Source organism: Pseudomonas sp. Teo4, assembly GCF_034387475.1.
Lineage (GTDB): Bacteria > Pseudomonadota > Gammaproteobacteria > Pseudomonadales > Pseudomonadaceae > Aquipseudomonas.
Genome location: NZ_JAXCIL010000001.1, coordinates 2,744,484 through 2,799,752 on the forward strand (window position 1 = coordinate 2,744,484; position 55,269 = coordinate 2,799,752).

The 55,269-nt window shown below is 62.4% G+C and carries 57 protein-coding genes and 1 tRNA gene (2 of these 58 running past the window's edge); 30 read left to right on the forward strand and 28 right to left on the reverse strand.

Features of this window, described 5'->3' with window-relative positions; all coding sequences use genetic code 11:
* From PspTeo4_RS12310 to PspTeo4_RS12330, 5 genes are all read right to left on the reverse strand, one after another.
* Positions 1-173: the 5' portion of a glutathione S-transferase N-terminal domain-containing protein gene (locus PspTeo4_RS12310; RefSeq protein WP_322364040.1), read on the reverse strand. 523 nt of this gene lie to the left of the window's left edge; only the first 173 of its 696 coding nucleotides appear in the window; its start codon is at positions 171-173; its stop codon lies beyond the left edge, outside the window.
* Between the two features lie 97 nt (positions 174-270).
* Positions 271-1,044: an OmpA family protein gene (locus tag PspTeo4_RS12315; RefSeq protein ID WP_322364041.1), complete on the reverse strand. Its 774-nt coding sequence runs from the start codon at positions 1,042-1,044 to the stop codon at positions 271-273.
* Positions 1,045-1,055: 11 nt separating this feature from the next.
* Positions 1,056-1,451 carry a DUF4398 domain-containing protein gene (locus PspTeo4_RS12320; RefSeq protein WP_322364042.1) on the reverse strand — a complete coding sequence of 132 codons (396 nt, stop codon included), beginning with the start codon at positions 1,449-1,451 and terminating at the stop codon, positions 1,056-1,058.
* Positions 1,452-1,733: 282 nt separating this feature from the next.
* Positions 1,734-2,231, reverse strand: a complete 498-nt coding sequence (locus PspTeo4_RS12325; protein WP_322364043.1) for a PaaI family thioesterase — start codon at positions 2,229-2,231, stop codon at positions 1,734-1,736.
* Positions 2,232-2,346: 115 nt separating this feature from the next.
* Positions 2,347-3,729, reverse strand: a complete 1,383-nt coding sequence (locus PspTeo4_RS12330) for an amino acid permease (protein WP_322364044.1) — start codon at positions 3,727-3,729, stop codon at positions 2,347-2,349.
* Positions 3,730-3,984: 255 nt separating this feature from the next.
* On the opposite strand from PspTeo4_RS12330, the gene gcvA reads away from it, so the two are divergent.
* Entirely contained in the window at positions 3,985-4,881 is an 897-nt protein-coding gene (gene gcvA, locus PspTeo4_RS12335) for a transcriptional regulator GcvA (protein WP_322364045.1), read from the forward strand.
* A gap of 210 nt (positions 4,882-5,091) precedes the next feature.
* Positions 5,092-6,342, forward strand: coding sequence for an aspartate aminotransferase family protein (locus PspTeo4_RS12340; RefSeq protein ID WP_322364046.1), 1,251 nt, complete (start codon positions 5,092-5,094; stop codon positions 6,340-6,342).
* A 3-nt stretch (positions 6,343-6,345) separates the two neighbouring features.
* Here PspTeo4_RS12340 and PspTeo4_RS12345 read toward each other — a convergent pair whose 3' ends face one another.
* On the reverse strand, positions 6,346-6,648 hold the full coding sequence (locus PspTeo4_RS12345; RefSeq protein WP_322364047.1) for a hypothetical protein: 303 nt from the start codon (positions 6,646-6,648) through the stop codon (positions 6,346-6,348).
* Between the two features lie 244 nt (positions 6,649-6,892).
* Between PspTeo4_RS12345 and PspTeo4_RS12350 the strand changes: the two genes are divergently transcribed.
* Positions 6,893-7,318, forward strand: coding sequence for a hypothetical protein (locus tag PspTeo4_RS12350; protein WP_322364048.1), 426 nt, complete (start codon positions 6,893-6,895; stop codon positions 7,316-7,318).
* 73 nt (positions 7,319-7,391) lie between these two features.
* Positions 7,392-9,503, forward strand: a complete 2,112-nt coding sequence (fusA, locus tag PspTeo4_RS12355) for an elongation factor G (RefSeq protein ID WP_322364049.1) — start codon at positions 7,392-7,394, stop codon at positions 9,501-9,503.
* A 136-nt stretch (positions 9,504-9,639) separates the two neighbouring features.
* On the opposite strand, the gene PspTeo4_RS12360 is transcribed toward fusA, so the two are convergent.
* Together PspTeo4_RS12360 and PspTeo4_RS12365 are read right to left on the reverse strand one after the other, a co-directional pair.
* Positions 9,640-11,082 (reverse strand): SulP family inorganic anion transporter, encoded by a 1,443-nt coding sequence (locus tag PspTeo4_RS12360; protein ID WP_322364050.1) that lies wholly within the window; start codon positions 11,080-11,082, stop codon positions 9,640-9,642.
* A complete protein-coding gene (locus PspTeo4_RS12365; RefSeq protein WP_322364051.1) occupies positions 11,079-11,249 on the reverse strand; it encodes a hypothetical protein in 171 nt (56 codons plus the stop codon). Before PspTeo4_RS12365 ends, PspTeo4_RS12360 begins: the two co-directional genes overlap by 4 nt.
* On the opposite strand from PspTeo4_RS12365, the gene PspTeo4_RS12370 reads away from it, so the two are divergent.
* The 16 genes from PspTeo4_RS12370 (at position 11,248) to nuoN (ending at position 30,249) form a co-directional block, all read left to right on the forward strand.
* Entirely contained in the window at positions 11,248-11,982 is a 735-nt protein-coding gene (locus PspTeo4_RS12370) for a secretin N-terminal domain-containing protein (RefSeq protein ID WP_322364052.1), read from the forward strand. The two genes, PspTeo4_RS12365 and PspTeo4_RS12370, sit on opposite strands and share 2 nt — an antisense overlap.
* A 494-nt stretch (positions 11,983-12,476) precedes the next feature.
* Entirely contained in the window at positions 12,477-13,802 is a 1,326-nt protein-coding gene (gene aceA / locus PspTeo4_RS12375) for an isocitrate lyase (protein ID WP_008096174.1), read from the forward strand.
* A gap of 444 nt (positions 13,803-14,246) precedes the next feature.
* A complete protein-coding gene (locus PspTeo4_RS12380; RefSeq protein WP_322364053.1) occupies positions 14,247-14,909 on the forward strand; it encodes a lysoplasmalogenase in 663 nt (220 codons plus the stop codon).
* 384 nt (positions 14,910-15,293) lie between these two features.
* On the forward strand, positions 15,294-15,707 hold the full coding sequence (locus tag PspTeo4_RS12385; protein ID WP_011534614.1) for an NADH-quinone oxidoreductase subunit A: 414 nt from the start codon (positions 15,294-15,296) through the stop codon (positions 15,705-15,707).
* Between the two features lie 10 nt (positions 15,708-15,717).
* On the forward strand, positions 15,718-16,395 hold the full coding sequence (locus PspTeo4_RS12390) for a NuoB/complex I 20 kDa subunit family protein (protein WP_027920598.1): 678 nt from the start codon (positions 15,718-15,720) through the stop codon (positions 16,393-16,395).
* Between the two features lie 79 nt (positions 16,396-16,474).
* Positions 16,475-18,256: an NADH-quinone oxidoreductase subunit C/D gene (nuoC, locus tag PspTeo4_RS12395; protein ID WP_322364054.1), complete on the forward strand. Its 1,782-nt coding sequence runs from the start codon at positions 16,475-16,477 to the stop codon at positions 18,254-18,256.
* A gap of 2 nt (positions 18,257-18,258) precedes the next feature.
* Entirely contained in the window at positions 18,259-18,756 is a 498-nt protein-coding gene (gene nuoE / locus PspTeo4_RS12400) for an NADH-quinone oxidoreductase subunit NuoE (protein ID WP_003251433.1), read from the forward strand.
* On the forward strand, positions 18,753-20,117 hold the full coding sequence (gene nuoF, locus PspTeo4_RS12405; RefSeq protein ID WP_322364055.1) for an NADH-quinone oxidoreductase subunit NuoF: 1,365 nt from the start codon (positions 18,753-18,755) through the stop codon (positions 20,115-20,117). Before nuoE ends, nuoF begins: the two co-directional genes overlap by 4 nt.
* Positions 20,118-20,247: 130 nt before the next feature.
* Positions 20,248-22,962, forward strand: coding sequence for an NADH-quinone oxidoreductase subunit NuoG (gene nuoG, locus PspTeo4_RS12410; RefSeq protein WP_322364056.1), 2,715 nt, complete (start codon positions 20,248-20,250; stop codon positions 22,960-22,962).
* Complete coding sequence (nuoH, locus tag PspTeo4_RS12415) at positions 22,959-23,966, forward strand: NADH-quinone oxidoreductase subunit NuoH (RefSeq protein WP_322364057.1); 1,008 nt, start codon at positions 22,959-22,961, stop codon at positions 23,964-23,966. The genes nuoG and nuoH overlap by 4 nt, the downstream gene beginning before the upstream one ends.
* Positions 23,967-23,977: 11 nt before the next feature.
* On the forward strand, positions 23,978-24,526 hold the full coding sequence (gene nuoI / locus PspTeo4_RS12420; RefSeq protein WP_003251442.1) for an NADH-quinone oxidoreductase subunit NuoI: 549 nt from the start codon (positions 23,978-23,980) through the stop codon (positions 24,524-24,526).
* 10 nt (positions 24,527-24,536) lie between these two features.
* Entirely contained in the window at positions 24,537-25,037 is a 501-nt protein-coding gene (nuoJ, locus tag PspTeo4_RS12425; protein WP_322364058.1) for an NADH-quinone oxidoreductase subunit J, read from the forward strand.
* 3 nt (positions 25,038-25,040) lie between these two features.
* A complete protein-coding gene (nuoK, locus tag PspTeo4_RS12430; protein ID WP_008096201.1) occupies positions 25,041-25,349 on the forward strand; it encodes an NADH-quinone oxidoreductase subunit NuoK in 309 nt (102 codons plus the stop codon).
* A complete protein-coding gene (gene nuoL, locus PspTeo4_RS12435) occupies positions 25,346-27,199 on the forward strand; it encodes an NADH-quinone oxidoreductase subunit L (RefSeq protein ID WP_322364059.1) in 1,854 nt (617 codons plus the stop codon). The genes nuoK and nuoL overlap by 4 nt, the downstream gene beginning before the upstream one ends.
* Before the next feature lie 40 nt (positions 27,200-27,239).
* Complete coding sequence (nuoM, locus tag PspTeo4_RS12440; RefSeq protein ID WP_322364060.1) at positions 27,240-28,772, forward strand: NADH-quinone oxidoreductase subunit M; 1,533 nt, start codon at positions 27,240-27,242, stop codon at positions 28,770-28,772.
* A 7-nt stretch (positions 28,773-28,779) separates the two neighbouring features.
* Positions 28,780-30,249 (forward strand): NADH-quinone oxidoreductase subunit NuoN, encoded by a 1,470-nt coding sequence (nuoN, locus tag PspTeo4_RS12445; RefSeq protein WP_322364061.1) that lies wholly within the window; start codon positions 28,780-28,782, stop codon positions 30,247-30,249.
* 43 nt (positions 30,250-30,292) lie between these two features.
* Here nuoN and PspTeo4_RS12450 read toward each other — a convergent pair whose 3' ends face one another.
* Entirely contained in the window at positions 30,293-30,556 is a 264-nt protein-coding gene (locus PspTeo4_RS12450; protein WP_322364855.1) for an ogr/Delta-like zinc finger family protein, read from the reverse strand.
* On the opposite strand from PspTeo4_RS12450, the gene PspTeo4_RS12455 reads away from it, so the two are divergent.
* Positions 30,446-30,751, forward strand: coding sequence for a hypothetical protein (locus tag PspTeo4_RS12455; RefSeq protein ID WP_322364887.1), 306 nt, complete (start codon positions 30,446-30,448; stop codon positions 30,749-30,751). The two genes, PspTeo4_RS12450 and PspTeo4_RS12455, sit on opposite strands and share 111 nt — an antisense overlap.
* A gap of 48 nt (positions 30,752-30,799) precedes the next feature.
* The gene (locus PspTeo4_RS12460) at positions 30,800-31,192 is read left to right on the forward strand and encodes a helix-turn-helix domain-containing protein (protein WP_322364062.1); all 393 of its coding nucleotides are present in this window, start codon (positions 30,800-30,802) and stop codon (positions 31,190-31,192) included.
* Here the strand turns inward: PspTeo4_RS12460 and PspTeo4_RS12465 are convergent.
* From PspTeo4_RS12465 to PspTeo4_RS12475, 3 genes are read right to left on the reverse strand one after another with little or no spacing between them, the layout of a single operon-like run.
* On the reverse strand, positions 31,189-31,551 hold the full coding sequence (locus PspTeo4_RS12465; protein ID WP_322364064.1) for a hypothetical protein: 363 nt from the start codon (positions 31,549-31,551) through the stop codon (positions 31,189-31,191). The genes PspTeo4_RS12460 and PspTeo4_RS12465 overlap by 4 nt on opposite strands.
* A complete protein-coding gene (locus tag PspTeo4_RS12470; protein WP_322364065.1) occupies positions 31,548-31,925 on the reverse strand; it encodes a head completion/stabilization protein in 378 nt (125 codons plus the stop codon). The genes PspTeo4_RS12465 and PspTeo4_RS12470 overlap by 4 nt, the downstream gene beginning before the upstream one ends.
* A 9-nt stretch (positions 31,926-31,934) precedes the next feature.
* Positions 31,935-32,183, reverse strand: coding sequence for a helix-turn-helix transcriptional regulator (locus PspTeo4_RS12475; protein WP_322364066.1), 249 nt, complete (start codon positions 32,181-32,183; stop codon positions 31,935-31,937).
* 230 nt (positions 32,184-32,413) lie between these two features.
* On the opposite strand from PspTeo4_RS12475, the gene PspTeo4_RS12480 reads away from it, so the two are divergent.
* Positions 32,414-34,474, forward strand: coding sequence for a TonB-dependent receptor family protein (locus tag PspTeo4_RS12480; protein ID WP_322364067.1), 2,061 nt, complete (start codon positions 32,414-32,416; stop codon positions 34,472-34,474).
* A 111-nt stretch (positions 34,475-34,585) separates the two neighbouring features.
* On the opposite strand, the gene PspTeo4_RS12485 is transcribed toward PspTeo4_RS12480, so the two are convergent.
* Positions 34,586-35,650 carry an AI-2E family transporter gene (locus PspTeo4_RS12485; RefSeq protein WP_322364068.1) on the reverse strand — a complete coding sequence of 355 codons (1,065 nt, stop codon included), beginning with the start codon at positions 35,648-35,650 and terminating at the stop codon, positions 34,586-34,588.
* 130 nt (positions 35,651-35,780) lie between these two features.
* On the opposite strand from PspTeo4_RS12485, the gene yegQ reads away from it, so the two are divergent.
* The 5 genes from yegQ (at position 35,781) to PspTeo4_RS12510 (ending at position 40,494) form a co-directional block, all read left to right on the forward strand.
* The gene (gene yegQ / locus PspTeo4_RS12490; RefSeq protein ID WP_322364069.1) at positions 35,781-37,115 is read left to right on the forward strand and encodes a tRNA 5-hydroxyuridine modification protein YegQ; all 1,335 of its coding nucleotides are present in this window, start codon (positions 35,781-35,783) and stop codon (positions 37,113-37,115) included.
* Positions 37,116-37,282: 167 nt separating this feature from the next.
* On the forward strand, positions 37,283-37,711 hold the full coding sequence (locus PspTeo4_RS12495) for a DUF411 domain-containing protein (protein ID WP_322364070.1): 429 nt from the start codon (positions 37,283-37,285) through the stop codon (positions 37,709-37,711).
* Entirely contained in the window at positions 37,711-38,148 is a 438-nt protein-coding gene (locus PspTeo4_RS12500) for a YqaA family protein (RefSeq protein WP_322364071.1), read from the forward strand. Before PspTeo4_RS12495 ends, PspTeo4_RS12500 begins: the two co-directional genes overlap by 1 nt.
* A 74-nt stretch (positions 38,149-38,222) precedes the next feature.
* Entirely contained in the window at positions 38,223-39,221 is a 999-nt protein-coding gene (locus tag PspTeo4_RS12505; protein ID WP_322364072.1) for an alpha/beta hydrolase, read from the forward strand.
* A gap of 319 nt (positions 39,222-39,540) precedes the next feature.
* Entirely contained in the window at positions 39,541-40,494 is a 954-nt protein-coding gene (locus PspTeo4_RS12510) for an IS110 family transposase (RefSeq protein WP_322364073.1), read from the forward strand.
* A 58-nt stretch (positions 40,495-40,552) separates the two neighbouring features.
* Here the strand turns inward: PspTeo4_RS12510 and PspTeo4_RS12515 are convergent, their stop codons facing one another.
* The 8 genes from PspTeo4_RS12515 to PspTeo4_RS12550 form a co-directional block, all read right to left on the reverse strand.
* Positions 40,553-41,134 carry a DinB family protein gene (locus PspTeo4_RS12515; protein WP_322364074.1) on the reverse strand — a complete coding sequence of 194 codons (582 nt, stop codon included), beginning with the start codon at positions 41,132-41,134 and terminating at the stop codon, positions 40,553-40,555.
* A 14-nt stretch (positions 41,135-41,148) separates the two neighbouring features.
* On the reverse strand, positions 41,149-42,255 hold the full coding sequence (gene zapE, locus PspTeo4_RS12520; RefSeq protein ID WP_322364075.1) for a cell division protein ZapE: 1,107 nt from the start codon (positions 42,253-42,255) through the stop codon (positions 41,149-41,151).
* A gap of 118 nt (positions 42,256-42,373) precedes the next feature.
* Positions 42,374-42,766: a D-ribose pyranase gene (rbsD, locus tag PspTeo4_RS12525; protein WP_322364076.1), complete on the reverse strand. Its 393-nt coding sequence runs from the start codon at positions 42,764-42,766 to the stop codon at positions 42,374-42,376.
* Entirely contained in the window at positions 42,766-43,668 is a 903-nt protein-coding gene (rbsK, locus tag PspTeo4_RS12530) for a ribokinase (RefSeq protein ID WP_322364077.1), read from the reverse strand. The genes rbsD and rbsK overlap by 1 nt, the downstream gene beginning before the upstream one ends.
* Before the next feature lie 9 nt (positions 43,669-43,677).
* Positions 43,678-44,700 carry a LacI family DNA-binding transcriptional regulator gene (locus tag PspTeo4_RS12535; RefSeq protein ID WP_322364078.1) on the reverse strand — a complete coding sequence of 341 codons (1,023 nt, stop codon included), beginning with the start codon at positions 44,698-44,700 and terminating at the stop codon, positions 43,678-43,680.
* 4 nt (positions 44,701-44,704) lie between these two features.
* On the reverse strand, positions 44,705-45,700 hold the full coding sequence (locus PspTeo4_RS12540) for an ABC transporter permease (RefSeq protein WP_322364079.1): 996 nt from the start codon (positions 45,698-45,700) through the stop codon (positions 44,705-44,707).
* Positions 45,697-47,250, reverse strand: coding sequence for a sugar ABC transporter ATP-binding protein (locus tag PspTeo4_RS12545; protein WP_322364080.1), 1,554 nt, complete (start codon positions 47,248-47,250; stop codon positions 45,697-45,699). Before PspTeo4_RS12545 ends, PspTeo4_RS12540 begins: the two co-directional genes overlap by 4 nt.
* 21 nt (positions 47,251-47,271) lie before the next feature.
* A complete protein-coding gene (locus PspTeo4_RS12550; protein WP_322364081.1) occupies positions 47,272-48,228 on the reverse strand; it encodes a sugar ABC transporter substrate-binding protein in 957 nt (318 codons plus the stop codon).
* Between the two features lie 321 nt (positions 48,229-48,549).
* On the opposite strand from PspTeo4_RS12550, the gene PspTeo4_RS12555 reads away from it, so the two are divergent.
* Both PspTeo4_RS12555 and PspTeo4_RS12560 read left to right on the forward strand, forming a co-directional pair.
* On the forward strand, positions 48,550-49,638 hold the full coding sequence (locus PspTeo4_RS12555; RefSeq protein WP_322364082.1) for an asparaginase: 1,089 nt from the start codon (positions 48,550-48,552) through the stop codon (positions 49,636-49,638).
* 274 nt (positions 49,639-49,912) lie between these two features.
* Positions 49,913-50,155 (forward strand): DUF1654 domain-containing protein, encoded by a 243-nt coding sequence (locus PspTeo4_RS12560; RefSeq protein WP_322364083.1) that lies wholly within the window; start codon positions 49,913-49,915, stop codon positions 50,153-50,155.
* Positions 50,156-50,174: 19 nt separating this feature from the next.
* Here PspTeo4_RS12560 and PspTeo4_RS12565 read toward each other — a convergent pair whose 3' ends face one another.
* The 7 genes from PspTeo4_RS12565 to PspTeo4_RS12595 form a co-directional block, all read right to left on the reverse strand.
* Positions 50,175-50,600 (reverse strand): GTP pyrophosphokinase, encoded by a 426-nt coding sequence (locus tag PspTeo4_RS12565; protein WP_322364084.1) that lies wholly within the window; start codon positions 50,598-50,600, stop codon positions 50,175-50,177.
* A gap of 86 nt (positions 50,601-50,686) precedes the next feature.
* Entirely contained in the window at positions 50,687-51,259 is a 573-nt protein-coding gene (locus PspTeo4_RS12570) for an SPOR domain-containing protein (protein WP_322364086.1), read from the reverse strand.
* Positions 51,260-51,400: 141 nt separating this feature from the next.
* Positions 51,401-51,477 (reverse strand) — tRNA-Val (locus tag PspTeo4_RS12575).
* Between the two features lie 82 nt (positions 51,478-51,559).
* Entirely contained in the window at positions 51,560-52,366 is an 807-nt protein-coding gene (locus PspTeo4_RS12580; protein ID WP_322364087.1) for a LuxR C-terminal-related transcriptional regulator, read from the reverse strand.
* A 48-nt stretch (positions 52,367-52,414) separates the two neighbouring features.
* The gene (locus PspTeo4_RS12585; protein WP_322364088.1) at positions 52,415-53,740 is read right to left on the reverse strand and encodes an MFS transporter; all 1,326 of its coding nucleotides are present in this window, start codon (positions 53,738-53,740) and stop codon (positions 52,415-52,417) included.
* A gap of 70 nt (positions 53,741-53,810) precedes the next feature.
* Complete coding sequence (locus tag PspTeo4_RS12590; RefSeq protein WP_322364089.1) at positions 53,811-53,993, reverse strand: DUF2783 domain-containing protein; 183 nt, start codon at positions 53,991-53,993, stop codon at positions 53,811-53,813.
* Positions 53,994-54,003: 10 nt separating this feature from the next.
* A protein-coding gene (locus tag PspTeo4_RS12595) for an FAD-dependent monooxygenase (protein WP_322364090.1) crosses the window boundary here: on the reverse strand, positions 54,004-55,269 show its 3' portion. It continues 429 nt past the right edge of the window; 1,266 of the gene's 1,695 nt are visible here — the last part of the coding sequence; the start codon falls outside the window, past its right edge — the gene reads right to left on this strand; its stop codon occupies positions 54,004-54,006.

Below are 55,269 nucleotides of genomic sequence, written 5' to 3' on the forward strand. Positions count from 1 at the left end.
AGCTGGTCGTTGCTGTCGAAACTGACTTTGTGCGCCTCGTACGGCAGGCCGATCTCTTCCAGCATGATCGATACCTTGACGCCGTTGGGTGTCGGCAACGAGTACAGCTGCAGCCGCTCGGGGTGTTGCGCGGGCCATTTATGGGTGATGGGAAATGCGCTCAGATCAGTCATGGTCGGTCCCTGGGTACAGTGAAGTGAACACTCTAGGGACAGCGTCGGACTTTGACCATAAAAAGTGGCGCGGCAGCAGGCCGCGCCGGGTTTGCCCTCAGAAACGGGGCGCGACCGCCTCGTCGGCATGGGAGATGATGACCTCCACGCGGCGATTCAGCTGGCGGGACTGCGCATCGGCATTGCTCGCTACCGGGTATTGCTTGCCATAACCGGCCACGACCACACGATCGGCGGCAATGCCCTGGCGGCGCAGGGCGTTGGCCACCGCTGCCGCACGCTGCTCAGACAACTGCTGGTTGAACGCCGCACTGCCGGTGGCGTCGGTAAAGCCCTCCACCAGCACTTTGCGCTCTGGGTTGTCCTTCAGGTACTGAGCCAGTTGCTGGATATTGCGCTGGCTGCCGTGGCGCAGCTCGGCGCGGCCGACATCGAACAATACGTCGCCAAAGGTCACGACCATGCCACGCTCGGTCTGCTTGGCCTTGAGTGCCTGCAATGCCTTGAGCTGAGCGGTACGCACCTCCAGGCGCGCAAGGTTGCGCTGCGCCTCTATGCTTTGCAGGCCAACCTGAGCCTGGCGCAAGAGAATGGTCTGCTGGGCCAGCTCGATCCGACGATTGGCCAGGTAGGCCAGATGCTCCACATCGTCCCCTGTACGACTCTTGAGCGAAGCCTGCTCGGCTTTGCCCAGGGCCGTGGCGGCTTCCTGGGTTTCCAATGCGGCAAGACGGCTTGCCTCAGGTTTGCCTTGCAATACGGTATAGGCCTCCCGTGCTTCAAGCAGCGCTGGGTTTTCCGGGGTGGTGCCACACCCGGAGATCAGGGCGGCCAACATCGAAAGGGCTGGCAGAACGTACATCTTGGTCATGATCGGCTCCTTCAGCGGGCAGATTGGGTGGGTACGGCGTCCGGCGCTTCAAGCAGTTCCTGCCTGAGTACCTCGATGCCTTTGCGCGCATCTTCGAGCTGTTCCTGCGTCTTGCTGGCCAACGCCTTGCGCTCGGCCAGGCGAGCGTCAGCCTCGGATTGCTCGGCCAACAGACGCGCCTTGCCGACGTTCAGCTCGCCCAGTGCACGTTCCATGGTGTTGAGCTTGTCCTGGGCGGCCCGCATCTCGACCGGGGCATACTGGGTGGCATCGGCAGACACCGCACGGTTGACCGCGTTGCGGGTCAACTCGACCTGTTCGCTGGGAATTATCACGCTGGAGCACCCACCTAGAACCAGCAACAAACTTGCAAGGGTGAGCGTTGTAGGGATGGATCTGGCACGCATGGAACATCTCCGAAAATGCGTTCACGAACCTTCAGGCTCGCCGTACAAGCAGTGGCCTGGAGGGGTTGGCATCAGGGGGAAGAGATCCGCGATGTTCACAGCCTGCGTGATGGAGCAAGCGACGCTCGCAACCAGCAGAGAATAGAAATAAACATCTCGGAAAGCCTGAAGCAGAAGCGCGGCCAGACTATTCCGAGAGTTGAAGGAATCCCTATCAGGGTCGTTGAACAGGGCTTGTAGGAGTTTTCAGTAGGGTAGGTTCAGACCAGAGGAACGTTACCCCTACAGGGTGCCATGCGCCTTGAGCTTGAGCTTCTCGGTATCGACGCGCACGAACACCGAGTCCGCCGTGACGGTTAGTACTTCACCTGCCCAGACCTCACAGATCACCCGACTCTTGCGCCCCACCTCGCCTTCCACCCGCGCCTTGAGCAACAACTCGACGCCCATTGGCGTCGGCTTCAGGTAGGTGAGGTTGAGCGTGCCGGTGACGCAGTCGATGCGCGGCAAGCTGCCCGGCTCACGCCCTTCGGCGCGGTAGTGATAGGCCATGGCGGTCCAGTTGGAATGGCAGTCGACCAGCATGGCCAGCAGGCCACCGTAGACCAGGCCGGGCCAGCCGATGAACGTGCTGTCGGGCGAATGCCGGCATACCAGGTGAACGCCATCAGCGTCCCAATGGCTTTGCACGTGCAGGCCGCTGGGGTGGGAACAGCCGCAGCCAAAGCAGGTGCCGTCCGGCGCGGCCAGCATCTGCAGGGAAAGAGCTTGATCGTTCATACGCTTCCTGTGCTTGTTGGAATGGGAAGGGATGTCAGCCCCGATGGTAGCGCCGGGCGTTGCCAGCGCCAACGAGAAAGGGGCGCCATGCGCCCCTTGATGATTCACTGCTCGATCAGGCTGTCTGCGCAACCACGTTGCTGCGACGCTGGGTCAGCGACACCAGCAGAATGAACAGAGTCACCCCAGCTGTCATCAGCGTCTCGTAGCGGTAGGCATCACTGAACAGCATGTAACCCAGCACCATGACGATGGTGCCGATCACCAGCCAGGTCAGCCACGGGAACAACCACATCTTCAGCTCCAGCGGGCGGCCTTCGCGTTCGGCACGGGCACGCATGCGCAGTTGCGAAACGGCGATCACCAGGTACACCAGCAAGGCGATGGCGCCCGTGGTGGACAACAGGAAACCGAACACCTTGCCGGGGAACACATAGTTGACGAAGCAACCAGCGAAGCCCGCCAAGGTCGAGAGGATGACCGCCACGGTCGGCACGCCAGCGCCGGAGATACGTTTGGTCATGCTCAGCGCCTGGCCACGGGCACCCAGGGAGTACAGCATCCGCGACGCGGTGTAGAGGCCAGAGTTCATGCAGCTGGTCACGGCCACCAACACCACCAGGTCGACCAGCAACTTGGCGCCGGGCACGTTGAGCACTTCCAGCACGCGCTGGAACGAGCCCACCGCTTTCAGGGCCGGGTCGTTCCATGCCACCAGCGACACCACCAGGAAGATCGACGCCAGGTAGAAGATCGCGATGCGGTACACCACCAGGTTGGTGGCGCGGCGGATCTTGTCTTTCGGGTTGGCCGTCTCGTCAGCAGCAATGGTGACGATCTCGGCACCGAAGAACGAGAAGATGGTGATCAGCACACCACCGAGCACGGTGCCGAAGCCGTTGGGCATGAAGCCGCCGTTGTCCCACAACCGGCTCACACCAGACACCTCGGCCAACGGCCAGAAGCCGAACACCGCCAGGCTGCAGACCACGATGAAGGCAATGATGGCAAGCACCTTGACCAGCGCGAACCAGTATTCGAAGGCACCGAAGTTCTTCACGCTGATCAGGTTGGTGCCCGACAGCACGACCATGATCAGGAACGCGAACAACCATGACGGCACGGCCGGGAAGTAGGCGTGGAGAATATCCGCACCGGCGATGGCCTCGACCGGGATGATCAGCACCCAGAACCACCAGTACAACCAGCCGATGGTGAAGCCCGCCCAAGGGCCGATGGCCTCGGAGGCGTAGGTGGAGAACGAGCCGCTGTTGGGGTTGGCGATGGCCATTTCGCCCAACATGCGCATCACCAGCAGTACCAGCAGGCCGGTCATGGCGTAGGAGATGAGAATCGCCGGGCCAGCGGTGGCGATGGCGTTGGAGGAACCGATGAACAGGCCAGCGCCGATGATGCCGGCAATGGAAATCATGGACACCTGACGGGAAGTCAGGCCGTGCTGCAAGGAACGCTGTTTGTTGTTGTGTAGCGAAGCCATGGAGAACCCTCGAATGGGTCGGCCGCCGCAGGGACGGCTGAAAGTTGGAGCAGAATTCTTGTAAGTCCGTAGTGCTGTTTTTCTTGTTGTGAAGACGCCGGTAGCGGGTATTTCCCTCCTCTTCGCACGACCGGTTGTAATCGTTGATCCAGGTCAGTATTAATCTATAGGCGTGGGTCAACAAACGACCTTTTTGAAGCACATGATTCCACTTTGGAATGAACTCCTCACTTTTTTGCTCGGTATGCGCCCGCCATGTCCAAACGCCTGATGCCCTCCACCACCGCCTTGCAGTGCTTTGAAGCGGCTGCCCGGCACCTGAGCTTCACCCGTGCGGCGCAGGAACTGCACCTGACCCAGAGCGCCGTCAGCAAGCAGGTGGCGCAGCTCGAGGACATGCTTTCGCATTCGCTGTTCCAGCGCATTCGCCGACGCCTGCACCTGACCCCGGCCGGCGCGCTGTACCTCACCGAAGTGAACAAGATCCTCACCCAGATCGACATCTCCAGCCGTTACATCCTCAGCTACGGCGACGAGACCGAAGTGCTGCGCATCGCCACCCAGCCGACCTTCGGTGCCCGTTGGCTGGTGCCCAGGCTCAAGGGCTTCGGTGACCGCTACCCGCGCATCCACCTGGACATCCGCAACGAACTGGAACCTTTCGACCTGGTGCAGGCCAAGGCCGACATTGCGTTCTTCTTCGGCCAAGGCACCTGGCCGGGCGCAACCTGCATCGAACTGTTCAGCGAGGAAGTGGTGCCGGTGTGCGCACCGCAATTGCTGGAAAGGCACCGCTTCGACAGCGCCGAGGCGTTGACCGAGCACCGCCTGCTGCAGTGCGCATCGCGCCCGGAGGCTTGGCACGAGTGGTTTCTGGGGCTTGGGCTGCACAGCCAGAACAGCTACCACGGGCCGCGCTTCGACACGTTCTACCTGTGTATCCGGGCCGCCATCGCTGGCTGTGGCATTGCCCTGATTCCCAGGTATCTGGTGGCCGAGGAACTGGGTGAAGGCAAGCTGGTGGTGGCCTGGGACCACCCGGTGCCGAGCAATGGCCGACACTTCATCGCCCATGCCGAGCATGCTGCGGAGGTGCCCAAGATCAGGGCCTTCGTGCAGTGGATTCGTGAGCGAGTGGCGCAAGGGGATTGAGGGTGCCAGTGCCGGCCCTTTCGCGGGTAAACCCGCTCCCACAGGTACTGCACAGAGCCTGAATCCAACGGTGAACCTGTGGGAGCGGGTTTACCCGCGAAAGGGCCAATTCATGAATCTGAGGAATGACCGCAATCCAATAATTCGTTTGCGGAATAATACCTTTGCACGCTTGGATAATAAGAAACTCGAACAAAGGTTTGCGTGCCCATGCATCAGGAAAGTATCAGCCAATCCATTGCCATCGTTCACCCGATCACACTTTCCCATGGCCGCAATGCCGAAGTTTGGGACACTGACGGCAAACGTTATATCGACTTCGTCGGCGGTATCGGCGTGCTCAACCTGGGCCATTGCAACCCGGCAGTGGTCAAGGCGATCCAGGACCAGGCCACACGCCTCACCCACTACGCGTTCAACGCCGCGCCCCATGGCCCGTACCTGGGCCTGATGGAGCGCCTGAGCCAGTTCGTGCCGGTCAGCTACCCCTTGGCCGGCATGCTCACCAACAGCGGTGCGGAGGCTGCCGAAAACGCCCTCAAGGTTGCCCGTGGCGCAACCGGCAAACGCGCCGTCATCGCCTTCGACGGCGGCTTCCACGGCCGCACCCTGGCAACCCTGAACCTCAACGGTAAAGTCGCCCCGTACAAGCAACGGGTGGGCGAGTTGCCTGGCCCGGTCTATCACCTGCCCTACCCCAGCGCCGACACCGGCGTCACCTGTGAGCAGGCACTCAAGGCCATGGACCGCCTGTTCAGTGTCGAACTGGCGGTGGAAGACGTGGCGGCATTCATATTCGAACCGGTTCAGGGCGAAGGCGGCTTCCTCGCCCTAGACCCTGCATTCGCCCAGGCCCTGCGCAGGTTCTGCGACGAACGGGGGATTCTGATCATCATCGACGAGATTCAGTCAGGCTTTGGCCGCACCGGCCAGCGCTTCGCCTTCCCACGCTTGGGGATAGAGCCAGACCTGTTGCTGCTGGCCAAGAGCATCGCCGGCGGCATGCCACTGGGCGCGGTGGTCGGGCGTCAGGAACTGATGGCGGCCTTGCCCAAGGGTGGCCTGGGCGGTACCTACTCCGGCAACCCGATCGCCTGCGCGGCGGCACTGGCCAGTCTGGAGCAGATGACCGACGAAAATGTCGCCACCTGGGGCGAGCGGCAGGAACAAGCTATCGTCCGCCGCTTTGAACAGTGGAAGGCCACAGGCTTGAGTGCGTACATCGGCCGACTGACCGGCGTGGGCGCGATGCGTGGGATCGAATTCGTTAACAGCGATGGCAGCCCGGCACCAGCCCAACTGGCGAAGGTCATGGAAGCAGCACGGGCCAAAGGCCTGCTGCTGATGCCCAGCGGCAAAGCGCGGCACATCATCCGCCTGCTGGCACCGCTGACCATCGAGGCCGACGTGCTCGAGGAAGGGCTGGATATCCTCGAGCAGTGCCTGGCGGAACTGGGCTGAGGCTTACAGGCCCAGTTCAGCAGGCGTCAACATGTCGGATTCGAAGGCAATCCAGCCGCCTTCGAGTTCGGCATGGCCGTTGACGATCGGGCCGTAGTAGGTCAGGCCGTTTTCCAGGGTCACGCAAATGTGCGTGGCCGATTTTTCCGGTGCCGCGAGCGTACCGACGAAATGCACCTTCTTCAGCGTTTCGGTCACTGCCTCAAGGCCAACACGCATGTTGGCGTTTTCCGATGCCTCGACATCGCCTCCGCGATCTTCGGCGCTGATGGTGATGGTGGCGGTGTACGGGTACTTGTTGCTCAAGCGGGGTTACCTCGGTTGATGGATGTAGGCAGGCGCGTAGAGTACGGCAGCCGTTACCGGTTGTCTCTACTGGCCTTATCGCCGGCAAGCCGGCTCCCACATGGGCTGCGCAGATTTTGAGATCACTGCCGTACCTGTGGGAGCCGGCTTGCCGGCGATGAGGCCGGGCCTGCAAAAGGTGATCTGACTGCCCTGATCTGTTAGGGTGCCCGCCGATACACGCCACACCACACGAGGATTTAGCGTGAGCGCCGAACAACCCCTGATCGCCGACCTGTTCGAGGTCGACAAACGCCTGACCCTCAAGCCCGTCGTGGACTTCAACAACTACCTGCGCAATGCCTTCGGCGAAGGCCCGTGCCGCTGCTACCGCTGCGCCGAGGGTAGCGACCCGAGCACCTACAGCCACGCGCACACCTTCACCCTCGAAGGCCGTCAACTGCACCGCCGCTTCGCCAGCACCGCTGGCAGTGACGTGCTGCAAGTGCTGAAAAAGGCCTGGTTGTCCTACACCAAGGCCGACCTGACCCCAATCGGTGTGCTGGACCTGACCACGCTCAAGACCTTCACCGAGCCAAGCCTGCACGAACGCCTGCTGGCCCTGCTGCCTGCCAGCGGCCTGGCCCGTGAAGTGGATGGCCAGTGGATGCTGCAAGCCCAGGCCGACTGACGGCCCGGCGGTAAAGCAGGATTCTTCCGGTCTGCTACCTTGGGAGAATCCGCTCATCCGCAGGTAGTCCGTCATGGCCCGTACAACGCCCATCGAGCTGTACCGCAATATCGGCATCGTCGCCCACGTGGATGCCGGCAAGACCACCACCACGGAACGCATCCTGTTCTACACCGGGGTCAACCACAAGATGGGCGAGGTGCATGACGGCGCCGCCACCATGGACTGGATGGCCCAGGAGCAGGAGCGCGGCATCACCATCACCTCGGCCGCCACCACCGCCTTCTGGCAGGGTTCGACCAAGCAGTTCGCCCACAAGTACCGCTTCAACATCATCGACACCCCCGGCCACGTCGACTTCACCATCGAGGTGGAGCGTTCGTTGCGCGTGCTCGATGGTGCGGTGGTGGTGTTCAGCGGCGCCGATGGGGTCGAGCCACAATCCGAGACGGTGTGGCGCCAGGCCAACAAGTACCACGTGCCGCGCCTGGCCTACATCAACAAGATGGACCGCCAGGGCGCCGACTTCCTGCGCGTGGTCAAACAGATCGACCAGCGCCTGGGCCACCACCCGGTGCCCATCCAGCTGGCGATTGGCAGCGAGGAAAACTTCGTTGGGCAGATCGACCTGGTGAAGATGAAGGCCATCTACTGGAACGACACCGACCAGGGCACCAGCTACCGCGAAGAAGACATCCCCGCAGAGCTCCAAGCGCTGGCGGATGAATGGCGTGCGCACATGATCGAAGCGGCGGCCGAAGCCAATGACGAACTGACCATGAAGTTTCTCGAAGGCGAAGAGCTGACCACCGACGAAATCAAGGCAGCGCTGCGCCAACGCACCATCGCCAACGAGATCGTACCGACCATCCTCGGTTCATCGTTCAAGAACAAAGGCGTGCCGCTGATGCTCGACGCGGTCATCGACTACCTGCCCGCCCCCTCGGAAATCCCGGCGATCAGGGGCACCGACCCGGATGACGAAGAGAAGCACCTGGAGCGCCATGCCGACGACAACGAACCGTTCTCGGCCCTGGCGTTCAAGATCGCCACTGACCCGTTCGTTGGCACCCTGACCTTCGCCCGGGTGTATTCCGGCGTGCTCAGCTCCGGCAATGCGGTGCTCAACTCGGTCAAGGGCAAGAAAGAACGGATCGGCCGCATGGTGCAGATGCACGCCAACCAGCGCGCCGAGATCAAGGACGTCTGCGCCGGCGACATCGCCGCGCTGATCGGCATGAAGGACGTCACCACCGGCGACACCCTGTGCGACATGGACAAGCCGATCATCCTCGAGCGCATGGACTTCCCCGACCCGGTGATTTCGGTGGCCGTCGAGCCGAAAACCAAGGCCGACCAGGAAAAGATGGGCATCGCCCTTGGCAAGCTGGCCCAGGAAGACCCCTCATTCCGGGTGAAAACCGACGAGGAAACGGGCCAGACCATCATCTCCGGCATGGGTGAACTGCACCTGGACATCATCGTCGACCGCATGCGCCGCGAGTTCAACGTCGAGGCCAACATCGGCAAGCCGCAGGTGGCCTACCGCGAGAAAATCCGCAACACCTGCGAAATCGAAGGCCGCTTCGTGCGTCAGTCTGGCGGGCGTGGCCAGTACGGTCACTGCTGGATCCGCTTCGCCCCTGGTGACGAGGGCAAGGAAGGCCTGGAGTTCGTCAACGAGATCGTCGGCGGCGTGGTACCACGCGAATACATTCCGGCCATCCAGAAAGGCATCGAAGAGCAGATGAAGAACGGCGTTCTGGCCGGGTACCCGCTGATCAACCTCAAGGCCGCAGTGTTTGACGGTTCCTATCACGACGTCGACTCCAACGAGATGGCCTACAAGATCGCCGCCTCCATGGCCACCAAGCAGCTGTCGCAGAAAGGCGGCGCGGTGCTGCTGGAGCCGGTGATGAAAGTCGAGGTGGTCACACCCGAGGAGTACCAGGGTGACATTCTGGGCGACTTGAGCCGACGCCGCGGGATGATTCAGGATGGCGACGAGACGCCTGCAGGCAAGGTGATCCGGGCCGAGGTGCCACTGGGCGAGATGTTCGGCTATGCCACGTCGATGCGCTCGATGACCCAGGGGCGGGCCAGTTTCTCGATGGAGTTCACCAAGTATGCCGAGGCTCCGGCGAGCATTGCCGATGGCATTGTGAAGAAGAGTCGCGGGGAATAGCCCGGCTGCTATGAACCTAAGCTATTGCATTCGCGGGTAAACCCGCTCCCACAGGCACAGCGCTGGCCTCAAGGGCAGTGGCGCAACTGTGGGAGCGGGTTTACCCGCGAATGCGTTCGTTAGGCAATAGCCTCATTCAAGGCTGCTCACCGGCCCGCTTCAGCAGCTTCTTGCAGCGCTCGGAAAGATGCACCACGCGCAATTGCTTGCCCGCCTTGGCATAGCGCTCGCGCAAGGTCTTCAACGCCGCAACCGCCGAGTAGTCAACAAAGCTCAGGTGCTGGCAATCCAAGGTCACCTTGGCCGGGTCATTGGCCGGGTCGAACTGGTTGAGAAACGGCGTGGTCGAGGCGAAGAACAACGTGCCGTGCACCTGGTAACGCTTGCCGCCCTCGCCATCGTCATGGCTGTCGGCATACAGCTCCCGCGCATGCTGCCAGGCAAAATTGACCGCCGCGATGACGATGCCGAACAGCACCGCCGTGGCCAGGTCGGTAAACACGGTGACCACCGTCACCGCGATGATGGCCAGCACATCGCTCACCGGTACCTTGTTCAGCACACGCAAGGACGCCCAGGCGAAGGTCTGCTGGGCCACCACGAACATCACCCCGACCAGCGCCGCCAACGGAATCCGCTCGATCAGGGGTGACAGGAACAGCACGAACAACAGAATCATCACGCCGGCCACCACACCGGACAAACGACCACGGCCATTGGAACTCAGGTTGATCACGGTCTGCCCGATCATCGCGCAGCCGCCCATGCCACCGCACAGGCCAGACACCATGTTGGCAGCGCCCAGCGCCACACATTCGCGGTCCGGGAAACCACGGCTCTCGGTGATTTCATCGGTCAGGTTGAGGGTGAGCAAGGTTTCCAGCAGGCCGACCATGGCCATCAGCAGGGCGTAGGGGGCGATGATCTTGAGCGTTTCAAGGTTCCACGGCACATCCGGCAAGGCGAGCTGCGGCAGCCCACCGGCAATGTGCGCCATATCGCCGAGAGTGCGGGTTGGCAGATCCAGCAGGTACACCAGCAAACCAACGCCAAGGATGGCGACCAGTGCAGGGGGAACAGCACGCGTCAGCTTGGGCAATACGTAAACCACCAGCATGGTCAACGCCACCAGCCCGACCATAAGGTACAGCGGCGAGCCACTGAGCCATTGCTCGCCCTGCTTGAAGTGCTCCAGTTGCGCCAGGGCAATGACGATCGCCAGACCGTTCACAAAGCCCAGCATGACCGGGTACGGCACCAGGCGCACCAGTTTGCCCAGGCGCAACACCCCGAACAGGATCATCACCACCCCGCCCAGCAGCACAGTGGCCAGCAGGTACTGCACACCGTGCTGCACCACCAAAGCGACGATCACCACCGCCATGGAGCCTGCGGCGCCGGAGATCATGCCGGGACGACCACCGAACAAGGCAGTCAGGGTGCAGATGATGAATGCGCCATACAGACCCATGAGCGGGTTTAGATGAGCCACCAGGGCAAAGGCGATGCATTCGGGCACCAAAGCAAACGAGGTGGTGAGGCCGGCAAGCACATCGGCGCGAAGTCGTGCGGGTTTCATAAAAATCCTGTGGGGTTCCCCGAGGGGGCGATGCAGAAAACAAGGGCCGCGATGTTACGGAATTTGCCCTGCAGCAGCCACCACTGCGCATATCCTGTGACCCAGACCCGGCACAATCCGAACAAATTTGCCATCATGATCATTCCACCCGCGGAGATCATGGACATGCCGCTACGCCCCCTCATCGCCTCCTTGCTGATGGCTGCCAGCCTCACCGCCCAGGCCGCCACCGAAGTGCTGCCGCTGCAGCATCGCAGCAGCGCCGAACTGCTACCCACCGCCCAGTCGTTTCTCGGCAGGGACGGCACCGTCAGCGCGTTCGAGAACAAGCTGATCGTCAATGCCAGCCCCGAGCGCATCAATGACCTGCGCTCGCTGCTGCAACAGCTGGACACGGCGCCCAAGCGCCTGCTCATCAGCGTCGACAACACCGACCACAACTTCCAGGACAACCGCGGCAACGCGCGCATCATCCAGTACGGCACCAGCAACCGTGACGGCGGCATGCAGCAAATCCAGGCCAGCGAAGGCAAGGCCGCGCTGATCCAGATTGGCCAGAGCATTCCGGTCACCAGCACCAGCACCGATGGTTATGGCGGCTTCCAGAGCAACACCGAATACCGCAATGTGACCCAAGGTTTCTACGTCACCCCGAGCCTGAGCGGCGACACGGTTCGTCTGCAAATCAGCACCAATAATGACCGCATCAGCCAGGAACGTGCCGATGTAGTGAAAGTGCAAAGTACCGACACGACGGTCACCGGAAAGCTCGGCGAGTGGATCACTGTGGCGGGTTTCAATCAGGACAGTCAGTCCGAGCGCAACCCGTCAACCCTCACCTACAGTACCCAGCGCGGGGAAAACATGACTTTGCGCGTCAAAGTCGACCTTCTTGACTGATCCCAGGCAAATCAAGGCCTCGACCAAAGGCCTTGAAACTGACCAGCAAGTCGCATTAGACCAAAGATGTAGTAAGTAGAAAAAAGCACTACAAAACATTTGACAGGCACTTTTTCCCAAGGGCATGATGGCCTCGCTCCCGCTAATCAGAGGCCCTGGCAAGGGTCTTCGAAGCGTGCTCCTCCCACCCCTGGAGGCGCTTCGTGTCCATACGGCCCACAAGGCGGTTCGACGGGATTGCGACTGCAACGAAGAAGTTGTCCCGAGGGACGGAAGCGCATCACCGCAGTCACCAGGCAAGCCATGTCGCACCGCAGCAAGGCATCCACGAGCCAACCTGCCGCCACATCTTGTCCATGCTGCAGCCCCCTTCCCCTTCGAGCCTTCCTCGTCAGCCGCGCAATCCCCGCCGAGCAGGACCGCCGTCAGGCTTCTGATCGCTGCCCGAGCATCAGCACAATTACCCCAAGATCGATGCGACGAGGTTTATTTCCATGGCACTGACACGCGAACAGCAAATTGCAGCCCTCGAGAAAGACTGGGCCGAGAACCCGCGCTGGAAAGGCGTGACCCGTACCTACACCGCCGCCGATGTCGTTCGCCTGCGTGGCTCGCTGCAGCCAGAGCACACCTTTGCTCGCCAAGGCGCAGAAAAACTGTGGAAGCTGGTCACCGAAGGTGCCCACCCGTCCTTCCGCCCAGAAAAAGATTTCGTCAACTGCATGGGCGCCCTGACCGGCGGCCAGGCAGTGCAGCAGGTTAAAGCCGGCATCCAGGCCATCTACCTGTCCGGCTGGCAGGTTGCTGCCGACAACAACTCGGCCGAGTCGATGTACCCCGACCAGTCGCTGTACCCGGTCGACTCGGTACCGACCGTGGTCAAGCGCATCAACAACGCCTTCCGCCGCGCCGACCAGATCCAGTGGAAAGCCGGCAAGAACCCAGGCGACGATGGCTACATCGACTACTTCGCGCCAATCGTGGCTGACGCCGAAGCCGGTTTCGGCGGCGTACTGAACGCCTACGAGCTGATGAAGAACATGATCGAAGCGGGCGCTGCCGGCGTGCACTTCGAAGACCAGCTGGCCTCGGTTAAAAAATGCGGCCACATGGGTGGCAAGGTACTGGTACCGACCCAGGAAGCCGTGCAGAAACTGGTTGCCGCGCGACTGGCTGCCGACGTGTCGGGTGTACCGACCATCATCCTGGCCCGTACCGACGCCAACGCCGCCGACCTGCTGACCAGCGACTGCGACCCGTACGACCAGCCGTTCGTGATCGGCGAGCGCACCCGTGAAGGCTTCTACAAGGTACGCGCCGGCCTCGACCAGGCCATCGCTCGCGGCCTGGCCTACGCGCCGTACGCCGACCTGATCTGGTGCGAAACCGCCAAGCCGGACCTGGACGAAGCACGTCGTTTCGCCGAAGCGATCAAGAAGGAATACCCAGACCAGATCCTGTCGTACAACTGCTCGCCTTCCTTCAACTGGAAGAAGAACCTGGACGACGCGACCATCGCCAAGTTCCAGCGCGAGCTGTCGGCCATGGGCTACAAGCACCAGTTCATCACCCTGGCCGGTATCCACAACATGTGGCACGGCATGTTCAACCTGGCGCACGACTACGCCCGCAACGACATGACCGCCTACGTGAAGCTGCAGGAACAAGAGTTCGCCGATGCCAGCAAGGGCTACACCTTCGTTGCGCACCAGCAGGAAGTCGGCACCGGCTACTTCGACGACATGACCACCGTGATTCAGGGTGGCGCTTCGTCGGTGACCGCACTGACTGGCTCGACCGAGGAAGAGCAGTTCCACTGATAGTGGGTTGCTGACAGAGGCCTGGGATTCGAGAGGATTCCAGGCTTTTTAATGTGTAACGGCGGTTAGACTTCCGGCGGTGGATCTATAGCGTCCGTGAGACCGAGCGCCGCCCGCGCGGCGCATCGCGAGCAAGGCTCGCTCCTACGTTTGTTTCGGGCCAGTTATACCTGTGGAATTTGCGCGCGCACGCCTTGGCGCATGGCTGGATATCGAGCCGTACACACATGGCGGTCGCGCGCGCCTTTCACAGGCGTTATTGGCCGTAAACAAACGTAGGAGCGAGCCTTGCTCGCGATGCGCCGCGCGGGCGGCGCTCGATCCCACAGACATTGAATCGCTATCGCCATACCCATAGCAGCCGTCACACATTCCCAGGCGCATCACCAACAACCCGCTAAATCAGGTCTATGCTTGAGGACAGCCCAGCAGCAAGGACCGCCCATGCCTCGTCCAAGCCACCTGACCATCGCCGCCCTGGCCGCCGCTGCCCTCTATATATATGCACTGGCAAGCGACAACACCCTGCTCGCCCTGCTGGCCAAACCCATTCCGGTGCTGGCCCTGATCGCCTGGCTACGCAGCGCCCCCGCCACCCCCTACCGCAACTGGATCAGCATCGGCCTGGCCTTTTCAGTCATCGGCGACATCCTGCTGGCCATCCCGGCCGACCTGTTCGTCTTCGGCCTGGTCGCCTTCCTCTGCGCCCACCTGGCCTACCTGCGCGCCTACTGCAGCAGCACACTGCAACCCGCCCTGCCAGCCCTGCTGCTGAGCGCCATCACCGGCATCATCTTGTTCGCAGTCCTCGCCAGCCATGGCCTCGGCCCGCTGCTGATCCCTGTCGCAGTGTATGCCCTGGCCATCAGCGCCATGCTCTGGCGCGCACTGGCCTGCGGCGGTGCCGCCGCGCTGGGTGCCTGCCTGTTCGTGTTCTCCGACAGCCTGATCGGCATCGACCGCTTCGTCAGCCCGTTCGCGGCAGCACCGTACCTGATCATCCTCGCCTATTGGCTCGGTCAGTGGGCGATCGCTTCGTCAGCACGTCACGGCGCAACCGATAAAGTATTGATCCAGAGCGGTGCACGCGGCGCGGGAAGCTGCTAGAACAAGAGTCTTTCGCATTTGCAAGTAGGGGGAATCGCCAGATGAACTTTACAAGACTCAGAACAGAGCAAATTACAGGTATCAGGTTAAATGATATTAATTATCATTACGAAGTTTGTAATTCGTTACCACTCGCAAGAAACATAATTAACAAAACCGTACGCAATCCCCGAATCTCAAGGCTTTCAGCCAGTTACGCACGCTTTTTGTTCTTAATCCTACGAATAAATTTGCAACGGAAATTTTACTTGCACCGGGTTTACCCATAAAATCAGCCCGATTGATTCAGCTGCGACATTTGGTCACTGCACCTGCGACACCAAGTCGCCGCTCTACTTAATTTCAGACTGCAGAGCTAGGTCTCTGTTTATAAGGATTTCTAGCATGTCCGATTCGGCAGGACTCATCGCCCACAACTGGGGCTTTGCCATCTTCCTTCTGGGTGTCGTCGGCCTGTGTGCCTTCATGCTCGGCCTGTCCAGCCTGCTCGGTAGCAAGGCCTGGGGCCGCGCCAAGAACGAACCCTTCGAATCCGGCATGCTGCCCGTCGGTAGCGCCCGCCTGCGCCTGTCCGCCAAATTCTATCTGGTCGCGATGCTGTTCGTGATCTTCGATATCGAAGCCCTATTCCTGTATGCATGGTCTGTGTCCGTCCGCGAAAGCGGCTGGACCGGATTCGTCGAAGCACTCGTTTTCATAGCAATTCTGTTGGCTGGTCTTGTCTACCTATGGCGCGTCGGGGCACTTGATTGGGCTCCCGAAGGTCGCCGCAAGCGGCAAGCGAAGCTGAAACAATGAGGCTTTGGCAATGCAATACAATCTCACCAGAATCGATCCGGATGCGCCCAACGAGCAGTACCCGGTAGGTGATCGGGAAACCGTCACCGACCAGCTGCTCGAGGACCAGGTCCACAAGAACATCTTCATGGGCAAGCTTGAAGATGTAATGCGTGGCGCGGTCAACTGGGGTCGCAAGAACTCCCTCTGGCCGTACAACTTCGGCCTGTCCTGCTGCTACGTGGAAATGACCACGGCCTTCACGGCACCCCACGACATCGCCCGCTTCGGCGCCGAAGTCATCCGGGCCTCGCCGCGTCAGGCCGACTTCATGGTCATTGCCGGTACCTGCTTCGTGAAGATGGCGCCGATCATCCAGCGTCTGTACGAGCAGATGCTCGAGCCTAAGTGGGTCATCTCCATGGGTTCGTGCGCCAACTCCGGCGGCATGTACGACATCTACTCGGTCGTTCAGGGGGTCGACAAGTTCCTCCCCGTGGACGTCTATGTGCCTGGCTGCCCGCCACGCCCTGAGGCTTTCCTGCAAGGCTTGATGCTGCTGCAGGAGTCGATCGGCCAAGAACGACGCCCGCTTTCCTGGGTCGTTGGTGATCAAGGTATTTACCGTGCCGAGATGCCAGCCCAGAAAGACCTGCGTCGTGAACAGCGCATTGCGGTAACCAACCTGCGCAGCCCCGACGAAGTCTGATCCAGCGACCTGCCGCCCGCTCCCGAAGGAGCCGGCGGCCTGGCTTCATTCTTAACGTTGACCCAAAGCGACCGAGACCATGACAGCGGACAACGCTATTTTCATTCCGCCCTACAAGGCTGACGACCAGGATGTGGTCGTCGAACTGCACAACCGTTTTGGCGCCGAAGCATTCGTCGCCCAGGAAACCCGCACCGGCATGCCCGTGCTGTGGGTCAAGCGCGCCCAGCTCAAAGAAGTGCTGAGCTTCCTGCGCGGCGTCGCCAAGCCCTACAGCATGCTGTACGACCTGCACGGCGTCGACGAGCGCCTGCGCACCCAGCGCCGTGGCCTGCCAGCTGCCGACTTCAGCGTGTTCTACCACTTGCTGTCGATCGAACGTAACAGCGATGTGATGATCAAGGTGTCGCTCAGCGAAGGCGACCTGAACCTGCCGACCGTGACCGGTATCTGGCCCAACGCCAACTGGTACGAGCGCGAAGTCTGGGACATGTTCGGCATCGACTTTGCCGGCCACCCGCACCTGAGCCGCATCATGATGCCGCCGACCTGGGAAGGTCACCCGCTGCGCAAGGACTACCCAGCCCGTGCCACCGAGTTCGACCCCTACAGCCTGACCCTGGCCAAACAGCAGCTTGAAGAGGAATCGGCGCGCTTCAACCCGGAAGCCTGGGGCATGAAGCGTCACGGCGCCAACGAGGACTACATGTTCCTCAACCTCGGCCCGAACCACCCTTCGGCCCACGGTGCTTTCCGTATCGTGCTGCAGCTGGACGGTGAAGAGATCGTCGACTGCGTACCGGACATCGGCTACCACCACCGTGGTGCCGAGAAGATGGCCGAGCGCCAGTCCTGGCACAGCTTCATTCCCTACACCGACCGTATCGACTACCTCGGCGGGGTGATGAACAACCTGCCGTACGTACTGGCGGTTGAAAAGCTCGCGGGCATCAAGGTGCCACAGAAGGTCGACACCATCCGCGTGATGCTGGCCGAATTCTTCCGTATCACCAGCCACCTGCTGTTCCTGGGTACCTACATCCAGGACGTCGGCGCCATGACCCCGGTGTTCTTCACCTTCACCGACCGCCAGCGCGCCTACACCGTGATCGAAGCGATCACCGGTTTCCGCCTGCACCCGGCCTGGTACCGCATCGGTGGCGTTGCCCACGACCTACCGCGCGGCTGGGACAAGCTGGTCAAGGACTTCGTCGAGTGGCTGCCCAAGCGCCTGGACGAGTACACCAAGGCTGCCCTGCAGAACAGCATCCTCAAGGGCCGTACCATCGGCGTTGCCGCGTACAACACCAAGGAAGCCCTGGAGTGGGGTACCACCGGTGCCGGCCTGCGTGCCACCGGTTGCGACTTCGACCTGCGTAAAGCCCGCCCCTACTCCGGCTACGAGAACTTCGAGTTCGAAGTACCGCTGGCCCACAACGGCGATGCCTACGATCGCTGCATGGTCCGCGTCGAGGAGATGCGCCAGAGTATCCGCATCATCGACCAGTGCCTGCGCAACATGCCGGAAGGCCCGTACAAGGCGGATCACCCGCTGACCACGCCGCCGCCGAAAGAGCGCACCCTGCAGCACATCGAGACCCTGATCACGCACTTCCTGCAAGTCTCGTGGGGCCCGGTCATGCCGGCCAACGAGTCGTTCCAGATGATCGAGGCGACCAAGGGCATCAACAGTTACTACCTGACGAGCGATGGCGGCACCATGAGCTACCGCACCCGGATCCGTACCCCGAGCTACCCGCACCTGCAGCAGATCCCTTCGGTGATCAAAGGCAGCATGGTCGCGGACCTCATCGCGTACCTGGGCAGTATCGACTTCGTTATGGCTGACGTGGACCGCTAAGCATGAACAGCACGCTTATCCAAACCGACCGTTTCGCCCTGAGCGAAACCGAGCGCTCGGCCATCGAGCACGAGATGCATCACTACGAGGACCCGCGCGCGGCGTCCATCGAAGCCCTGAAAATCGTCCAGAAGGAGCGTGGCTGGGTGCCGGACGGCGCCATCCACGCCATCGGCGAAGTACTGGGCATCCCGGCAAGCGACGTCGAGGGTGTGGCTACGTTCTATAGCCAGATCTTCCGTCAGCCAGTCGGCCGCCACATCATCCGCGTTTGCGACAGCATGGTCTGCTACATCGGTGGCCACGAGTCCGTGGTCAGCCAGATCCAGAGCGAACTGGGCATCGGCCTGGGTCAGACCACCGCCGACGGCCGCTTCACCCTGCTGCCGGTGTGCTGCCTGGGCAACTGCGACAAGGCCCCGGCACTGATGATCGACGACGACACCTTCGGCGACGTGCAGCCGGCTGGCGTTTCCAAACTGCTGGAGGGTTACGTATGACCATTACTTCCTTCGGCCCGGCCAACCGCATCGCGCGTTCGGCCGAAACCCACCCGCTGACCTGGCGCCTGCGTGACGATGGCGAGCCGGTCTGGCTGGCCGAGTACGAATCGAAGAACGGCTACGCTGCCGCGCGCAAGGCGCTGGCGCAGATGTCCGCCGACGACATCGTGCAGAGCGTCAAGGACTCCGGCCTCAAGGGCCGTGGTGGCGCGGGCTTCCCCACTGGCGTGAAGTGGGGCCTGATGCCCAAAGACGAATCCATGAACATCCGCTACCTGCTGTGCAACGCGGACGAAATGGAGCCGAACACCTGGAAGGACCGCATGCTGATGGAGCAACAGCCCCATCTGCTGGTCGAGGGCATGCTGATCAGCGCCCGCGCCCTGAAGGCCTACCGCGGCTACATCTTCCTGCGTGGCGAATACACCACCGCGGCGAAAAACCTCAACCGCGCCATCGACGAAGCCAAGGCCGCAGGCCTGCTGGGCAAGAACATCCTCGGGTCGGGCTTCGACTTCGAGCTGTTCGTGCACACCGGTGCCGGTCGCTACATCTGCGGTGAAGAAACCGCACTGATCAACTCGCTGGAAGGCCGTCGCGCCAACCCGCGCTCCAAGCCGCCCTTCCCTGCCGCCGTTGGCGTATGGGGCAAGCCGACTTGCGTGAACAACGTCGAGACCCTGTGCAACGTCCCGGCCATCGTCGCCAACGGCAACGACTGGTACAAGTCGCTGGCCCGCGAAGGCAGCGAAGACCACGGCACCAAGCTGATGGGCTTCTCCGGCAAGGTGAAGAACCCGGGCCTGTGGGAACTGCCGTTCGGCGTCACCGCCCGCGAGCTGTTCGAAGACTACGCCGGTGGCATGCGCGACGGCTTCAAGCTCAAGTGCTGGCAGCCTGGCGGCGCCGGTACCGGCTTCCTGCTGCCCGAGCACCTCGATGCGCAAATGTACGCCGGTGGCATCGCCAAGGTTGGCACCCGTATGGGTACTGGCCTGGCCATGGCGGTCGACGACAGCATCAACATGGTCTCGCTGCTGCGCAACATGGAAGAGTTCTTCGCCCGCGAGTCGTGCGGCTGGTGCACCCCGTGCCGTGACGGCCTGCCGTGGAGCGTGAAAATGCTGCGCGCACTGGAGAAAGGCCAGGGCCGCGCCGAAGACATCGAGACCCTGCTGGGTCTGGTCAACTTCCTCGGCCCAGGCCGCACCTTCTGTGCTCACGCACCGGGTGCCGTCGAGCCTTTGGGCAGTGCCATCAAATACTTCCGCTCGGAATTCGAGGCCGGTGTCGCACCAGCAAGTGCTGCCGACGCCCTGCGCCCGAATCTGGCGAAGCCGATTGTGGTCGGCGCATAACAAGATGAAACGCGGGTGGTCCGTGCCACCCGCCGGCCTCGCAGGCACGCGCATGTTTGACGCGAGCCGCAGGCCCACCGATTTCCATTAGCCACGCCCGCTCACGCGGGCCAACGAAGAACTTTGAACCATGGCCACTATCCACGTAGACGGCAAAGCGCTCGAAGTCAACGGTGCGGACAACCTGTTACAGGCCTGTCTGTCGCTCGGCCTCGACATCCCTTATTTCTGCTGGCACCCGGCGCTCGGTAGCGTCGGCGCCTGCCGGCAATGTGCGGTCAAGCAGTACACCGACGAGAACGACACCCGTGGTCGTATCGTCATGTCCTGCATGACCCCTGCCTCCGACGGCACCTGGATCTCCATCGACGATGACGAGTCCAAGGCGTTTCGCGCCAGCGTCGTCGAGTGGCTGATGACCAACCACCCGCACGACTGCCCGGTGTGCGAGGAAGGCGGTCACTGCCACCTGCAGGACATGACGGTAATGACCGGCCACAATGAGCGCCGCTACCGTTTCACCAAGCGTACCCACCAGAACCAGGACCTCGGCCCGTTCATCGCCCACGAGATGAACCGCTGCATCGCCTGCTACCGCTGCGTGCGCTACTACAAGGACTACGCTGGCGGCACCGACCTGGGTGTCTACGGCGCCCACGACAACGTGTACTTCGGTCGCGTTGAAGACGGCGTGCTGGAAAGCGAGTTCTCCGGCAACCTGACCGAGGTCTGCCCGACCGGTGTGTTCACCGACAAGACCCACTCCGAGCGCTACAACCGCAAGTGGGATATGCAGTTCGCCCCGAGCATCTGCCACGGTTGCTCCAGCGGCTGCAACATCAGCCCGGGCGAGCGCTACGGCGAACTGCGTCGGATCGAGAACCGTTTCAACGGTTCGGTGAACCAGTACTTCCTGTGCGACCGCGGCCGATTCGGCTACGGCTACGTCAACCGCAAGGACCGTCCACGTCAGCCACTGCTGGCCGATGGCACCAAGCTGAGCCTGGACGCCGCCCTGGACAAGGCCGCCGACCTGCTGCGCGGCCGCACCATCGTCGGTATCGGCTCGCCACGCGCCAGCCTGGAAAGCAACTACGGCCTGCGTGAGCTGGTCGGCGCCGACTACTTCTACTCGGGTATGGAAGCCGGTGAGCTGGCTCGCGTACGCCTGGCCCTGAACGTGCTGAACAACAGCCCGCTGCCAGTACCGACCCTGCGCGACATCGAAGACCACGACGCCGTGTTCGTGCTCGGTGAAGACCTGACCCAGACCGCTGCCCGCGTCGCCCTGGCTGTACGCCAGGCCACCAAAGGCAAGGCCGAAGCCATGGCCGAGGCCATGAAAGTGCAGCCTTGGCTGGACGCTGCGGTGAAGAACATCGGCCAGCACGCGCTGTACCCGCTGTTCATTGCTTCGCTGGCTGAAACCAAGCTGGACGACGTTGCCGAAGAGTGCGTGCACGCCGCCCCGGCGGACCTGGCCCGCATCGGTTTCGCCGTGGCCCACGCCATCGACCCGAGCGCCCCTGCCGTAGCTGGCCTGGATCAGGAAGCACAAGCCCTGGCCCAGCGCATCGCCGACGCCCTGGTCGCTGCCAAGCGCCCGCTGGTGGTCGCCGGTACCTCGCTGGCCGACCCGGCGCTGATCGAAGCCGCCGCCAACATCGCCAAGGCCCTGAAACTGCGCGAGAAGAACGGTTCGCTGAGCCTGGTCGTGCCTGAGGCCAACAGCCTGGGCATGGCGATGATGGGTGGTGAATCCGTCGACGCAGCGCTGGACGCAGTCATCAGCGGCAAGGCCGACGCCATCGTGGTCCTGGAAAACGACCTGTACGCCCGCGTACCGGCCGCCAAGGTCGACGCAGCCCTGGCCGCCGCCAAGGTAGTGATCGTCGCCGACCACTCCAAGACCGCCACGCTCGACCGCGCCCACCTGGTGCTGCCGGCCGCCTCCTTCGCCGAAGGCGACGGTACCCTGGTCAGCCAGGAAGGCCGTGCCCAGCGCTTCTTCCAGGTGTTCGACCCGCAATACCTGGACAGCAGCATCCAGATCCACGAAGGCTGGCGCTGGATGCACGCCCTGCGTGCCACCCTGCTGAACAAGCCGGTCGACTGGACCCAGCTGGACCACGTCACCAGCGCCTGCGCCGAAGCCGCGCCGCAACTGTCCGGTATCGTCAACGCCGCACCAAGCGCTGCGTTCCGCATCAAGGGCATGAAGCTGGCCCGTGAGCCGCTGCGCTACTCCGGCCGTACCGCCATGCGCGCCAACATCAGCGTGCACGAGCCGCGTACTCCACAAGACAAGGACACCGCGTTCGCCTTCTCGATGGAAGGTTACTCGGGTTCGGCCGAACCGCGTCAGCAGGTGCCGTTCGCCTGGTCGCCGGGCTGGAACTCGCCGCAAGCCTGGAACAAGTTTCAGGACGAGGTCGGTGGCCACCTGCGCGCTGGCGACCCAGGCGTTCGCCTGATCGAGTCGCAAGGCGACAAGCTCAACTGGTTCACCGCCATTCCGGGTGCCTTCAGCCCGGCCCGTGGCACCTGGACCGCGGTACCGTTCTTCCACCTGTTCGGCAGCGAGGAAAGCTCGTCGCGCGCCGCTCCGGTGCAGGAACGCATCCCGGCTGCCTACGTGGCCCTGGCCAAGTCCGAAGCCGACCGCCTGGGTGTCAACGACGGCGCGCTGCTGAGCCTGAACGTCGCCGGTGTGTCGCTGCGCCTGCCGCTGCGTATCAATGAAGAACTGGGCGCTGGCCTGGTTGCCCTGCCCAAAGGCCTGGCCGGCATTCCGCCTGCCATCTTCGGTGCATCCGTCGAAGGTCTGCAGGAGGCAGCACAATGAGCTGGTTCACCCCCGAAGTGATCGATGTGATCCTCACCGTGGTCCGGGCCGTCGTGGTCCTGCTCGCGGTGGTGGTCTGCGGCGCGCTGCTCAGCTTCGTCGAGCGTCGTCTGCTGGGCTGGTGGCAGGACCGTTACGGTCCGAACCGTGTCGGCCCGTTCGGCATGTTCCAGATCGCCGCCGACATGCTGAAGATGTTCTTCAAGGAAGACTGGAACCCGCCCTTCGTCGATCGCATGATCTTCACCCTGGCGCCGGTCGTGGCCATGAGCGCCCTGCTGATCGCCTTCTGCGTGATCCCGATCACCCCGCTGTGGGGCGTGGCGGACCTGAACATCGGCCTGCTGTTCTTCTTCGCCATGGCGGGTCTTTCGGTCTACGCGGTGCTGTTCGCCGGCTGGTCGTCGAACAACAAGTACGCCCTGCTGGGCAGCTTGCGTGCTTCGGCTCAGACCGTGTCGTACGAAGTGTTCCTGGGTCTGGCGCTGATGGGCGTGGTGGTTCAGGTGGGTTCGTTCAACATGCGCGACATCGTTGAATACCAGGCCCAGAACCTGTGGTTCATCATTCCGCAGTTCTTCGGCTTCTGCACCTTCTTCATCGCTGGCGTCGCCGTGACTCACCGTCACCCGTTCGACCAGCCGGAAGCGGAACAGGAACTGGCCGACGGTTACCACATTGAATATGCCGGCATGAAATGGGGCATGTTCTTCGTCGGTGAGTACATCGGCATCATCCTGATCTCGGCACTGCTGGTGACCCTGTTCTTCGGCGGCTGGCACGGCCCGTTCGGCCTGCTGCCACAGGTTCCGTTCCTGTGGTTCGCCCTGAAGACCGCGTTCTTCATCATGCTGTTCATTCTGCTGCGCGCCTCGATTCCGCGCCCACGCTATGACCAGGTGATGGACTTCAGCTGGAAGTTCTGCCTGCCGCTGACCCTGATCAATTTGCTGGTGACCGCTGCGATCGTGCTCTACAACACGCCAGCCGTCGCGGCCCAGTGAGGATTTGACCCATGTTCAAGTATATCGGCGACATCGTTAAGGGCACCGGCACCCAGCTGCGCAGCCTGGCAATGGTGTTCTCCCACGGGTTCCGCAAGCGCGACACCCTGCAATACCCGGAAGAACCCGTGTACCTGCCGCCGCGCTACCGCGGCCGCATCGTCCTGACCCGCGACCCCGATGGCGAGGAGCGCTGCGTAGCGTGCAACCTCTGCGCGGTGGCTTGCCCGGTTGGCTGCATCTCGCTGCAGAAAGCCGAGACCGAGGACGGGCGTTGGTACCCTGAGTTCTTCCGCATCAACTTCTCGCGCTGCATTTTCTGCGGCCTGTGCGAAGAGGCGTGCCCGACCACCGCGATCCAGCTGACTCCGGATTTCGAAATGGCCGAGTTCAAGCGTCAGGACCTGGTGTACGAGAAGGAAGATCTGCTGATCTCCGGCCCCGGCAAGAACCCTGACTACAACTTCTACCGTGTTGCGGGTATGGCCATCGCTGGCAAGCCGAAAGGCTCTGCGCAGAACGAAGCCGAGCCGATCAACGTGAAGAGCTTGCTCCCATAAGGACAGAAAGATGGAATTCGCTTTCTACTTCGCATCCGGGATCGCCGTGGTCTCCACCCTCCGGGTGGTGACCGGCACCAACCCCGTGCACGCCCTGCTCTACCTGATCATTTCGCTGATTTCCGTGGCAATGATCTTCTTCGCCCTGGGTGCGCCATTCGCTGGCGCCCTGGAAGTGATCGCCTACGCCGGCGCCATCATGGTGCTGTTCGTGTTCGTGGTGATGATGCTCAACCTGGGGCCGGCCTCGGTCGCCCAGGAAAGGGGTTGGCTCAAGCCCGGTATCTGGGCAGGGCCGGTGATCCTCGCCGCGCTGCTGCTGCTGGAGCTGCTGTACGTGCTGTTCGTCGCCCCGAGCGGCGCAGCCATCAGCGGTACCACCGTGGACGCCAAGGCCGTGGGCATCAGCCTGTTCGGGCCTTACCTGCTGGTGGTCGAACTGGCCTCGATGCTGCTGCTCGCCGCAGCCGTCACCGCCTTCCACCTGGGCCGCAACGAGGCGAAGGAGTAAATCATGGGTGCTATCCCTCTCGAACATGGCCTGGCGGTCGCCGGGATCCTGTTCTGCTTAGGTCTGGTTGGCCTGATGGTCCGCCGCAACATCCTCTTCGTGCTCATGAGCCTGGAAGTCATGATGAACGCCTCTGCCCTGGCGTTCATCGTCGCCGGTGCCCGTTGGGTCCAACCCGACGGCCAGGTGATGTTTATTCTGGTGATCAGCCTGGCAGCCGCCGAGGCCAGCATTGGCCTGGCCATCCTGCTGCAGCTGTATCGCCGCTTCCACACTCTCGACATCGATGCTGCCAGTGAGATGCGCGGATGAACCTTATCTTCCTGACGTTCGTATTCCCCCTGATCGGCTTCCTGCTGCTGTCGTTCTCCCGTGGACGGTTCTCGGAGAACCTGTCCGCGCTGATCGGCGTCGGTTCGGTGGGCCTCTCGGCCGCCGTGGCCGCCTACGTGATCTGGCAGTTCAACGTTGCCCCGCCTGAGGGCGGCGCGTACAGCCAGCTGCTGTGGCAGTGGATGTCGGTGGACGGCTTCGCGCCGAACTTCACCCTGTACGTGGACGGCCTGTCGGTCACCATGCTGGGCGTGGTCACCGGTGTCGGCTTCCTGATCCACCTGTTCGCCTCGTGGTACATGCGTGGTGAAGCCGGTTACTCGCGCTTCTTCTCGTACACCAACCTGTTCATCGCCAGCATGCTGTTCCTGGTGCTGGGCGACAACCTGCTGTTCATCTACTTCGGCTGGGAAGGCGTGGGCCTGTGCTCGTACCTGTTGATCGGTTTCTACTACAGCAACCGCAACAACGGTAACGCGGCACTGAAGGCCTTCATCGTCACCCGTATCGGCGACGTGTTCATGGCCATCGGCCTGTTCATCCTGTTCGCCCAGCTGGGTACCCTGAACGTGCAGGAACTGCTGGTGCTGGCACCGCAGAAGTTCCAGGCGGGCGACACCTGGATGGTCCTGGCCACCCTGATGCTGCTGGGCGGTGCGGTCGGTAAATCGGCCCAGCTGCCACTGCAGACCTGGCTGGCGGACGCGATGGCCGGCCCTACCCCGGTCTCGGCACTGATCCACGCGGCAACCATGGTGACCGCGGGCGTGTACCTGATCGCCCGTACCAACGGCCTGTTCCTGCTGGCGCCGGACATCCTGCACCTGGTCGGTGTGGTCGGTGGCGTAACGCTGGTCCTGGCTGGCTTCGCCGCCCTGGTTCAAACCGACATCAAGCGTATCCTCGCCTACTCGACCATGAGCCAGATCGGCTACATGTTCCTGGCCCTGGGCGTTGGCGCCTGGGACGCGGCGATCTTCCACCTGATGACCCACGCCTTCTTCAAGGCCCTGCTGTTCCTTGCTTCCGGTGCGGTGATCGTTGCCTGCCACCACGAGCAGAACATCTTCAAGATGGGCGGCCTGTGGAAGAAACTGCCGTTGGCCTACGCCAGCTTCGTGGTGGGTGGCGCTGCCCTGGCAGCCCTGCCGATCCTGACCGTGGGCTTCTACTCCAAGGACGAGATCCTCTGGGAAGCCTTCGCCAGCGGCAACACCGGCCTGCTGTACGCCGGCCTGGTCGGTGCCTTCATGACCTCGCTGTACACCTTCCGCCTGATCTTCATCGCCTTCCACGGCGAAGCCAAGACCGAAGCCCACGCCGGCCACGGCATCAGCCACTGGCTGCCACTGGGCGTGCTGATCGTGCTGTCGACCTTCATCGGCGCCTGGATCCACCCGCCGCTGGCAGGCGTGCTGCCTGAAAGCGCCGGCCACGCCGGTGGCGAAGCCAAGCACGCACTGGAAATCACCTCGGGCGCCATCGCCATTGCCGGTATCCTGCTGGCTGCGGTGCTGTTCCTGGGCAAGCGTCGCCTGGTCTCGGCCATCGCCAACAGCGGCATCGGCCGCGTCCTGTCGGCCTGGTGGTTCGCCGCCTGGGGCTTCGACTGGATCTACGACAAGCTCTTCGTCAAACCTTACCTGCTGATCAGCCACATCCTGCGCAAGGACCCGGTTGACCGCAGCATCGGCCTGATTCCTCGGATGGCCCGTGGCGGCAACGTCGCCATGAGCAAGACCGAGACCGGCCAGCTGCGCTGGTACACCGCCTCGATCGCCGTCGGTGCCGTACTGGTCATCGGCGCCGTGGTAGTGGCCGCGGTATGACTATGAATCTTGCGACTTTGCCAAAGGAAACCAACCCGTCATGATTTTGCCTTGGCTGATCCTGATCCCCTTCATCGGCGGCTTCCTGTGCTGGCTGGGTGAACGCTTCGGCGCCACCCTGCCGCGCTGGATCGCGCTGCTGACCATGTCCCTGCTGCTCGGCATCGGCCTGTGGCTGTGGGGCACCGGCGACTACACCCTGGCCCCCGCTCCGGGCGCCGAACCTGCTTGGGCACTCGAATACAAAGTCGAGTGGATCAAGCGCTTCGGCATCAGCATCCACCTGGCCCTGGACGGCCTGTCGCTGCTGATGATCCTGCTCACCGGCCTGCTCGGTGTGCTGTCGGTACTGTGCTCCTGGAAAGAGATCCAGCGCCACGTCGGCTTCTTCCACCTCAACCTGATGTGGATCCTGGGCGGCGTGGTCGGTGTGTTCCTGGCCCTGGACCTGTTCCTGTTCTTCTTCTTCTGGGAAATGATGCTGGTGCCGATGTACTTCCTCATCGCGCTCTGGGGTCACAGCTCGTCAGACGGCAAGAAGACCCGGATCTACGCGGCGACCAAGTTCTTCATCTTCACTCAGGCCAGCGGCCTGATCATGCTGGTGGCGATCCTGGGTCTGGTGCTGGTCAACTACAACACCACAGGCGTTCTCACCTTCAACTACAGCGACCTGCTCAAGGCCGAGCTGCCAGCTGGCGTCGAATATGTGCTGATGCTGGGCTTCTTCATCGCCTTCGCGGTGAAGCTGCCGGTGGTGCCGTTCCACTCCTGGCTGCCTGACGCCCACGCCCAGGCACCGACCGCAGGTTCCGTTGACCTGGCCGGTATCTTGCTGAAGACCGCGGCCTACGGCCTGCTGCGCTTCGCCCTGCCACTGTTCCCGAACGCGTCGGCCGAGTTCGCGCCAATCGCCATGACCCTGGGCCTGATCGGTATCTTCTACGGTGCCTTCCTGGCCTTCGCGCAAACCGACATCAAGCGCCTGGTCGCCTTCTCCAGCGTCTCGCACATGGGCTTCGTGCTGATCGGTATCTACTCCGGCAGCCAGCAGGCCCTGCAAGGCGCGGTGATCCAGATGCTGGCCCACGGCCTGTCGGCTGCCGCGCTCTTTATCCTGGCCGGCCAGCTGTACGAGCGCCTGCACACCCGTGACATGCGTGAAATGGGTGGCCTGTGGCACCGCATCGCCTACCTGCCAGCCATCAGCCTGTTCTTCGCCGCCGCCTCCCTGGGCCTGCCAGGTACCGGTAACTTCGTCGGCGAATTCCTGATTCTGATCGGCAGCTTCGCCAGCGTGCCGTGGATCACCGTGATCGCCACCACCGGTCTGGTGTTCGGTTCGGTCTACTCGCTGATCATGATCCACCGCGCCTACTTCGGCCCGGCCAAGACCGACACCGTGCTGGCCGGCATGGACGGTCGCGAACTGATCATGGTCCTGGGTCTGGCGGTATTGCTGATCCTGCTGGGCGTGTATCCACAGCCGTTCCTCGACACCTCTGCCGCCACCATGAGCGGTGTGCAGCAGTGGCTCGGTTCCGCTTTCACTCAACTCGCTTCGGCCCGGTAAGAGCGCTATGGAATTCACCACTCAACACTTCATCGCATTGGCGCCGATGCTGATCACCACCATCACCACGGTGGTGGTGATGCTGGCGATCGCCTGGAAGCGCAACCACTCGCAGACCTTCCTGCTGTCCACCGTGGGCCTGAACCTGGCCCTGCTGTCGATCCTGCCGGCGCTGAAGGTCGCGCCGCTGGCGGTCACCTCGTTGGTGACCATCGACAAGTTCGCCTGCCTGTACATGGCGATCATCCTGGTGGCGACGCTGGCTTGCGTCACCCTCGCCCACGCCTACCTGGGCGAAGGCTCCAAGGGCTTCCCGGGCAACCGTGAAGAACTGTACCTGCTGCTGCTGATGTCGGCCCTCGGTGGCCTGGTGCTGGTCAGTGCCAACCACCTGGCTGGCCTGTTCATCGGCCTGGAGCTGCTGTCGGTACCGGTCTACGGCCTGGTGGCGTATGCCTTCTTCAACAAGCGTTCGCTGGAAGCCGGCATCAAGTACATGGTGCTGTCGGCCGCAGGCTCGGCCTTCCTGCTGTTCGGTATGGCCCTGCTGTACGCCGATGCTGGCAGCCTGACCTTCGACCTGATCGGCAAGGCCCTGGCCGCTACCGGCAAGCCAAGCCTGCTGGCCCAGCTGGGCCTGGGCATGATGCTGGTCGGCCTGGCCTTCAAGCTGTCGCTGGTTCCATTCCACCTGTGGACCCCGGACGTGTACGAAGGCGCCCCGGCACCGGTCGCAGCCTTCCTGGCCACCGCCAGCAAGGTCGCAGTATTTGCCGTGGTCGTGCGCCTGTTCATGCTCTCCCCTGCTGCCAGCAGCGGCGTGCTGAGCACCGTACTGGCCGTAATCGCTGTGGCATCGATCCTGATCGGTAACCTGCTGGCGCTGACCCAGAGCAACCTCAAGCGTCTGCTGGGTTACTCGTCCATCGCCCACTTCGGTTACCTGGTGATCGCCCTGGTCGCCAGCAAGGGCCTGGCCCTGGAAGCCATGGGCGTTTACCTGGTCACCTACGTCATCACCAGCCTGGGCGCTTTCGGGGTCATCACCCTGATGTCCTCGCCTTACGGCGGCCGTGACGCCGACGCCCTGTACGAGTACCGCGGCCTGTTCTGGCGCCGTCCGTACCTGACCGCAGTACTGACCGTGATGATGCTGTCGCTGGCGGGTATTCCGCTGACCGCCGGCTTCATCGGCAAGTTCTACATCATTGCCACCGGCGTCGAGTCGCAGCTGTGGTGGCTGGTCGGTGCCCTGGTCCTGGGCAGCGCCATCGGCGTGTACTACTACCTGCGCGTGATGGTCACCCTGTACCTGGTCGAACCGAACCTGCGTCGCCACGACGCCCCGCTGAAGTGGGAGCAACGTACCGGCGGCGTCATGTTGCTGGCCATCGCTATCCTTGCCTTCGTGCTTGGCGTGTACCCGCAGCCACTGCTGGAAATGGTCCAGCAGGCCGGCCTGCAACTGATCGGCTGACCAAACCGGTAAAACAAACACCCCGCTCATGCGGGGTGTTTTTTTATCTGCGCTTTGTAGCTACCTGGACACGCCTGGCCGGCTGAAGGTTATCGGGTGAAGCTGGATTGCCATCCTTGAGCGCCGACCTGCGCAATTCACTGCTCGCCGATGGCAGGTGAACCTCAGGGTTGGGCATTCCACTGGGTGACAGTTCATGGGTCATTTCGAACTCGGCCCTCACCGACCAGCCACACGCCTCGGTGGTGCACTGCAGATACGCAATACGCAAAAAAATGTGACGCCCTTCGCTGGTACGGATGCGCATTCGACTGTTGCAGTGAGGACAGACCAGCTTATAAGTACTCACGGCAAATACCTGCATGTGCCGAATACACATATATGCTGTAAGAATGCTTCCCCAGCTGCATCAGTATTGACTGCTATTAAGGAAGGGTTTTTCATCATGCTGCTCCTCATGTCAGGATATCTCATCAAAATGCAGGGCTACTATTCGTTATAAGTAGTTTAAGCCCAAGGAATGTCGTTAAACCAGTCATGGATATTTGTTATGAGTAGCCCCTTGTTTGCATCAGTGCTGGCACGTCTCAAGCTGATTACTGGCTCAGAGACAGATGTACAGCTGGCCAGAGCCCTAGCGGTCAGCCCACAGACCTTGAGCAGCTGGAAGGTGCGCGACAGCATTCCATACGCATTATGCATAGACATTGCACGGCAGCGCGGCTGCTCGTTGGATTGGCTACTGCTCGGTGAGCACGACAGTGGCCAGCCGACCTGGGCAAGCGACGGCTGGGAAAGCGACATGCTCGAGCGCCTGCGCACGCTTTCACAGGCTGATCGCCAGGCCGTCCAGTTGCAGATCGAGGACAAGCAACGCATCCATCAACTGGAGCGCCAGGTGCGCGAACTGGCCATCCGCACGACCACGCCATTAGAGGGCTAGCCCCGGCGACGCCAACGCTGAAGGAGCTCGCGCAAGTCCACCGAGTCCAGCCAGACCATGACCTTGAGACTGATTGGAATCACCACTACCGCTGCCACGAAGGCCGCCATGCCGCGGGACAACATCGGTGCCATTGAATGCAACAGTGGCTCGAACAGGTAGCCCACACCTAACGTCAGGAACACCAGCATCAGCTGTTTGCGTCGCGAAAGGCGCTTGCGTGAGACGATGATCAAGCGGTCGCGCGCGGCACTCACCAGCAAAGCTCCCAGCAACGCCCCGAATATCGCCCTGCCCTCGGTATTGAGCAGTTCGCGAAAAGCGGAGCTGGCGGCTTCCAGCAAATATTGTTCACTCATGACAGTGTCCTCCGCACGACCTGCCCGCATGAATCGGTATACAAGGTGCGCATCACGGCGGCCTCGACGAAACGCCGATAGCAGACCGACAACGCCCTTCCATGGTGATGCCCTGCCACGTCCTCCAGGCGCTTGTAACCGCGCCCTCGCAACACTGCGCGCCAGCGCGCGAATTCACTCGCTGCCGTGACCGCGGCGCAGCGAGCAGCGAGAGCCAGGCGTACATCACTGACCTGATCGCCAAGCCGCAGGCGTTCACGCAACACGCTCAGTTCGATGCGCGGCCAAAAAGGATCATGACCATCGGGAAAGCGTGCGCCGTAGACAGTCAACTCAGCTGGCGGCTGTAAAGGCTCCATACATTCTGGTGACATGCTCTGCCCTCACTGCTCAGACAAGATTCCGTAGCGTATGGCCTTGATCACAGCCGCTACGCGTGTGGGTACATCGAACTTGCGCAGGATGTTGGACACATGAAAATTCACCGTCGACTCCTTGCACTGCAGAATCCGCCCGATTTCCCACGAACTCTTGCCATAGGCACACCACAGCAACACCTGATGCTCGCGGGGCGTCAGGCGGATCGGGGTGTCCGCGGGTTTGTCCGGTATCTGTCGTACGTTGGTATTCATCATCGAACTCCACAAGTAATCGCCAGTTGCGACAGCCGGTTGTGCTGCCGCCATGCGGACCACCTTACGAAGGCCGTCCTACAGGCTCCACTCATGGAATTTGTAAAAAAGCGCCCTACACAACCGTTTCCCAGTGGCGCTATGCAATTAACTGTTATTCCCCGTGCTCTGGAGAGCATTTCGCTCGTCACAACGCGGTTGCCTGTTTGCCTTTCGCCTGGAGTTGTAGGATGCGCCCCGTTTTGCCCCTTTCGTCTTGCCTTGGCCTGATGGCCGTTTTCACTGTCGGCCAGCAAGCCACTGCCGCACCGGCAGTGGAGCTGGGCCAGGTGCTGATCAGTGATGAGCAGCAAAGCGAGCTGGACGACGCCCGCGAACGCCTGCAGGCAGTGCCTGGGGCCAACAACCTGGTGGACATGCAACGTGTCGGGCAAGGCCGGGTTGCCAGCAACCAGGATGTACTGGCCTATCAGCCTGGGGTGTTCGCCCAATCGGCGGGCAATGACGGCATCAAGCTGTCGATTCGCGGTTCAGGCATCAACCGCGCGCCCGGGGCACATGGCTCCGGGGTATACACGATGTTCGACGGCCTGCCGTTGACCGGCCCCGGCGGCACGCCTTATGAACTGTTCGAGCCCCTGTGGCTGAGCCGTGCCGAAGTGCTGCGCGGCGCCAATGGCTTTGACCAGGGCGCCTTGGCACTGGGCGGCGCGGTCAACTATGTGACCCACACCGGCTACGATGCCGCGCCGCTGCAAGTACGTTATGAGGTCGGCAGCCGTGGCTACCAGCACCGGCATATCAGCTCGGGCCAGGTGCTGGGCAACCTCGACTACTACGTGGCCCTGACCGACTCGGAATACGACGGTTACCAGGAGCACAGCAGCGGAAGCGCCAAGGGCATCGCCGCCAATGTCGGTTACCGTTTCAACCCGAACCTGGAAACGCGCTTCTACCTGCGGTACCGGGAAACCGAGAACGAGCTGGCCGGCCGCTTGACCAAGGAGCAGATCAAGCACGACCCGCGTGCTGCCAACCCAGGCTACCTGTCCCGCAACGACAGCCGCCCGCAACCGGGAAGTACCTGGGTGGGCAACAAGACCACCTTTTTCCTGGATGACGATTCGCGCCTGGAGGCAGGGCTGGTCTACCACGACTACCCAATGGACCTGCGTGAAGGCACAATGCGCCTGAAGGTTGCCTACACCGATGTCAGTGGCACGCTGAATTACTTCCGTCGAGACACCCTTTTCGGTCACGAGAGCAAGACGACCGTGGGCTGGCGCACCACCAAGCACTTGCCAAACAGCGGGGCCTCGCAGTTTTCGCGGGTCAACGATGTGGTCGGTGAACGCACGCGCGACTTCAGCTATCAGGGGTCGGACACTGTGTTGCATGTGGGCAACGACCTGGAGTTGATCCCGGACCTGTGGCTGACCACCGGCTTGGCAATGATCTACACCCGGCGCGAGAGTGATGTGACCTATCCAGCCGAAGGCGGAAAAGTCAGCCAACATGATTGGGACTACGCCCCGCGAGTGGGCCTGCGCTACGACATTCGCCCGGACTTGCAGGTCTATGGCAACCTCAGCCGCTCGGTCGAGCCGCCCCACCCTTGGTCGCTGATCTGGAGCGCACCGACCAAGACCCAGCCGATCGAGATGCAAAACCAGACAGCCACCACCTTCGAACTGGGCGCTCGCGGCGACTCGCTGCTCGGTCGCTGGGACCTGGCCTGGTACTACGCCCAGGTGCGTCACGAATTGCTGGCGGTGGAACTGGCCCCTGGTATCACAGGTGAGTACAACGCCAGCCCCACCGTTCACCAGGGTGTCGAAGCCGGCCTGGAGAGCATCCTCTGGGAGCAACCCGGCACCGGCAAGCTGAGCCTGCGCCAGGCCTACACCTTCAGCGACTTCCACTACCGCGACGACGACCAGTTCGGTGACAACCGTCTGCCTGGCATCCCCATGCACTATTACCAGGCTGAACTGCGTTACGACTGGCCGGGCGGGTTCTACGCCGGTGTGAACACGCAGATGGCCTCGAAAGTGCAAACCGACTACGCCAACAGCTACCACGCTGATGCATACGCCCTGCTCGGCGCACGCCTGGGTTGGGATTCGCCCAAGCAGGACTGGCAGACCTGGCTGGACCTGCGCAACCTGACCAACAAGCGCTACGCGGCCACGGTGACGCCTGGGTACGACGATACAGGCCTGGACAAAGCCCGATCGACACCTGGGGAAAGCTTCGGGGTTTATGCCGGGGTTTCGTACAGCTTCCGATAGTTCTGTCGACGCCCAATCGCCGCGGTTCGTCGCCACGGCAAGCCGGCTCCCACAAAGACACTGCTGCACCTGTGGGAGCCGGCTTGCCTGCGATTGGCCTGCACCGCAGCCCTACTGAGGCAACTGCACCCGAGGCTTGCTGGAAGCAAAAATCGCCCAACTGGAGACGAACAACGCCGCAATCAGCGGCCCGATGACGAACCCGTTGAGCCCGAACACCGCCAGCCCGCCCAAGGTGGAGACCAGAATCAGGTAATCGGGCATCCGCGTATCCTTGCCCACCAGGATCGGCCGCAGCAGGTTGTCCACCAGGCCGATCACCAGCACCCCGAACGCTGTCAGTATCGCGCCCTGCAGAATTGCCCCGGTGAGCAGGAAATACGCCGCCACCGGCGCCCAGACGATGCCCGCCCCCACCGCTGGCAACAACGACAGAAACGCCATCAACACCGCCCACACCAGCGCACTGGGAATATCCAGCACCCAGAAGATGAACCCGCCCAACGCGCCTTGGGTGATGGCCACCAGCACATTGCCCTTGACCGTCGCCCGCACCACCCGATTGAACTTCAGTTGCAGACGGCGCTTCTGGTGCTCGGGCAACGGCACGGCAAGCCGTACCTGACGCGCCACCTCAGGCCCCTCACGCAGGAAAAAGAACAACAGGTACATCATGATGCCGAAGCTGACCAGGAACTCGAAAGTGCCCTGGCCGAGGTTGAACGCCTGACTGGCTAGCACCTGACTGCCCTGGGTGGCCCATTTGGTGATTTTCTCGCGCAGGCCATCGAAGTTGCCCATGCCCATCTTGTCCAGCCCGTGCTGGGCGAACGCTGGCAGCATGTCCTTGCCACGCTCGACATAGCCGGCGATGTCCAGCTGCCCGCTCTCGATGCGCTGGTACAACGCCGCGCCTTCCTGCACCAGCAAGGCACTGGTGATGATCACCGGCAAGATGGCCACCATCAGGCACACGAGCAAGGTGGCGGCCGCGGCCAGGTTACGACGCCGGCCAAAGCGAATCAGCAGGTGACGCTGCAAGGGCGCGAACAGGATGCCAAGAATCACCGCCCAGAAGATGGCGCCGTAATACGGCAGCAATATCCACGCGAAAGCGACCGTCACCAATGTCAGGAGTACGGCCAGGGCTCGGTTCTGGAGGGCGGCTTCGTTCATGGTGACTCCTTGAGTGTCCTGGATATTAGTGCACGCCATCACAGGAAAAGTGCCACCCAGGCGTTGATTCAAATCAATACGCGACCGCGACCTGCGCTTTAGCATCCGCCGCTTTTGCCCCGGTGCGCCCATGACCTCCCTCGCCAAGCCCGAATTGCTGGCCCCAGCCGGCTCCCTCAAGTCCATGCGCTACGCCTTCGCCTATGGTGCCGATGCGGTCTACGCCGGCCAGCCGCGCTACAGCCTGCGGGTGCGCAACAACGAGTTCGACCACGCCAACCTGGCGCTGGGCATCCAGGAGGCGCACGCCCTGGGAAAACACTTCTATGTGGTGGTCAACATTGCTCCGCACAACGCCAAGCTCAAGACCTTCCTCAAAGACCTGGCGCCGGTGATCGACATGGCGCCCGATGCGCTGATCATGTCCGACCCGGGCCTGATCATGCTGGTGCGCCAGCACTTCCCGCACATGCCGGTGCACCTGTCGGTGCAAGCCAACACGGTCAACTGGGCCAGCGTGCAGTTCTGGCAGCAATTGGGCTTGAGCCGGGTCATCCTGTCCCGCGAACTGTCACTGGAAGAAATCGAGGAAATCCGCCAGCAGGTGCCGGGCATGGAACTGGAGGTGTTCGTCCACGGCGCCTTGTGCATGGCGTACTCCGGCCGCTGCCTGCTGTCGGGCTACCTCAACAAGCGCGATGCCAACCAGGGCACCTGCACCAATGCCTGCCGCTGGAAATACGACGCCCAGCCGGCCAGCGAGAACGCCACCGGCGACATCGTGCACGTCGTCGAACCGACCCTGGGCCTTGGCGCCCCCACCGAGCAGGTGTTCCTGCTGCAGGAGAGCAACCGCCCAGGCGAAGCGATGCCGGCCTTCGAGGACGAGCACGGCACCTACATCATGAACGCCAAGGACCTGCGCGCCATCCAGCACGTCGAGCGACTGGCCCGCATGGGCGTGCACTCACTCAAGATCGAAGGCCGCACCAAGTCGCACTTCTACTGCGCCCGTGCGGTGCAATCCTATCGCCAGGCCATCGACGACGCGGTGGCCGGCCGCCCCTTCGACCGCAGCCTGATGGGTAACCTCGAATCGCTGGCGCAGCGTGGCTACACCGAAGGCTTCCTGCGCCGCCATGTGCACGACGAGTACCAGAACTACCTGCGCGGTAACTCCGTCTCCGAGCGCCAGCAGTTCGTCGGCGAACTGACCGGCGCAAGGGTTGATGGGTTGGCCGAGGTCAAGGTGAAGAACCGCTTTGCCGTGGGCGATCACCTGGAGTTGATGACTCCTCGCGGCAATTTCCACTTCGACCTGCATCGCCTGAACAACCGCCAGCAACAGGCCATCGATGTGGCACCGGGCGATGGCCATGTCGTCTATCTGCCCATCCCAGAGCAGGTTTCCTTGCAGTACGGCCTGTTGATGCGCGACCTTGGCCATGGCGAGTCGGCTGCCTGACAAAGTTGTAATGTGGGCCTCAACTGGCTGACAGGTGCCAACGGCTACAATCGTGGTTTAACCCCAGAAGCCAAGGCATTCAACGGGCCGGGCTGCGCCTGAAGGCGGCCTGCGCTATGCTGCCGACCAACCGCTGGGGTCTGCGTTTTCAAAGGAGTTGCTACACCATGCTGCGTAAACATCTGCTCACCCTCGGCCTGCTGGCCATCACCGGCCTGGCCCAGGCCGCCGAGACCATCGACGTCTACCGCGACCCCAACTGCGGCTGCTGCAAGGCCTGGATCAGCCACCTTCGCGACAACGGTTTCACCGTCAATGACCACGTCGAGCCGAACATGAGCGAGGTCAAACAGCGTCTGGGCGTCGCACCACGCCTGGCCTCGTGCCACACCGGGGTGATCAACGGCAAGTTCGTCGAAGGCCATGTGCCAGCCGAGCAGGTGCGCCTGCTGGCCAAGCGCAGCGACCTCAAGGGCCTGGCAGTACCCGGCATGCCCATGGGCTCGCCGGGCATGGAAATGGGTGATCACAAAGACCCCTACCAGGTCATCGGGGTTACCCAGGATGGCAAGGACACCGTGGTCGCCAACTACTGATGCTCAGCCTCTGGGCGCTGTTTCTCAGCGCCTTTGGCGCCGCGACCCTGCTGCCTCTGCAGTCGGAGGCCGTGCTCGTTGGGTTGCTGCTGCGCCAGCCCGAAACCTGGGCGACCCTGCTGCTGGTGGCGACCCTCGGCAACGTGCTGGGCTCGGTGGTCAACTGGTTGCTGGGCCGGGCCATCGAGCACCTGCGTGACAAGCGTTGGTTCCCCTTCAGCGCCGCGCAGCTGGAGCGTGCCCAATCGCGTTACCAGCGCTGGGGGCAGTGGTCGCTGCTGCTGAGCTGGATGCCGGTGATCGGCGACCCGCTCACCTTGATCGCCGGCATCATGCGCGAGCCGTTCTGGCGCTTCCTGCTGCTGGTGACCCTGGCCAAGGCCGGGCGCTATGCCGTGTTAACCATGTTCACCCTGGGCTGGTTTCATGCCTGGTAACACCTTTAACGTTTAATCAGCGCAATCGGCTGTTACAGTCGCCAATTCCTACATGGCCCTACACGGAGTGCCCCATGCTGCGCGCAACCGCCCTGGCCCTGGCCTGCCTGATGACCGGCCCGGCCCTCGCTGCCGAAACGCCCACCTACGGTAAACAGCTCGAAGGCTTCCAGTACCCCTACCCGCTCAAGCATTTCGACTTCAACTCCCAGGGGCAGCGCCTGCAGATGGGCTACATGGACGTGCCCGCAAAAGGCCAAGCCAATGGCCGCAGCGTGGTGCTGATGCACGGCAAGAACTTCTGCGCCGCCACTTGGGAAACCACCATCGATGCCCTGAGCCAGGCGGGTTACCGGGTCATTGCCCCCGACCAGGTCGGTTTCTGCACTTCCAGCAAGCCGGCTCACTACCAGTACAGCTTCCAGCAATTGGCCGACAACACCCACGCTCTGCTTGATCAACTGGGCGTTAAGCAAGCCGTCATCCTTGGCCACTCCACTGGCGGCATGCTCGCCACCCGTTATGCGTTGATGTATCCGCAACAGGTCGAGCGCCTGGCGATGGTCAACCCCATTGGCCTCGAGGACTGGAAAGCCCTGGGTGTGCCTTACCGGACGGTCGACCAGTGGTACCAACGTGAGCTCAAGCTCGATGCCGAAGGCGTGCGTAATTACGAGCGCAAGACCTACTACGCCGGGCGCTGGAAGCCCGAGTACGAGCGCTGGGTGCAGATGCTGGTGGGCCTGAACAAAGGGCCGGGGCATGAAGTGGTTGCGTGGAACTCGGCGCTGATCTACGACATGATCTTCACCCAGCCGGTGTATCACGAGTTCAAGGACCTGAAGATGCCGACGTTGCTGCTGATCGGCGATCAGGACACCACGGCCATCGGCAGCGATATCGCACCGCCGGATGTGAAAGCGAAACTGGGCCACTACAAGGTGCTGGGGCCGCAGGTGGCCAAGATGATCCCGCAGGGTGAACTGGTGACGTTCGCCGGGCTTGGGCATGCGCCGCAGATCGAGGAGCCAGAGCAGTTTCACAAGGCGCTGATCGGCTGGCTGGGGCGTTGATCCGGAAGCTCCAGCGATCTCAAGGCGGCGCAATACCTGTGGGAGCCGGCTTGCCGGCGATGAGGGCGACTCGGTGCATGGCACCGGCTGCGCCGGTAATCGCTGGCAAGCCAGCTTGTATGGTAGGACTTGAAGGGGTGGTGGGACGACATGCCGGCTTCTGACTGTGACAGCAGTACAGACCGTGGGAGACATCGCCCCACCCCTTCCACCAAAGCGCCGATAAAGAATGCATCGTTTGCAAGCGACGATAGAAGCAAGCCAGCGCCTCTTGGTGAAACCCCTTCAAGCCGAAAAACCATAACGTGGAGAACCGCCCATGGCAATGCAGGTAAGCAAGTTGATCGTGGGTGTGGATGTTGCGAAAGCGGAACTGGTTATTCATCACGACGGTAGTGATGAACTGAGCAAACTGAAAAACGCAAAACCCGAGATCAAGCGGTGGCTCAAGCAACAGCCCCGCAATACTGCCATCGCCGTTGAGGCGACAAATGTCTACCACTTGGACTTGGTCGAGCTAGCCCATGGTGCGGGTCTTGAAGTCTACGTAATTGATGGTTTTCAACTGAGTAATTACCGGAAAAGTGTTGGGGGGCGAGTCAAAACCGACCCTTCCGATGCCAGGCTGTTGTCTCGTTTTCTAAGAAATGAAGGCGAGGATCTTCGTCCGTGGAGTCCGCCACCCGCTGTCTACGGCAAGGTTCAGAGCCTACTTCGACGTCGGGCTGCCTTGGTGGCCGCCCGGACCGCAATGACTCAGAGCTGGGCTAACGAAAGTCTGCTGAAAAGCGCCTTCGAGGCGTTCGTCAAATCGATAGACCGTTTGGATCTGTTGATACAAAAAAAACTTAAAGAAGTGCTCCGCGAAGCCGGACTGCAAGAACAAGTTGCCCGTTGCCAAGCAGTGGAAGGTATTGGCTTTCTTACCGCCACGGCATTGGTCATGGCCTTTGTTCGAGGCGAGTTCAGAAGCAGCGACGCTTACATCGCATTTCTGGGAATGGACTTGCGAGTGAACGACTCGGGACAGACGAACGGACGTCGTCGCCTGACCAAGCGGGGATGCTCTGAGATCCGTCGCTTGCTGCACAACGCGGCAATGGCTGCGAGCAGGTCATCGGCTTGGAAAGATGTTTACGAGCATCATCGAAACAGCGGCAAAGCAACCACTCAAGCCCTGGTCATCCTGGCCCGTAAACTCGCTCGTGTAGCATTCGCCCTGATGAAAAATCAGGACGAATACGTCACTAAAGGCGGGAAACTGGCTTGCTGAGAACCATAGAATCTCCCACAGGGTGCAAGCTTTCAGACCTGGGGCGAGACAGTTGCTCCTAACGCGACCAGACTTGCGCTTCAGTCCAGCCAAGCTCGGCAAAATCCACCGCCCGCAACCCAGCTTCTTCCTCCAGGAAGAACTCATCCAGCTGCGGTGGCCGCACCGCCGTATCGCTAAGCATCGCGTGCACCTGACCACGATGATGAATCTGATGTTCGAACAGGTGTGACAACAGGCGTAACCGCGGTTCGCGCTGCATTCGCTCGGGGCGGGCAATATTCACGTAACGGCCCAGCTGATCATCGCGCAACCCTTGGCAGTAGCTGATCAGTCGATGGTCGGCCTGGGCCTGTTCGGCGTGCAGGTCGGCGCAGGTGGCGAAGGGTTGTTCCGGCTCGAAAAAGCGCTCTGCATCCAGGACCGGTGTTTCACCGCGCTGCTCGCATTCGAGCATGTGCAAATAGAACCAGTCCACCGTCAACAGGTGGTTGAGGGTGGCCTTGATCGACGGGAAGAAGCTGCAACGGGGGGCGACGAATTCGTCCTGGGTCAGTTGCAGGCAAGCCTTGTACAGGCGGTGGTTGGCCCAACCATTGTTGTAGGCCTGGGTCAGCAGATGATGCGACAACGGCTCCATGATTCGGCTCCTTTTCAGGCGAAGCGTTGCAGTTGCATCTCCCGTAGCCGGCTAAGGGTCCGTTGGTACGGGAACGCCAGATACCCTTGAGTGTAGAGCGCTTCGAGCGGAACCTGCGCTTCCAGGTACAAGGCCACCCTGCGGTCATAGCACTCATCGACCAACGCGATGAAGCGGCGCACCGCGTCGTCCTTGGGCGACAACATCGGCAGCTCGCGATCACCGGCCTCGACCCGTGCCGCGCCATCCTCGGTACCTCGGGCAATACGCCCCGCCCGCTGCTCGCCACCCAGAGCCGGAATGCCCTCCACAAGAATGGCTGAAAAGCGGTCACACAAGGCCATGAAGTCCATGGCGGCCAAGGGTTGCTCGCAAAGGTCGGCAAAGCGGCACCAGATCGCCCGGTCGCTGCGCCGTACCACAGCAATTTGGCGGCTGCCCAGGGTCAGAGGTTGGTCCGTGCCCGGGTCGTCCGGGCTGAGCTGATCAAAAACCTGCACAAGGGCACTGCTGCCGCCTGCCTCGGCGACCCAATAACGTTGCCGCGCAGCCCCGGGATGCAAACGGTGGTCCTGCTCGCCGGCCACCGACAGCACCTGCATGTGCCGCTGGATGGCGGCAATCGCCGGCAGGAAGCGCTCGCGGTTGAAGCCATCGCGGTAGAGCTGATCCGGTGGCTGGTTGGAGGTGGCGACGATGACCACGCCCTGATCGAACAACACCTGGAACAGACGACCCAGGATGATCGCATCGCCTATGTCGCTGACGAACAGTTCGTCAAAGCACAGCACGCGGATCTGCGTGGCCAGTTCACGGGCCAGGGCGTGCAGCGGGTCGGCGGTGCCATTGAGCTGGAACAGGCGCTGGTGCACCCAGGCCATGAAATGGTGAAAGTGCTGCCGCCGGGCGGGTACCTGCAGGCAGCGGTGGAACAGGTCCATCAGCCAGGTCTTGCCGCGCCCGACCGGGCCCCAGAGGTAGATGCCCTGGGCGCGCTGGCCTTGCCGCAGGCTTTCGAAACACGCCTGCAGGGCGACGGCAGCCTGGGCCTGGGCAGGGTCCGGAACATAGCCGTGGTCGTTGAGGGCCTGCTGGTAGAGGGTTTGCGGATCTGGGTGCATGGTTCATCGCGCCGGACGGTCAGGCTGCATTGTCTGTGCCGGCCCTTTCGCGGGCAAGCCCGCTCCCACAGGGATCGCGCCAGCTTTTAGAAGTTGAGCAAGACAGTTGCTCCTACAGTCAGAAGGTAACGCCGGCTACCAGGGCGATGTTGCTGTACGGCTTGCACTCCCCGGTACGCACCACGGCCTTAGCCTGGCGGCTGAGCACCTTGAATTCGTCGTGAGACACCAACTGACGCCGATCCAGCGGCAGCTTTGCCACTTCGGCCAGCGCAGGTGGGGCCACATCCAGCATTTCCTCGGCCAGCACATAGCGCTCAAGCTGCATCTCGCTCAGCACGGTGCGCAGCACACTGGCAAAATCCGGAATACCCGGCGTCAGCGCCAGGTCGATGAGCTCGACGCCCGGCGGCACAGGTAATCCAGCATCGCCGATCACCAGAATGTCGCCATGCCCCAACCCTGCAATGGTGCGCGACAGGGCAACGTTGAGCAATGCGGTCTTCTTCATTACAGCTCCTTGAGATACGGGATGGACGGCTGCGCCCCCGCACGGGTGACGGACAACGCCGCCGCGCGCTGACCGAAGGCAATCGCCTCGTCTTCCTTGAGGCCTCGCACCAGCCCGGCGGCAAAGCCACCGATGAAGGTATCGCCGGCCGCAGTGGTATCCAACGCCTTGACCTTGGGCGCCGGAAAATGCCGGCTGCCTTGCGAGGTGACCAACAAGGCGCCCTGCGCGCCCAGCGTCACGATCACCTTGCCAGCACCCAGCTGCAGCAGCCGCTCACCGGCACGCCGGGCGCTGTCGAGGTCACTGACCGGCTCGCCCGTCAGGGCCTCGGCCTCGCTTTCATTCGGCGCCAGGTAGTCGATGTGGGGCAACCACGCCGCTGGCAATGGGCCGGTGGCCGGGGCGGGGTTGAGAATTACGCATTTGCCCAGCTCACGCCCGCGGGCAAGGGTCCAGGCCACAGTGTCAGCCGGTACCTCGAGCTGGCAGATGATCACTTCGGCGGCCTGCAGCAACGCATCGAACTGCTGCACCGCCTGCGGCGTCAGCAGGCCGTTGCCGCCGGGAATGATGACGATGCAGTTCTGGCTGGCGGCATCCACGGTAATCAGCGCCACGCCGCTGGAAACGCCGTCGCAGACCTTGACTGCCTGGCAATCGATACCTTCGACCTCCAGCGCCTGGCGCAACTGCTGGCCATAGGCGTCATCGCCGACGTTGCCGACCATGGCCACACTGCCGCCCAGTCGCGCCACGGCCACGGCCTGGTTGGCACCCTTACCCCCAGGCACGGTGAAAAAGGACTCGCCGGCCAGCGTTTCGCCGGGGCGTGGCAAACGCTCGGCACGAGCAACCAGGTCCATGTTGAGGCTTCCGACCACCACTACCTTGGCCTGCATGGGAGCTCCTTAGCGGTAATCATTGAACAGGTCCGGGCGTGGCCCGGTCGACTCGCGGGCCACGATGCGCGGCGCCACGATGCGCTGCTCCGAGGCGCCCTGGCGTGGCGTGGCAATGCGCGACAGCAGCAGCGCCGCGGCGTTTTCACCCAGCTCGCGGATCGACTGGCCGACAGTGGTCAACGCCGGATACACGTAACGGCTCAGCTCGATGTCATCGAACCCGATCACCGAAAGCTCTCCCGGCACGTTGATATTGCGCTCGGCTGCGGCACGTAGCACACCGAAGCCAATCATGTCGTTGCCGGCAAAGATCGCCGTGGGGCGGGTGCCGTCGAGCAGCGCTGCCGCCGCCGCATGGCCGCCAGGGCTGGTGAAGTCGCAGTGCAGGACACGGCCAGGCTCGACCTGCGCCTGCACTTGCGCCATGGCACGGCGGAAACCAGCCAGACGCAATTGGCTGACACCGGTTTCTGCCGGGCCACCAATGTAGGCAATATCGCGATGGCCAAGCTCGAGCAGGTGCACGGTCGCCAGGTACGCACCTTGTTCGTGGTCGATGCGCACCAGGTCGGCATCGACGCCCTCCAGCTCGCGGTCGACGATGACCATTGGCGTGCGCACACCGGCGAGGCTCTGCAGCAGGTCGCTGTCCTCGCCCACCGACGCCACCACCAGGCCATCGACGCGTTTTTCCAGCAGCACGCGCAAGTAGCTGCGCTGCTTCTGCGGGTCGTCGTCGGAGTTACACAGGATCACGCAGTAACCATTGCGCTCGCAGGCGTCCTCGATACCCCGCGCCAACTCGGCGAAATAAGGGTTGACGCTGTTGGGCACGAGCAGCCCGATGGTCGCCGTGCTGCGCGCCTTGAGCGAACGCGCCACTGCACTGGGCACATAGTCGAGTTCGGCGATCGCCGCCTCGACCTTCAGCCGCACCTGCTCACTGACAGGTCGGGTCTTGTTCAGTACATGGGACACCGTGGTGTAGGAAATACCTGCGAGTGCCGCGACGTCTTTGATGGTTGCCATGATTTCAGTTCCGCCGACTTGCGCGTCGGCTGCGGTAGGTGTCGAGCACCACGGCGATGACGATGACCGCCCCGGTGATAATACGTTTGGTGGGTTCCGAAGCGCCGATCTGCGCCAGCCCCGCGGCCAGCACCGAGATGATCAGCACACCGAAGAAGGTACTGATGACCGAACCGCGCCCGCCCATCAGGCTGGTGCCACCGATGACCACGGCGGCAATCACCTGCAACTCAAGGCCCGAGCCTGCATTGGGGTCGGCAGCCTCAAGGCGCGAGATCTGGAACAACGCAGCCAGCCCGGCCAGCAGCCCCATCAGGGCAAACACCAGAACCTTGTAGGGACGCGGGTCGATACCGGCCAAGCGCACGGCTTCTTCATTGGTGCCGATGCCGATCAGGTAGCGTCCGAACACGGTGCGGGTCAGCACCAGCTGGGCCGCCACGATCACCAGCAGGGCGATGATGAAGGCCGGCGAAATGCCAAAGGCCATCGGGTTGGAGAACCAGGCGTAGGCGTCGCCGATGTAGGCGGTGCGCGAATCGGTGAACTGGTAGGCCAAACCCCGAGCCATCTCCAGCACGCCGAGGGAGACGATGAAGGACGGAATGCGCCAGGCCACGGTGACAGCGCCGGTGATGCTGCCCGCCAGTGCCGCGATGGCCATGCCGAGCAAGGCGGCGGGTAGCACGGACCAGCCCCAGCCGAGAATCGCCACACTGACCGTCGAGGCCGCCAGCGCCAGCACCGAGCCCACCGACAGGTCGATGCCGCCGATGATCAGCACGAAGGTCATGCCCACTGCCAGCACCATCAGGTCGGGAATCTGGTTGGCCAGGGTGCTGAAGGTGGCGTAGGACCAGAAGTGGCTGCTGAGTAACGAGAACAGCACGATCATCGCCAGCAAGGCGCCGGCCAGGCCCAGGTAGCTGCCCAGGCCGAAATAGTTGCCGCCGCGACGCACAGGTGTGCTGCCCGAGGTTTCGAGGGGTGTGGTTTTCATGCATCCGTCCTGGGAGCTGCATCGTGCAGCATTGCGTCACGTTTCTGGTAGCCGGAGAAGGCCGCGCCAAGGAGCTGGTCCTGACGCCAATGGTCGCGCTCGAAGGTGTCGATCAGCCGCCCGGCGGACAGCACGGCGATCCGGTCGCAGATCAGCATCAGCTCGCGCAGGTCGCTGGACACCACCACCAAGGCCTTGCCCTGGCGCGCCAGCTCGGCCAGCAGGCCATAGATGTCGAACTTGGCGCCGACGTCGATACCGCGGGTTGGCTCGTCGAACAGCAGCACCTGGCAGTCACGCTCCAGCCAGCGGCCGATCACCACTTTCTGCTGGTTGCCACCGGACAGTTCGCCGACTGCCTGGGCCGGGCCGGCACTGCGGATACGCATGGCGTTGATCTGCCGCTCGGCCAGGGCATTTTCGGCGTCGCCGTCGAGTACCCCGGCACGGGAAACCACGCCGTAGTTGCCCAAAGCGACGTTGGCGCTGATCGACTGCGACAGCAGCAGGCCTTCCCCCTTGCGGTCTTCGGTAATCAGCGCGATGCCCGCCTGCACGGCGGCCTTGGGCGAATCGATGGTCACCACCTTGAGCGGCTGGCCGATGGCAATGCTGCCACTGTCGGCCCGGTCGGCACCGAAGATCAGGCGCAGCAGTTCGGTACGACCCGCACCGATCAACCCGGAGATACCGAAGATCTCCCCTGCCCTGACCTGGAACGACACGTCCTGCACCTTGTCGCCCCGACACAGCTTGTCGACTTTAAGCAACGGCGCGCCCAGGGTGCGGCGCCCAAGGTCGATGTGCTCGCCCAGCTCCCGCCCCACCATCAGGTTGACCAGCTCGGCACTGCTGTAGCGCTGGATGGGCTCATCGCACACCAGCTTGCCATCGCGCAGCACGACAATGCGCTGTGCCACGCGCTGCAGCTCTTCGAGGCGGTGGGAGATGTAGACGATGGCCACGCCGCGCTGACGCAGGCGTTCGATCTGCACGAACAACAGCTCTACTTCGCGCGCGGTGAGCATGGCGGTAGGTTCGTCGAAGATCAGCACACGGCAATCGCCGATCAGGTTGCGTGCGATTTCAACCATCTGCTGGTGGCCGATGCCCAGTTCCCCGACCGGGGTATCTGGATCGATGGCGTCCAGCCCCACCTGGGCCATGGCCGCCGTGGCCAGTTGGCGCAGGCGTTTCTGGCTGACCCAGCCGAAACGACTGGGCAGGTTGTCGAGGAACAGGTTCTCGGCCACGGTCAGGGTCGGCAGCAAGTTGAGTTCCTGCATGACCATGCGCACGCCCAGACGCTCGGCCTCGTTGCGGCTGCCAGGCGCATAGGCCTGGCCACGGTAGGTCATCTGCCCGGTGGTGGGCACCTCCAGGCCGCTGATGAGCTTGGACAGGGTGCTCTTGCCCGCGCCGTTTTCACCAGTCAGGGCCAGCACTTCCCCCCCACGCAGGCTCAGGCAGACATCGCCGAGCACTGGCTGGGCATAGGTCTTGCCCAGCCCCCTGGCAACGAGCACCACTTCATGGGCCGATGCTGACATGGCCACTTCTCCTGCTGGGGATCAAGGCTGGGTGATCAGTTCAACCGGGGTCTGGATGACGTTGTCGGCATCCACATCCGGCTTCTCGCCCTTGAGCATTTTCAGCGCCGCCTGGATGCCGTACACCGCTTGCTGGCTGGCGGCCTGGTCGAGGGTGGCGAGTACGCGGCCATCTTTTAGCATCGGTTTGATTGCATTGATGTTGTCGTAGCCGACCACTTGCACCTGGCCGGTCTTGCCGGCGGCACGCACCGCCGACACTGCGCCCAGGGCCATGCTGTCGTTACCCGCCAGCAGGGCCTTGATCTCGGGGTATTCGTTGAGCATGGAGGCGGCAACCGCGTTGCCTTTGTCGATTTCCCAGTTGCCGGACTGCACCGAGACGATCTTCATCTGCGCAGCTTCCATGGCGTCCTTGAAGCCGGCGGTACGCTGCTGGGCGTTGGTGGTGGTGGGCACGCCCTCGATGATGCCGACCTGGTCGCCGGCCTTGAGTTTTTCATTGGCCAGGTAGTCGCCGACCAGACGGGCACCCTTGCGGTTGTCAGGCCCTACGAAGGGCACACTGATGCCCTTGCTCTTGAGCACTTCCGGGTCCAGGCGGTTGTCGATATTGACCACGGTGATACCGGCGTCCATGGCCTTTTTCACCACAGGCACCAACGCTTTGGAGTCGGCCGGCGCAATCACCAGCGCCTTGGCACCGGTGGCGATCATCTGCTCGACGATACGGATCTGGTTGCCGGTGTCGGTCTCGTCCTTGATGCCGTTGGCCACCAGCTCGAACTCGCCTGGGTGCTCCTTCTGGTAAGCCTTGGCGCCGTCTTCCATGGTGCGGAAGAACTCGTTGGCCAGCGACTTCATCACCAAGGCAACCTTGGGCGCTTCTTCGGCGTGGGCGGCGGACAGCGGCAATGTGAGGGACAGCGTGGAGGCGACAGCGAGGGCCAGCAGACGACCGGTGAACGGCAGCTTCATGGGAAATGACTCCGAATCTTGTGATTTTTATCGGGTCGCAAACGTTTGCGGTTCCTAACTATGGGAACAAGACCTGCGTTTGTCAAATCCGTTTCGATGCCGGGGTCAAGGCGACTGCGCAGATGATTATCCGGAATTTTTCCGATAAACCGAACACCTTTTCCTGATTTTGTTCGGAAAGCCGAATACGCACAGCACCTCAGGCCCCCGCACCCCCTGCAAGTGCTGGCTTACCGGCAATAAGGCCAACTGGTACGAAACCTGCCTCCAGTGCTGTGCGACATATCAAAAATCTCATTAGGAAGAGAGAGAACAATAATCATGAATGCTGCACTGAAGACCTTCGCCCCCACCGCACTCGCCCTGCTGCTGGCCCTGCCGACCATCGCCTCGGCGAAGGAAGTCGAAGCCCAACAGAAACTCGCCAACGTGGTCATTCTCGCCACCGGCGGCACCATTGCCGGCGCAGGCGCCAGCGCCGCCAACAGCGCCACCTACCAGGCCGCCAAGGTAGGCGTCGACAAGCTCATCGCCGGCGTGCCGGAACTGGCCGGGCTGGCCAATGTGCGTGGCGAGCAGGTGATGCAGATCGCCTCGGAAAGCATCAGCAACGACGACTTGCTGAAGCTGGGTAAACGGGTCGCGGAACTGGCCGACAGCAAGGACGTCGACGGCATCGTCATCACCCACGGCACCGACACCCTGGAAGAAACCGCCTACTTCCTCAACCTGGTGGAAAAGACCGACAAACCGATCGTGGTGGTCGGTTCCATGCGCCCAGGTACCGCCATGTCCGCCGATGGCATGCTCAACCTGTACAACGCCGTGGCCGTGGCCAGCGACAAGCAGTCGCGCGGCAAAGGCGTGCTGGTGACCATGAACGACGAGATCCAGTCCGGACGTGATGTGAGCAAGTCGGTCAACATCAAGACCGAAGCCTTCAAGAGCGCCTGGGGCCCGATGGGCATGGTGGTCGAAGGCAAATCGTACTGGTTCCGCCTTCCGGCCAAGCGCCACACCGTCAATTCGGAGTTCGATATCAAGCAGATCAGCAGCCTGCCACAGGTGGACATCGCTTACGGCTACGGCAACGTGACCGACACGGCCTACAAGGCACTGGCACAAAACGGCGCCAAGGCGCTGATCCATGCCGGTACCGGCAATGGCTCGGTCTCGTCGCGGGTGGTGCCAGCCTTGCAGGAGCTGCGCAAGAACGGTGTGCAGATCATTCGTTCGTCCCACGTCAACCAGGGCGGTTTCGTGTTGCGTAACGCCGAACAGCCGGACGACAAGAACGACTGGGTCGTGGCCCACGACCTGAACCCACAGAAGGCGCGCATCCTGGCCATGGTGGCAATGACCAAAACCCAGGACAGCAAAGAGCTGCAGCGGATCTTCTGGGAGTACTGATAGCACGGTCCATGTGGCAACTGTCTTGAGGTGCCTGTACTGACCTCATCGTCGCGGTTCGTCGCCACGACAAGCCGGCTCCCACATGGACCGCGCCAATCTTGAGATCGCCGCAGTACCTGTGGGAGCCGGCTTGCCGGCGATGAGGCCAGCCCAGTCAACACAGCCTTCTCCCGCCCAATCCTCCAGCACGCTTTTCACCTTACGCCCTGTTGCGAATTTCCTTACAGTGAAATACTGTATGTGCATACAGCAAAAACAAGGAAAGCGTTTCATGGCCAGCACCGCCGCCGCAACCCCAAGCAGCTATGAGCAACTGGGCCTTCGCGTCCAGAAGATCATCAACAACCCCCTCGCCCAACGCAGCCGTGCCGCCCTGATCTTCCGCCTGGAACACGAATCGGTGGAGGACTGGGAAACCCTGCTCGAGGAAATCGGCGAGAACGACAACGTCACCCTCGCCCACCGCGACGATGGCGGCGTGCAGATTTTCTGGACGGTACCGAAGGAAGACTGACCCTACCTGTGGTTGCGGCCTAGACCAGCGCCTGCAGGTAGGCACTGGCTTGCCGATATCGAGCCAGGCGCGCCAGGTCGGCAGGGCCAGGGGTGGCGATACGCGTAAGGTCGCTGTTGTCGGCAAGGTCTGCCAGTTTGACTGTGCGGGCCAAGGGGTCATCACCCAGGCGCACGACGAAGTCCTGGTAGCTTTCGCCCTCGCGCCGGCTCAATGCCAGCAAGGCGGCCAGGATCTTCAATGCAAAGCCCTCACGGGCGAGGTCCGACAGCGTCATCGGCGTGTCTTCAAGCACGTCGTGCAGCACCGCGACAATGCGTTGCTCCGGTGTGGCAACGCGCATCATCACCCGCAACGGGTGGAGGATGTATGCCGCCCCACCCTTGTCACATTGCCCTTCATGCGCCCTGGCGGCCACCACAATGGCCCGTTCCAGCGTAGACATGAGGCCCTCTCCGTTCAGCATCTCCCTTGCCCAAGCATAGCCGGGACCGGTGTGCCATGGCCACCCGCAGGCTCGTCAAGCAGAGCCTAGCGCTCGACGCCATGCTGAATGACGACCGAGTCGGTGCCGAGTTTGGCCATGACTTCAGCCTTGCGAGCCTCGGCCTCGGCCTTGGTTGGGAACGGCCCCATCAGCACCACCGGCTTGCCATCGCGGTACTCCACCGAGGAAGGAATGCCCTTCTCGATCAGGCGTGCGGTCATGTCGCTCAGCGCCCCCATGTTCGCACCTTGAATCACCTCGACATCCCAGCCTTCAGGGGCTGGCTGGTCAGCCAGGGCCTCGGCGCGGCGTTGCAGGTCGGCACCCCCACACTTCTCACGGATTCGCAGGTTGTTGCCGCTGTCGTCGACGATGATTTCGTACTGGCCAGCATCGCGCTTGATTGCGACGTAACTGCGGTAGGCTTCGTACTGCCCGGCATCATCCTTGCCGCGCACCTGACCACAGATGGTGCCCTGGGTGTCGATTCGCACGTTGCCGAACTTGGCGGTCTTGGGGTTGTGCAGGTGTTCGGCCACCTGTTTGTGCACGCCTTCCACCTCGTTCTCACAGCCCGCCAAGGCCAGCACTGCCATTACCACTGCCAGTTTGCGCACGCGTCCACCTCCAGATTCGAAGGGGCGGATTCTAGCACGCCGGCCTTCAGCACGGGCCGAGACCATAGGTTACAAGCTGCAACAGCCTTGCAATGCGCAAACGAAAAAGGGCGACCCTTTCGGATCGCCCCTCTTCAGATTTGGTAGGCACAATTGGACTCGAACCAACGACCCCCACCATGTCAAGGTGGTGCTCTAACCAACTGAGCTATGTGCCTGTCGTGTGGCGCGCATATTAAGGGGGATACACCTACCTGTAAAGCGTTTTTTTCAAAAAAATCAAAAACTTTCAGCAAGTGGTCAGCGCCACTGCCCTTGCGTCGCCAACCCTATCAGCTCACGCAAGCCGCCAGTCCCCAACTTGCGATAAAGGCGCTTGATGTAGGTGGCTGCGCTGGAGGGGCGTACGCCCAGGCTCAGCGCGATTTCAGCGTTGTCGATGCCGGTCAGCAGCAAGCGCAGCAATTCCCGGTCGCGCAACGTCAGTTCCGGATACAGGCCGGACAACCGCTCGGCCAGCAACAGCGGCAGCTCGTTGGCTTGCAGGTAGGCCTGGTAATGCAGGCGCACGATCTGGATCAACAGCGGTGCCGCAGCTTCCATGAAGTCCAGCTCCCGAGAAGAAAAGCAGCCATGCTCGCGTCCTCGGTAGAAATTCACCGACAGCCACCGCCCCTTTTCGCAGTTGGCCAACAACGCCAACCGTTCGGTGATCTTCGGCTGCTCGTAGCAGATACGCCGATACTCATCGTGGTCAATCTCGTCGATACGCTGGCGCTGCACCAGAATCCGCTCGCCACCGCCCGTACAGGCCATGGCGTGCCGGTTGCCATCCTGGCTGTAGAAACGTTCGGCATAGCGGCTGGATATGTTCACCAACGATACTTCGCGGGCCCGGTCGGCAAAGGTGAACACCTGGGGATTGCGGCGCGGCGCATAGGCGAACACCGTGCATTGGGCCAGGGGAATGCCGGTGCCGATAAATTGCAGCAGGTCGCCGGCCAGCTGACGACGATGGTTCTCGCCTACCCGGCTTAGCAAGGTAGCGGCCTGCCCGATGTTCAGGCGATGCTCCGGCTCGACACTGCGCAGTGGCCAGAATTGCATGCAGTTACCTCGCTGGAACGTCGATTACGGGCAATGTGAGCGAGTCTATCAGGCCGCCGAGCGTTTGCCCGACAACGGCAGACGCAAGGCCAGCAGCGCCCCGACCAGCATCAGCGCACCCGCGTAGATGAAACCGGCGGTAAAGCCTTGGGTCAGGTCCTTCAGCCACCCCACCAGTAGCGGGTTAAGGGCTGACCCCAGGTTACCTATTGCGTTGATCAGCGCAATGCCCAGCGCCCGGGCCTCCAGGCTAAGGCACTGGTCCGGCGTGGTCCAGAAAATCGACATTGCCGTGTAGGAGCCGGCCGCAGCCAGGCACACTCCGGTCAACTGCAGTGCAGCACCACCACCCGGCAGCGCCAGCAGCCAGCCAGCCCCGGCCAGCAGCATCGGCAGCACCAGGTGCCAGCGGCGCTCGGCGGTTCGGTCCGAGTGCAGCCCCCACACCACCATCAACACGATGGTCACCACCTGCGGCACTGCGGCGAGCAAGCCAATCGCCTGGTTGCTGCCGGCACTGTGGAAGCTTTTGACGATCAGGGGCGTCCATACGGCGATCATCGCCAGCGTGTTGACCAGGCAGAAATACACCACGCCAAACAGCAGGATGCGTGGTGTGAGCAGTTCCGCCACAACACTGCGGGGCGCTACCAGCGGCTGTGCAGCCCCTGCCCGCTCGGCCTCCAGCTCGGCCAGCAACTGCCCTTGCTCCTGGGCATCGAGCCAGCGGGCCTGACGCGGGCTGTCATCCAGGTAGCTGAACACCACCAACCCGACCAGAACCGACGGCAAGCCCTCAAGCAGGAACAGCCACTGCCACCCCTTCAGGCCCCAGGTGCCATCAAGCCCAAGAATCAGCCCGGACAATGCCGAGCTGAAGCCCGCGGTGAACGGCATGGCGATCATGAACAATGCGTTGGCCCTGGCACGATAGGCACTGGGAAACCACAAGGTGAGATAAAGCAGCACACCGGGTAGAAACCCGGCCTCGGTGATGCCCACCAGCATCCGCAGCAGGTACAGCGACACCGGCCCGGTGGCGAACAGCGTGGCGGTGGAAGCCAGCCCCCAGGCGATCATCAGGCAGCCGATCCAGCGCCGCGCGCCGACCCGGGCCAACGCCAGGTTGCTGGGGATACCACAGGCAATGTAGGCGACATAGAACAGCGTCGTCGCCAGGCCGAACTGGGTGCTGCTCAATTGCAGGTCGGCCATCATCGTCAGGCCGGCAAAGCCGATGTTGATTCGGTCCAGAAACGACAGCACAAAGCAGAGGAACAGAAAGGGTATCAACCGTCGGGCAACTTTGCGCCCGACCGCAGGGTAGCTACCCGCAGCGCAGGCAGGCGCAGGCTCGGCAACAGCATGGGTCATGGGGACCACCTGATTGTTATTATTGGAGGGTCCGCTGCCCGGTCCGTGCCGGGCAGCTGGTGCACAGCATTTACAGGTCGCGCAAGGCGATCTCGGTCAGCTCGGCGAAACGTCCGGCATCACCCAGCGCCTCGGCGGCCAGCAGGGCCAGCTTGACCAGCATCAGCTCCCGCTTGTCTTGCGGCGTGCGATCCAGGCTGTCGGCCAGGTGGTCATAAAGCGTTTCCAGATCGGCGATATTCAGGGTCGACATGACGGTGTCCTCAAAGATTTCCCAATGCCCGAAGCAGTGCCGCAGCCAGGCCTGCGCCGCTCAGCTGCATCCAGCGTGCGCACACGTGCTGATCCGGGCGGGCCAGGTAGGCACCACCCAATGGCGCCCCATACAGTTGCCGCAGAAGACCACTGCGATCATCCAGCGTCAGGTCGGCACCTTTGACTGCAGCCTGCGCCCCCAGGGCAATCACACGAAGCGGTATGCCCTGCGCCTGGGCGCTCGCGACCTGGGCCTGAACATCCTCGGGCAGTTCACTGGCGTCGGTGAAGCAAAGAAGATGAAACGCCGCCCCAAGGTGATCGAACAGGTAGTCGTCTTCACCCAGGCGCAAGTTCTTCAGCGTGGCACCCGCCCTTGGCCCCTGGGTGAACAGTTGGTCATCGTCCTCAGCGCAATTGAGCGGCGAATCGCAATAGTCATGCGGCCTGGAGGTACGCCAGTGATACAACGGCCGGACGAACGCCTGACTCAGCGACAAAGACAACACTGCATCGCGCAGCAAACGCTGCCCTGAGCTGGGCGGCGTCATGAAACGCGTGCTCTTGCCGGCCTCCTGAATGATCTCGCGGGCGGCGGCCACGCGCTCCTGGCTGTATGAGGGCAGCAGCGCCGGGCCTGCCAGGCCCTTGATCTGCAGCGCCAGCTTCCAGCACAAGCCCCCGACATCCTGAAACCCGGTATTGGCCCCGCGCACACCGAAAATCGGCAGCAGGTGCGCAGCATCCCCCGTGAACACCACCCGCCCTTGAACATATTCGGGCAGCGTCAGTGCACGTGCGGAGTAAACCGAGCTCCAGTCCAGCTCCCAGCTTCGATCCTGCATGCCCATCAAGGCCAACTGCGCATCGATACGCTCGCGCAGCGACTCGGGCGACAATGCCTGCTCAGGGGTTTCGTCAGCCGGCAACTGGTAGTCGATGCGCCAGATATCGCCTGGCTCACGGTGCATCAACACTGTGTTCCCAGGGTTCCAGGGCGGGTCGAAGAAGGCCAGTCGCTCGGTGGGCAGGTCGAGCTTGATACGAATATCTGCGATCACGAAGCGCCCCTCATAGGCGGCGCCTTCCAGTTTCAGGCCAAGCAGGCTGCGCAGACCGGAACGCGCGCCGTCGGCGGCGATGACCCAGGCGCTTTCCAGCGAGTAGAGGCCCGCTGGCGTATCCACTTCCATCCGCGCGTGGTCGTCGGCCTGGTGTACGTCGACCACCTTGTTGCCCCAGCGCAGCTCGATCAGCGGATTGGCCTGGGCGGC

Coding starts and splice junctions, on each gene's coding strand:
- PspTeo4_RS12315 (WP_322364041.1), bottom strand. CDS start 1,044: ATGACCAAGATGTACGTTCTGCCAGCCCTTTCGATGTTGGCCGCCCTG.
- PspTeo4_RS12320 (WP_322364042.1), bottom strand. CDS start 1,451: ATGCGTGCCAGATCCATCCCTACAACGCTCACCCTTGCAAGTTTGTTG.
- PspTeo4_RS12325 (WP_322364043.1), bottom strand. CDS start 2,231: ATGAACGATCAAGCTCTTTCCCTGCAGATGCTGGCCGCGCCGGACGGC.
- PspTeo4_RS12330 (WP_322364044.1), bottom strand. CDS start 3,729: ATGGCTTCGCTACACAACAACAAACAGCGTTCCTTGCAGCACGGCCTG.
- gcvA (WP_322364045.1), top strand. CDS start 3,985: ATGTCCAAACGCCTGATGCCCTCCACCACCGCCTTGCAGTGCTTTGAA.
- PspTeo4_RS12340 (WP_322364046.1), top strand. CDS start 5,092: ATGCATCAGGAAAGTATCAGCCAATCCATTGCCATCGTTCACCCGATC.
- fusA (WP_322364049.1), top strand. CDS start 7,392: ATGGCCCGTACAACGCCCATCGAGCTGTACCGCAATATCGGCATCGTC.
- PspTeo4_RS12360 (WP_322364050.1), bottom strand. CDS start 11,082: ATGAAACCCGCACGACTTCGCGCCGATGTGCTTGCCGGCCTCACCACC.
- PspTeo4_RS12370 (WP_322364052.1), top strand. CDS start 11,248: ATGCCGCTACGCCCCCTCATCGCCTCCTTGCTGATGGCTGCCAGCCTC.
- PspTeo4_RS12365 (WP_322364051.1), bottom strand. CDS start 11,249: ATGTCCATGATCTCCGCGGGTGGAATGATCATGATGGCAAATTTGTTC.
- aceA (WP_008096174.1), top strand. CDS start 12,477: ATGGCACTGACACGCGAACAGCAAATTGCAGCCCTCGAGAAAGACTGG.
- PspTeo4_RS12380 (WP_322364053.1), top strand. CDS start 14,247: ATGCCTCGTCCAAGCCACCTGACCATCGCCGCCCTGGCCGCCGCTGCC.
- PspTeo4_RS12385 (WP_011534614.1), top strand. CDS start 15,294: ATGTCCGATTCGGCAGGACTCATCGCCCACAACTGGGGCTTTGCCATC.
- PspTeo4_RS12390 (WP_027920598.1), top strand. CDS start 15,718: ATGCAATACAATCTCACCAGAATCGATCCGGATGCGCCCAACGAGCAG.
- nuoC (WP_322364054.1), top strand. CDS start 16,475: ATGACAGCGGACAACGCTATTTTCATTCCGCCCTACAAGGCTGACGAC.
- nuoE (WP_003251433.1), top strand. CDS start 18,259: ATGAACAGCACGCTTATCCAAACCGACCGTTTCGCCCTGAGCGAAACC.
- nuoF (WP_322364055.1), top strand. CDS start 18,753: ATGACCATTACTTCCTTCGGCCCGGCCAACCGCATCGCGCGTTCGGCC.
- nuoG (WP_322364056.1), top strand. CDS start 20,248: ATGGCCACTATCCACGTAGACGGCAAAGCGCTCGAAGTCAACGGTGCG.
- nuoH (WP_322364057.1), top strand. CDS start 22,959: ATGAGCTGGTTCACCCCCGAAGTGATCGATGTGATCCTCACCGTGGTC.
- nuoI (WP_003251442.1), top strand. CDS start 23,978: ATGTTCAAGTATATCGGCGACATCGTTAAGGGCACCGGCACCCAGCTG.
- nuoJ (WP_322364058.1), top strand. CDS start 24,537: ATGGAATTCGCTTTCTACTTCGCATCCGGGATCGCCGTGGTCTCCACC.
- nuoK (WP_008096201.1), top strand. CDS start 25,041: ATGGGTGCTATCCCTCTCGAACATGGCCTGGCGGTCGCCGGGATCCTG.
- nuoL (WP_322364059.1), top strand. CDS start 25,346: ATGAACCTTATCTTCCTGACGTTCGTATTCCCCCTGATCGGCTTCCTG.
- nuoM (WP_322364060.1), top strand. CDS start 27,240: ATGATTTTGCCTTGGCTGATCCTGATCCCCTTCATCGGCGGCTTCCTG.
- nuoN (WP_322364061.1), top strand. CDS start 28,780: ATGGAATTCACCACTCAACACTTCATCGCATTGGCGCCGATGCTGATC.
- PspTeo4_RS12455 (WP_322364887.1), top strand. CDS start 30,446: ATGGGTCATTTCGAACTCGGCCCTCACCGACCAGCCACACGCCTCGGT.
- PspTeo4_RS12450 (WP_322364855.1), bottom strand. CDS start 30,556: ATGCGCATCCGTACCAGCGAAGGGCGTCACATTTTTTTGCGTATTGCG.
- PspTeo4_RS12460 (WP_322364062.1), top strand. CDS start 30,800: ATGAGTAGCCCCTTGTTTGCATCAGTGCTGGCACGTCTCAAGCTGATT.
- PspTeo4_RS12465 (WP_322364064.1), bottom strand. CDS start 31,551: ATGAGTGAACAATATTTGCTGGAAGCCGCCAGCTCCGCTTTTCGCGAA.
- PspTeo4_RS12470 (WP_322364065.1), bottom strand. CDS start 31,925: ATGTCACCAGAATGTATGGAGCCTTTACAGCCGCCAGCTGAGTTGACT.
- PspTeo4_RS12475 (WP_322364066.1), bottom strand. CDS start 32,183: ATGAATACCAACGTACGACAGATACCGGACAAACCCGCGGACACCCCG.
- PspTeo4_RS12480 (WP_322364067.1), top strand. CDS start 32,414: ATGCGCCCCGTTTTGCCCCTTTCGTCTTGCCTTGGCCTGATGGCCGTT.
- PspTeo4_RS12485 (WP_322364068.1), bottom strand. CDS start 35,650: ATGAACGAAGCCGCCCTCCAGAACCGAGCCCTGGCCGTACTCCTGACA.
- yegQ (WP_322364069.1), top strand. CDS start 35,781: ATGACCTCCCTCGCCAAGCCCGAATTGCTGGCCCCAGCCGGCTCCCTC.
- PspTeo4_RS12495 (WP_322364070.1), top strand. CDS start 37,283: ATGCTGCGTAAACATCTGCTCACCCTCGGCCTGCTGGCCATCACCGGC.
- PspTeo4_RS12500 (WP_322364071.1), top strand. CDS start 37,711: ATGCTCAGCCTCTGGGCGCTGTTTCTCAGCGCCTTTGGCGCCGCGACC.
- PspTeo4_RS12505 (WP_322364072.1), top strand. CDS start 38,223: ATGCTGCGCGCAACCGCCCTGGCCCTGGCCTGCCTGATGACCGGCCCG.
- PspTeo4_RS12510 (WP_322364073.1), top strand. CDS start 39,541: ATGGCAATGCAGGTAAGCAAGTTGATCGTGGGTGTGGATGTTGCGAAA.
- PspTeo4_RS12515 (WP_322364074.1), bottom strand. CDS start 41,134: ATGGAGCCGTTGTCGCATCATCTGCTGACCCAGGCCTACAACAATGGT.
- zapE (WP_322364075.1), bottom strand. CDS start 42,255: ATGCACCCAGATCCGCAAACCCTCTACCAGCAGGCCCTCAACGACCAC.
- rbsD (WP_322364076.1), bottom strand. CDS start 42,766: ATGAAGAAGACCGCATTGCTCAACGTTGCCCTGTCGCGCACCATTGCA.
- rbsK (WP_322364077.1), bottom strand. CDS start 43,668: ATGCAGGCCAAGGTAGTGGTGGTCGGAAGCCTCAACATGGACCTGGTT.
- PspTeo4_RS12535 (WP_322364078.1), bottom strand. CDS start 44,700: ATGGCAACCATCAAAGACGTCGCGGCACTCGCAGGTATTTCCTACACC.
- PspTeo4_RS12540 (WP_322364079.1), bottom strand. CDS start 45,700: ATGAAAACCACACCCCTCGAAACCTCGGGCAGCACACCTGTGCGTCGC.
- PspTeo4_RS12545 (WP_322364080.1), bottom strand. CDS start 47,250: ATGTCAGCATCGGCCCATGAAGTGGTGCTCGTTGCCAGGGGGCTGGGC.
- PspTeo4_RS12550 (WP_322364081.1), bottom strand. CDS start 48,228: ATGAAGCTGCCGTTCACCGGTCGTCTGCTGGCCCTCGCTGTCGCCTCC.
- PspTeo4_RS12555 (WP_322364082.1), top strand. CDS start 48,550: ATGAATGCTGCACTGAAGACCTTCGCCCCCACCGCACTCGCCCTGCTG.
- PspTeo4_RS12560 (WP_322364083.1), top strand. CDS start 49,913: ATGGCCAGCACCGCCGCCGCAACCCCAAGCAGCTATGAGCAACTGGGC.
- PspTeo4_RS12565 (WP_322364084.1), bottom strand. CDS start 50,600: ATGTCTACGCTGGAACGGGCCATTGTGGTGGCCGCCAGGGCGCATGAA.
- PspTeo4_RS12580 (WP_322364087.1), bottom strand. CDS start 52,366: ATGCAATTCTGGCCACTGCGCAGTGTCGAGCCGGAGCATCGCCTGAAC.
- PspTeo4_RS12585 (WP_322364088.1), bottom strand. CDS start 53,740: ATGACCCATGCTGTTGCCGAGCCTGCGCCTGCCTGCGCTGCGGGTAGC.
- PspTeo4_RS12590 (WP_322364089.1), bottom strand. CDS start 53,993: ATGTCGACCCTGAATATCGCCGATCTGGAAACGCTTTATGACCACCTG.